The sequence below is a fragment of the Paenibacillus sp. J22P169 genome (genome assembly GCF_059691995.1).
In genome coordinates this window covers 230685-288355 of sequence record NZ_JCAUAO010000005.1, presented here as the reverse complement: position 1 = coordinate 288355, position 57671 = coordinate 230685, and the positions used below count along the sequence as shown (strand labels likewise).

Annotated in this window: 56 protein-coding genes, 1 pseudogene and 1 other annotated feature (2 of these 58 cut by a window edge); of the genes and pseudogenes, 5 read left to right on the top strand and 52 right to left on the bottom strand. The window is 46.0% G+C overall.

Features of this window, described 5'->3' with window-relative positions; genetic code table 11:
• Positions 1-698, bottom strand: partial view of a class I SAM-dependent rRNA methyltransferase gene (locus AC58QG_RS23770; protein WP_497364593.1) — the 5' portion only. 676 nt of this gene lie to the left of the window's left edge; the window shows 698 of its 1374 coding nt (coding positions 1-698); it begins with the start codon at positions 696-698; its stop codon lies beyond the left edge, outside the window.
• A gap of 120 nt (positions 699-818) precedes the next feature.
• Here AC58QG_RS23770 and AC58QG_RS23765 point away from each other — a divergent pair, with 120 nt between their 5' ends.
• Positions 819-1862: a Na/Pi cotransporter family protein gene (locus AC58QG_RS23765; RefSeq protein WP_497364592.1), complete on the top strand. Its 1044-nt coding sequence runs from the start codon at positions 819-821 to the stop codon at positions 1860-1862.
• On the opposite strand, the gene deoC is transcribed toward AC58QG_RS23765, so the two are convergent.
• The 5 genes from deoC to prmA all read right to left on the bottom strand — a co-directional run bounded on the left by deoC (position 1825) and on the right by prmA (position 6529).
• The gene (gene deoC, locus AC58QG_RS23760; RefSeq protein WP_497364591.1) at positions 1825-2505 is read right to left on the bottom strand and encodes a deoxyribose-phosphate aldolase; all 681 of its coding nucleotides are present in this window, start codon (positions 2503-2505) and stop codon (positions 1825-1827) included. The two genes, AC58QG_RS23765 and deoC, sit on opposite strands and share 38 nt — an antisense overlap.
• 133 nt (positions 2506-2638) lie before the next feature.
• Complete coding sequence (gene mtaB / locus AC58QG_RS23755) at positions 2639-3973, bottom strand: tRNA (N(6)-L-threonylcarbamoyladenosine(37)-C(2))-methylthiotransferase MtaB (protein WP_497364590.1); 1335 nt, start codon at positions 3971-3973, stop codon at positions 2639-2641.
• Between the two features lie 6 nt (positions 3974-3979).
• Positions 3980-4747 (bottom strand): 16S rRNA (uracil(1498)-N(3))-methyltransferase, encoded by a 768-nt coding sequence (locus AC58QG_RS23750; RefSeq protein ID WP_497364682.1) that lies wholly within the window; start codon positions 4745-4747, stop codon positions 3980-3982.
• A 125-nt stretch (positions 4748-4872) separates the two neighbouring features.
• Entirely contained in the window at positions 4873-5544 is a 672-nt protein-coding gene (locus tag AC58QG_RS23745; protein WP_497364589.1) for a site-2 protease family protein, read from the bottom strand.
• A gap of 10 nt (positions 5545-5554) precedes the next feature.
• Positions 5555-6529, bottom strand: a complete 975-nt coding sequence (prmA, locus tag AC58QG_RS23740; RefSeq protein ID WP_497364588.1) for a 50S ribosomal protein L11 methyltransferase — start codon at positions 6527-6529, stop codon at positions 5555-5557.
• A gap of 211 nt (positions 6530-6740) precedes the next feature.
• Between prmA and AC58QG_RS23735 the strand changes: the two genes are divergently transcribed.
• Complete coding sequence (locus AC58QG_RS23735; protein ID WP_497364587.1) at positions 6741-7547, top strand: glycerophosphodiester phosphodiesterase; 807 nt, start codon at positions 6741-6743, stop codon at positions 7545-7547.
• Between the two features lie 74 nt (positions 7548-7621).
• Here the strand turns inward: AC58QG_RS23735 and AC58QG_RS23730 are convergent, their stop codons facing one another.
• The 17 genes from AC58QG_RS23730 to gpr form a co-directional block, all read right to left on the bottom strand.
• Complete coding sequence (locus tag AC58QG_RS23730) at positions 7622-7897, bottom strand: hypothetical protein (RefSeq protein ID WP_497364586.1); 276 nt, start codon at positions 7895-7897, stop codon at positions 7622-7624.
• The gene (locus AC58QG_RS23725; RefSeq protein WP_497364585.1) at positions 7897-8046 is read right to left on the bottom strand and encodes a YfhD family protein; all 150 of its coding nucleotides are present in this window, start codon (positions 8044-8046) and stop codon (positions 7897-7899) included. The genes AC58QG_RS23730 and AC58QG_RS23725 overlap by 1 nt, the downstream gene beginning before the upstream one ends.
• A 94-nt stretch (positions 8047-8140) precedes the next feature.
• Positions 8141-8938 (bottom strand): hypothetical protein, encoded by a 798-nt coding sequence (locus AC58QG_RS23720; RefSeq protein WP_497364584.1) that lies wholly within the window; start codon positions 8936-8938, stop codon positions 8141-8143.
• A gap of 12 nt (positions 8939-8950) precedes the next feature.
• Positions 8951-10153, bottom strand: coding sequence for an ABC transporter permease (locus AC58QG_RS23715; protein WP_497364583.1), 1203 nt, complete (start codon positions 10151-10153; stop codon positions 8951-8953).
• Complete coding sequence (locus AC58QG_RS23710) at positions 10150-10827, bottom strand: ABC transporter ATP-binding protein (protein WP_497364582.1); 678 nt, start codon at positions 10825-10827, stop codon at positions 10150-10152. The genes AC58QG_RS23715 and AC58QG_RS23710 overlap by 4 nt, the downstream gene beginning before the upstream one ends.
• A gap of 82 nt (positions 10828-10909) precedes the next feature.
• Positions 10910-12640, bottom strand: coding sequence for an alkaline phosphatase (locus AC58QG_RS23705; RefSeq protein WP_497364581.1), 1731 nt, complete (start codon positions 12638-12640; stop codon positions 10910-10912).
• A gap of 526 nt (positions 12641-13166) precedes the next feature.
• On the bottom strand, positions 13167-14297 hold the full coding sequence (gene dnaJ, locus AC58QG_RS23700) for a molecular chaperone DnaJ (protein WP_497364681.1): 1131 nt from the start codon (positions 14295-14297) through the stop codon (positions 13167-13169).
• Positions 14298-14420: 123 nt separating this feature from the next.
• Positions 14421-16259 carry a molecular chaperone DnaK gene (dnaK, locus tag AC58QG_RS23695; protein WP_497364580.1) on the bottom strand — a complete coding sequence of 613 codons (1839 nt, stop codon included), beginning with the start codon at positions 16257-16259 and terminating at the stop codon, positions 14421-14423.
• Positions 16260-16323: 64 nt separating this feature from the next.
• Positions 16324-16899, bottom strand: coding sequence for a nucleotide exchange factor GrpE (gene grpE, locus AC58QG_RS23690; protein WP_497364579.1), 576 nt, complete (start codon positions 16897-16899; stop codon positions 16324-16326).
• 57 nt (positions 16900-16956) lie between these two features.
• Positions 16957-18498 carry a TCP-1/cpn60 chaperonin family protein gene (locus AC58QG_RS23685; protein ID WP_497364578.1) on the bottom strand — a complete coding sequence of 514 codons (1542 nt, stop codon included), beginning with the start codon at positions 18496-18498 and terminating at the stop codon, positions 16957-16959.
• Entirely contained in the window at positions 18495-19523 is a 1029-nt protein-coding gene (gene hrcA, locus AC58QG_RS23680; RefSeq protein ID WP_497364577.1) for a heat-inducible transcriptional repressor HrcA, read from the bottom strand. Before hrcA ends, AC58QG_RS23685 begins: the two co-directional genes overlap by 4 nt.
• Positions 19524-19633: 110 nt before the next feature.
• Entirely contained in the window at positions 19634-20107 is a 474-nt protein-coding gene (locus AC58QG_RS23675) for an N-acetyltransferase (RefSeq protein ID WP_497364576.1), read from the bottom strand.
• A 144-nt stretch (positions 20108-20251) separates the two neighbouring features.
• The gene (hemW, locus tag AC58QG_RS23670) at positions 20252-21403 is read right to left on the bottom strand and encodes a radical SAM family heme chaperone HemW (protein ID WP_497364575.1); all 1152 of its coding nucleotides are present in this window, start codon (positions 21401-21403) and stop codon (positions 20252-20254) included.
• Positions 21404-21486: 83 nt separating this feature from the next.
• Complete coding sequence (lepA, locus tag AC58QG_RS23665; RefSeq protein ID WP_497364574.1) at positions 21487-23301, bottom strand: translation elongation factor 4; 1815 nt, start codon at positions 23299-23301, stop codon at positions 21487-21489.
• A 73-nt stretch (positions 23302-23374) separates the two neighbouring features.
• The gene (locus AC58QG_RS23660) at positions 23375-23761 is read right to left on the bottom strand and encodes a DUF3679 domain-containing protein (RefSeq protein ID WP_497364573.1); all 387 of its coding nucleotides are present in this window, start codon (positions 23759-23761) and stop codon (positions 23375-23377) included.
• Between the two features lie 30 nt (positions 23762-23791).
• Positions 23792-25021: a stage II sporulation protein P gene (spoIIP, locus tag AC58QG_RS23655; RefSeq protein ID WP_497364572.1), complete on the bottom strand. Its 1230-nt coding sequence runs from the start codon at positions 25019-25021 to the stop codon at positions 23792-23794.
• 192 nt (positions 25022-25213) lie between these two features.
• Positions 25214-26212, bottom strand: a complete 999-nt coding sequence (gene gpr / locus AC58QG_RS23650; protein WP_497364571.1) for a GPR endopeptidase — start codon at positions 26210-26212, stop codon at positions 25214-25216.
• 195 nt (positions 26213-26407) lie between these two features.
• Between gpr and rpsT the strand changes: the two genes are divergently transcribed.
• On the top strand, positions 26408-26659 hold the full coding sequence (gene rpsT / locus AC58QG_RS23645; protein ID WP_065850436.1) for a 30S ribosomal protein S20: 252 nt from the start codon (positions 26408-26410) through the stop codon (positions 26657-26659).
• Between the two features lie 100 nt (positions 26660-26759).
• On the opposite strand, the gene holA is transcribed toward rpsT, so the two are convergent.
• The 7 genes from holA to AC58QG_RS23610 all read right to left on the bottom strand — a co-directional run bounded on the left by holA (position 26760) and on the right by AC58QG_RS23610 (position 36207).
• Entirely contained in the window at positions 26760-27779 is a 1020-nt protein-coding gene (gene holA / locus AC58QG_RS23640) for a DNA polymerase III subunit delta (protein WP_497364680.1), read from the bottom strand.
• A gap of 208 nt (positions 27780-27987) precedes the next feature.
• Entirely contained in the window at positions 27988-29205 is a 1218-nt protein-coding gene (locus AC58QG_RS23635) for an anti-sigma factor (protein ID WP_497364570.1), read from the bottom strand.
• The gene (locus tag AC58QG_RS23630) at positions 29202-29750 is read right to left on the bottom strand and encodes an RNA polymerase sigma factor (protein WP_497364569.1); all 549 of its coding nucleotides are present in this window, start codon (positions 29748-29750) and stop codon (positions 29202-29204) included. The genes AC58QG_RS23635 and AC58QG_RS23630 overlap by 4 nt, the downstream gene beginning before the upstream one ends.
• 250 nt (positions 29751-30000) lie before the next feature.
• The gene (locus tag AC58QG_RS23625; RefSeq protein WP_497364568.1) at positions 30001-32094 is read right to left on the bottom strand and encodes a methyl-accepting chemotaxis protein; all 2094 of its coding nucleotides are present in this window, start codon (positions 32092-32094) and stop codon (positions 30001-30003) included.
• 180 nt (positions 32095-32274) lie between these two features.
• On the bottom strand, positions 32275-34893 hold the full coding sequence (locus AC58QG_RS23620; RefSeq protein ID WP_497364567.1) for a DNA internalization-related competence protein ComEC/Rec2: 2619 nt from the start codon (positions 34891-34893) through the stop codon (positions 32275-32277).
• Between the two features lie 181 nt (positions 34894-35074).
• Complete coding sequence (locus AC58QG_RS23615) at positions 35075-35587, bottom strand: deoxycytidylate deaminase (RefSeq protein WP_497364566.1); 513 nt, start codon at positions 35585-35587, stop codon at positions 35075-35077.
• 104 nt (positions 35588-35691) lie between these two features.
• On the bottom strand, positions 35692-36207 hold the full coding sequence (locus AC58QG_RS23610) for a ComEA family DNA-binding protein (protein ID WP_497364565.1): 516 nt from the start codon (positions 36205-36207) through the stop codon (positions 35692-35694).
• A 159-nt stretch (positions 36208-36366) separates the two neighbouring features.
• Here AC58QG_RS23610 and comER point away from each other — a divergent pair, with 159 nt between their 5' ends.
• Positions 36367-37197, top strand: a complete 831-nt coding sequence (gene comER / locus AC58QG_RS23605; protein ID WP_497364564.1) for a late competence protein ComER — start codon at positions 36367-36369, stop codon at positions 37195-37197.
• A 27-nt stretch (positions 37198-37224) separates the two neighbouring features.
• On the opposite strand, the gene leuS is transcribed toward comER, so the two are convergent.
• The 18 genes from leuS to AC58QG_RS23515 form a co-directional block, all read right to left on the bottom strand.
• On the bottom strand, positions 37225-39684 hold the full coding sequence (leuS, locus tag AC58QG_RS23600) for a leucine--tRNA ligase (RefSeq protein WP_497364563.1): 2460 nt from the start codon (positions 39682-39684) through the stop codon (positions 37225-37227).
• 80 nt (positions 39685-39764) lie between these two features.
• Positions 39765-40007: a binding site (T-box leader), on the bottom strand.
• Between the two features lie 72 nt (positions 40008-40079).
• Positions 40080-40841 (bottom strand): class I SAM-dependent DNA methyltransferase, encoded by a 762-nt coding sequence (locus AC58QG_RS23595; protein ID WP_497364562.1) that lies wholly within the window; start codon positions 40839-40841, stop codon positions 40080-40082.
• A gap of 1 nt (position 40842) precedes the next feature.
• Positions 40843-41739: a CvfB family protein gene (locus AC58QG_RS23590; RefSeq protein ID WP_497364561.1), complete on the bottom strand. Its 897-nt coding sequence runs from the start codon at positions 41737-41739 to the stop codon at positions 40843-40845.
• A complete protein-coding gene (rsfS, locus tag AC58QG_RS23585) occupies positions 41736-42083 on the bottom strand; it encodes a ribosome silencing factor (RefSeq protein ID WP_497364560.1) in 348 nt (115 codons plus the stop codon). The genes AC58QG_RS23590 and rsfS overlap by 4 nt, the downstream gene beginning before the upstream one ends.
• Positions 42084-42102: 19 nt before the next feature.
• A complete protein-coding gene (gene yqeK / locus AC58QG_RS23580) occupies positions 42103-42675 on the bottom strand; it encodes a bis(5'-nucleosyl)-tetraphosphatase (symmetrical) YqeK (protein ID WP_497364559.1) in 573 nt (190 codons plus the stop codon).
• Entirely contained in the window at positions 42665-43252 is a 588-nt protein-coding gene (gene nadD / locus AC58QG_RS23575; RefSeq protein WP_497364558.1) for a nicotinate-nucleotide adenylyltransferase, read from the bottom strand. Before nadD ends, yqeK begins: the two co-directional genes overlap by 11 nt.
• A gap of 12 nt (positions 43253-43264) precedes the next feature.
• Positions 43265-43558, bottom strand: coding sequence for a ribosome assembly RNA-binding protein YhbY (gene yhbY, locus AC58QG_RS23570; RefSeq protein ID WP_497263838.1), 294 nt, complete (start codon positions 43556-43558; stop codon positions 43265-43267).
• A gap of 20 nt (positions 43559-43578) precedes the next feature.
• On the bottom strand, positions 43579-44442 hold the full coding sequence (gene aroE, locus AC58QG_RS23565; RefSeq protein ID WP_497364557.1) for a shikimate dehydrogenase: 864 nt from the start codon (positions 44440-44442) through the stop codon (positions 43579-43581).
• Positions 44443-44459: 17 nt separating this feature from the next.
• Positions 44460-45575 (bottom strand): ribosome biogenesis GTPase YqeH, encoded by a 1116-nt coding sequence (yqeH, locus tag AC58QG_RS23560; RefSeq protein ID WP_497364556.1) that lies wholly within the window; start codon positions 45573-45575, stop codon positions 44460-44462.
• Positions 45576-45583: 8 nt separating this feature from the next.
• On the bottom strand, positions 45584-46078 hold the full coding sequence (locus AC58QG_RS23555) for a YqeG family HAD IIIA-type phosphatase (RefSeq protein WP_497364555.1): 495 nt from the start codon (positions 46076-46078) through the stop codon (positions 45584-45586).
• Between the two features lie 91 nt (positions 46079-46169).
• A complete protein-coding gene (locus tag AC58QG_RS23550) occupies positions 46170-46946 on the bottom strand; it encodes an alpha/beta hydrolase (protein ID WP_497364554.1) in 777 nt (258 codons plus the stop codon).
• A gap of 74 nt (positions 46947-47020) precedes the next feature.
• Positions 47021-49252, bottom strand: coding sequence for a transglutaminase TgpA family protein (locus tag AC58QG_RS23545; protein WP_497364553.1), 2232 nt, complete (start codon positions 49250-49252; stop codon positions 47021-47023).
• Entirely contained in the window at positions 49245-50531 is a 1287-nt protein-coding gene (locus AC58QG_RS23540) for a DUF58 domain-containing protein (protein WP_497364552.1), read from the bottom strand. The genes AC58QG_RS23545 and AC58QG_RS23540 overlap by 8 nt, the downstream gene beginning before the upstream one ends.
• A 4-nt stretch (positions 50532-50535) precedes the next feature.
• Positions 50536-51495, bottom strand: a complete 960-nt coding sequence (locus tag AC58QG_RS23535; protein WP_497364551.1) for an AAA family ATPase — start codon at positions 51493-51495, stop codon at positions 50536-50538.
• Between the two features lie 820 nt (positions 51496-52315).
• Positions 52316-52666, bottom strand: coding sequence for a stage V sporulation protein AE (gene spoVAE / locus AC58QG_RS23530; protein WP_056609845.1), 351 nt, complete (start codon positions 52664-52666; stop codon positions 52316-52318).
• On the bottom strand, positions 52663-53682 hold the full coding sequence (gene spoVAD / locus AC58QG_RS23525; RefSeq protein WP_497364550.1) for a stage V sporulation protein AD: 1020 nt from the start codon (positions 53680-53682) through the stop codon (positions 52663-52665). The genes spoVAE and spoVAD overlap by 4 nt, the downstream gene beginning before the upstream one ends.
• 4 nt (positions 53683-53686) lie before the next feature.
• The gene (gene spoVAC / locus AC58QG_RS23520) at positions 53687-54157 is read right to left on the bottom strand and encodes a stage V sporulation protein AC (protein ID WP_171635171.1); all 471 of its coding nucleotides are present in this window, start codon (positions 54155-54157) and stop codon (positions 53687-53689) included.
• Between the two features lie 24 nt (positions 54158-54181).
• Positions 54182-55090: a DUF421 domain-containing protein gene (locus tag AC58QG_RS23515; RefSeq protein ID WP_497364549.1), complete on the bottom strand. Its 909-nt coding sequence runs from the start codon at positions 55088-55090 to the stop codon at positions 54182-54184.
• Between the two features lie 146 nt (positions 55091-55236).
• Here AC58QG_RS23515 and AC58QG_RS23510 point away from each other — a divergent pair, with 146 nt between their 5' ends.
• The gene (locus tag AC58QG_RS23510; protein WP_497364548.1) at positions 55237-55443 is read left to right on the top strand and encodes a DUF1657 domain-containing protein; all 207 of its coding nucleotides are present in this window, start codon (positions 55237-55239) and stop codon (positions 55441-55443) included.
• Positions 55444-55612: 169 nt separating this feature from the next.
• On the opposite strand, the gene AC58QG_RS23505 is transcribed toward AC58QG_RS23510, so the two are convergent.
• From AC58QG_RS23505 to AC58QG_RS23490, 4 genes and pseudogenes are all read right to left on the bottom strand, one after another.
• Complete coding sequence (locus AC58QG_RS23505) at positions 55613-55753, bottom strand: N-acetylmuramoyl-L-alanine amidase (protein ID WP_497241912.1); 141 nt, start codon at positions 55751-55753, stop codon at positions 55613-55615.
• A 26-nt stretch (positions 55754-55779) separates the two neighbouring features.
• The gene (locus tag AC58QG_RS23500; RefSeq protein WP_497364547.1) at positions 55780-56538 is read right to left on the bottom strand and encodes a C1 family peptidase; all 759 of its coding nucleotides are present in this window, start codon (positions 56536-56538) and stop codon (positions 55780-55782) included.
• A gap of 119 nt (positions 56539-56657) precedes the next feature.
• Positions 56658-57386, bottom strand: a complete 729-nt coding sequence (locus tag AC58QG_RS23495) for a DUF6081 family protein (RefSeq protein WP_497364546.1) — start codon at positions 57384-57386, stop codon at positions 56658-56660.
• A gap of 29 nt (positions 57387-57415) precedes the next feature.
• Positions 57416-57671 (bottom strand): annotated as a pseudogene (locus tag AC58QG_RS23490) (prenyltransferase) (it continues 550 nt past the right edge of the window).

Sequence of the window (57671 nt, the reverse complement as noted above, 5' to 3'; positions counted from 1 at the left end):
CCGTCCTCTTCGACTTCCGTCAAATTGATGCCGCTGCGGTGTCCCCAGCCTGTCATCAACGGTGCGATCGCTGCGCGATTCTCACGTTGATCGAAGAAATAACCCGTCTTCTGACCTTCCTCAATATCAACACGAATGCGAAGGCCATTTTCTAAAATATCAACATGCTTCGCACAATCTCCGTACAGAAGCCCCTTTGTCTGTTTCAGGCCCTCTAATTCACGAATGGAAACGTCACTACGTTCATATATCCCTGCTGGCTTCATAACTTGTACCAGCGCTTCCACAATATTGTCCCGGCAGAGGTCCATCCCCAAGGTCAAAAGCTGCACAACTAGTGTGTTCTCGAACTTATCAACAATGAGCCCTGGCAGGAAATCGGCTTCCCCATATACCAACCGATACGACTGCGCTCCTTTCACAAAACGCTGACGATGCAGGAAACAACGTGTAAATCTTTCGACGAAGAACTCAGTCGTCATCGCCTCAATCGGGTTATACGATACAATACGTACCGTCAGCTGAGAAGCTTCATTGTAATAGCCGGTTGCTAGATATTTTCCTAGGTGGTTCTGAACGGATACAAGCTGTCCAGGCACAATATCTCCGTCCGTGCGCTCGATTTCACTCTTATACACCCACGGATGTCCTTGCTCCAAACGGGGTTTGCGTTTCTTATGTAAAAATACTACTGCCATGTTCTATAGCCATCCTTTGCGTGAAACCGTTCACCTACACCATCTGGCTTGTCATGCTTGTCTGTACGGTCACATATATTGGTTGAAAACGTCACTCGCTCACGAAAAGGAGATCCTCTCATGATTCATGCTATTATTCTGCCTGTTGTTACAGGCTTTATCTTATTCCTGCTTGGGATGAAGCTGATGGAAACCTCGCTTCAAACCTGGGCAGGCCCCCGCCTCCAGCTGTGGCTGGAGCGGTTTACCCGCACACCGGTACGCGGGCTCATCACCGGCACCGTGCTGACAGCGGCGCTGCAAAGCAGCACCGCAATCACGGTCATCGCCATCGGCCTCGTCGGCGCCGGCGTCCTGTCCTTCCCGAGAACACTTGGCGTGATTCTCGGAACGAATATCGGCACGTGCCTCACCACGGAGCTGATCGGGCTCAGCTTAGGCGGCATCGGCGTGCCGATCCTGCTCGCCAGCGCCAGCGTCTGGCTGGCGAGCTGGCTGGCCGGGCCGCTGCCGCAGGCAAGCGGTCCGCGCGCTCTCAGCGCCGCGCTGCCATCCGCAGCGGCGACACTACAGCAGAACGCCGCCGAGAACAACGGCGGTCGCCAATGGCTGCGCAGCATCCGCTACGGCTCGCTTGCGGCTGCTGGCTTCTCGCTCGTGCTGCTCGGCATCGAGATCATGCAAACCATCGGGCCTGCGCTGCAGTCCCGTGGTCTCTTCACCTGGTTCGTGCACCAGGCGCAAACAAGCCTGCTCTGGGGCATCCTTGCAGGCGCAGCAGTGACCGCGCTCGTGCATAGCAGCGCAGCCGTCATCGCCATGGCGATGGGCCTCGCCGCAGCTCAGGCCCTTCCCGTCGAGCTAGGGGTAGCTATCACGATAGGCGCCAATGTCGGCACCTGTGTCACCGCGCTGATCGCCGGTATGAGCAGCTCACGCGCTGGACGATATGTTGCTTGGTCGCATATCCTGCTCAATGTCGGAGGCGCGATCCTCTTTTACCCATTTATCCACTGGCTCGTCAGTCTTTCCGCTCTACTAGCTAGTGATGCATCATCGCAAATCGCAAGGTCCCAGACCATTTTCAATATCGTAGGTTCCCTAGTTGCGCTGCCTCTCTGCTATCTTAGTATGTGGAAGCGCCTTGAGTTCCGTTCACAATAGCTACGCCTGAGCTGGTACCTAATCTTGTCGCGCCAGCTTCAATCATCGCAATCGCCGTCTCAACATCTCTTACGCCACCTGATGCTTTCACGCCAATCGTACTGGACACATTTTGACGCATCAAGCGAACATCTTCTACCGTAGCTCCACCAGGACCAAAGCCTGTCGAGGTTTTCACGAAATGAGCGCCAGCTTCTTCTGAAAGACGACAAGCCGTAGCCTTTTGCTCATCTGTAAGGAAACCCGTTTCCATGATTACCTTGACGATGGCTTTCCCTTTAACAGCATCCACAACTTGTTTAATATCAGAACGAACTGCATCCAGTTGTCCTTCCATTAGCAATCCAATTGGCAATACCGTATCGATTTCAGCCGCTCCGTTTTCAACAGCTTTAGCTGCTTCGAAGGCTTTCACTTCGCTCAAGCTCGCTCCAAGCGGGAAACCAACCACAGCAGCAACCTTAACACCCGTTCCTTCCAAAGCTTTAGCAGCTGTAGCAACAAACTGTGAATTCACACACACACTGAAAAATTGATGCTGGGCAGCTTCCTCGCACAATTTGTGAATCGCAGCTGTACTTGCATCTGCTTTCAATAGGGTATGGTCAATATAGCTAGCAATTTCTTTCGCGTTTAATGTCATCGAGTAGCACCTCATCTAATATAGTCATTTCATCCATGCCTTCTAAGCTCCCGTGTAATCGAGAAAACCTCTAACGCAGTCATTCAAAAGGAACGACCACGTGTAGAGGTAGGTAATTGCCTTAAAACTTCACTTACAAATTCACTACGCCTTCAAGAATGCGTACGAGTTGTCCCTTGCTTTCATTCACACCTGCTTCAGTAACCTTCACACGGCACACTTGACCGATCATCTCTTCTGAACCTTCAAAAACTAACTGCACATAGTTATCGGAATAACCGCTGTATAAGCCGCTATCAGGTGCACCTTTATATGTGCGCTCTGGAATAACTTCTAAGACTTGACCGACGAATTTCTGAGCATACGCTAGCTGCATTTTTTCGGAAAGATCAATCAACTCGTGTACACGGGCATTTTTGATTTCTTCATCCACTTGATCCTCCATCCGCGCGGCAGGGGTACCTGTCCGCTTGGAATAAGGGAAAACGTGCATTTCGGAGAACTTCATTTGCTCCATGAACTTGTAACCGTCACGGAACATCTCTTCCGTTTCACCCGGAAAACCAACGATAACATCTGTCGTGATTGCTACATCCGGCATAATCTCGTGCAGACGCTCAATCTTACGAGCGAACTCAGCAGTCGTATATTTCCGGCGCATACGCGCAAGCACCTGATCATCGCCAGCTTGCAACGGGATATGCAGATGACGGCACATTTTGTCCGAAGATCTCAGAACTTCAATGACTTCATCTGTAATTTGGCTAGCTTCAATGGAAGAAATTCGAATGCGCTTCAAGCCTTCAACTTTATCCAAATCCTTCAAAAGCTTCGCCAAGCTATAGTCCTCAATATCTTCGCCATAGCCCCCAGTATGAATACCTGTGAGTACGATTTCTTGATAGCCTGCTGCAACGAGCTGCTCCGCTTGCGCAATAACGCTTTGCGGTTCACGGCTGCGCATGAGTCCACGCGACCAAGGAATAATGCAGAAGGTACAGAAGTTGTTACAACCTTCTTGAATTTTTAGAAATGCACGTGTACGATCAGCAAAATCAGGCACGTCCAATTCCTCAAATTGACGAGTTTTCATGATGTTTCGAACCGCGTTAATCGGTTGACGATCCGACTCAAATTGCTTCACAAGCGGAATGATCTTCTCGCGATCCTGCGTTCCGATAACCATGTCTACACCAGGAATCGCCATAATTTCCGCTGGTGACGTTTGCGCGTAACAGCCTGTTACAGCAACAATCGCTTCAGGATTACGACGAATTGCACGACGAATCATTTGGCGACTTTTCTTATCCCCTGTATTCGTAACCGTACATGTGTTAATGACGTACACATCCGCTGTATTTTCGAAATCAACTTGCTCATAACCCTCGTTTTTGAAAAGCTGCCAAATTGCTTCTGTATCATAAAAGTTTACTTTACATCCCAGTGTATGAAACGCTACCGTTGCCATCTACGCTCATCCTCCCATTTCTCCGGTTTCATAAAACAGACAGGTAAGACCCACCATCGCGGCCGTCTCTGTCCGTAAGATGCGATTCCCCAGCGAAACCGAGCGAAAGCCAGCTTCTTCAGCTTGCTTAATTTCTTGCTCTGTGAATCCACCTTCGGGGCCAACCGCAATCAACACCTGCTTGCCTGGTCCTATTTGGCCTGCTGCTAGAGCTGCCTGAATGGCAGGCTTTAACTGCTGACCGTCTTCCTTCTCATAACAAATCCAAGCAACATCCGCTTCCTTCGCTCGCTGCAGCAATTGCTTCCACGAGTAGACAGATTCAATCTGCGGCACACAGTTGCGATGGGCTTGTTCTGCTGCTTCCTTGGCGATTTTCTGCCAGCGCTCCGTGCGCTTAGCTTCTTTCTTCGCATCATATTGCACAATCGTTCGTTCCGATAAAAAAGGAAGAAACCGGGCTGCCCCGATCTCAGTCCCCTTTTGAATAATAAGCTCCATCTTATCGCCTTTGGGCAAGCTCTGCGCAATCCACACGTCAACAGCCGCTTCCGCATCCATCGCAAGCTCTTCCACGATTTCCGCGGTCACAGCTCCCTTATCCAAGTGAGTGATACGGACGAGCACCTCACGATCCACGCCATTGCTGCAGATCACTTTGTCTCCAACTTCTGCTCGCATGACGCGACCAAGATGATGAGCGTCATCACCCTCGATGGTTACTGTTTGTGTAGAAGCATGGAACTGCTGGGGCGGGAGAAAATAACGCTGCATAGTCAAAGCCTCTCTATCTTCGTTCATTTGAACTACATTCGAACATCTAGGTCCCCGTGAAACTTCCACACACCATCATACCTCGTTTGAGCCCGAAAATCCATATGGAACTCTCTGGTTTGAGGTTACATGCCCAATATGCTTGTAATCACAATGGCAAATTGATTAATAATATCATCGCCTAAACGTAGATATGGATCTAATGTTACCTGACGTAAAGGTCTGATAAAGACGACTAATAAGAAAATCACAGAAGCCCATTGCTCAAACTTTTGCAATCTTTCCGTATATCTCAAATCAACCAAATCTTGAATAATGCGATATCCATCTAGTGGTGGAATTGGAATCAGATTAAACAGAAATAACGTGATATTAATGTTCAACATCAGCTTCAAGAACAGGACAATCGCATCTGCACTGCCCTTTGACATGCCATCCAGCCAACCATATTTCTGAAATAACGCGAAAATAAATAACGTAATAAAGGCCAAAATTAAGTTACTTATCGGTCCAGCCGCGGTCACAATAATCCCAAACAAACGTGGACGTTTGAAATTACCACGGTTTACTGGCACTGGCTTCGCCCAACCAAAGCCGGCAATCAGCAACATAATCGTCCCGAAAAGGTCCAAATGGACCATCGGGTTCAAGGAAACGCGACCAAACTGATATGCCGTAGAATCTCCTAATTTATAGGCGCTATACGCATGCGCCCATTCATGAATCGTAAACGAGAGCACGAGTACCAAAATCACAAACGGCAGCGTGTTCCAATCGTAAAATAATAAGCCTCCCATGAATCAACACCTACAGCTTTCTAGCTACGATTACAACCCAATTCGAATCATAGTTTTTCTCTACGATCGTGAATTTAGCTGCAATCAGTGCTTTTTCTACATCCGCTTCTTTGTTCGTAATGATCCCTGAAGTTATGTAATACCCACCTTGTTGCAGCACCTCGTACACATCATCAACGAACATCACGATGACCTCAGCCAAAATATTCGCAACGACGAGTTGAACAGGAATCGACACACCTAGCCCTGCATCCCCTTCGGACTCGCTTTCTTTTAGTACGCCAAGTAGATCACTAAGTTTCACAGTAATTTGATCTTCGAGTTGGTTTTGCTTCGTATTATCCAATGCACTCGTAACAGCTACCGGATCAAGATCAACAGCGAGTACATGTTTTGCGCCAAGTTTTGCGGCAGCTATGGAAAGAATGCCTGAGCCTGTTCCCACATCAATCACATCGTCACCTGGCTGAAGAACCTTCTCCAACGTTTTCAAACAAAGTGAAGTTGTGGCATGAGTACCTGTACCGAACGCCATACCTGGATCAAGCTCTAAGATCAATTCCCCTGGAGAAGCCGTATATTCTTCCCAAGTTGGTTTAATCGTCAAGCGATCGGATACACGGATCGGTTTGAAATATGTTTTCCACGCATGTGCCCAGTCTTCATCATCAACTTCGACTACTTCAAACGTCGGGTTCCCAGTATCAATATCGAATTCTGTCAATTGTTCAACAGATGCCTTCAAATTCGCCAGTACAGGCTCCATGTCTGTACCATGGTAGAAGTAACCTTTGATCACGGCTCTTCCTTCCGGGATATCGTTAAATGGCGTTTCGTATAATTGACCAAATGAAGTATCTCGCTCTTTATTTAAAGTTCCGGATTCTTCGATGGAAACACCTCCGGCACCCAATTCATGAACAAAGTTGGTTATCATTTCAATCGCTTCTTCTGTCGTATGTACAGTTAATTCTTGCCAAAGCATCGGTATTGCTCCTCCTGTCGGTTACTCCTATATGAAAACATCACCCTTTTGGGCTATTTTCACAAAGAACATTGTACTACACTTCGCTTCTGGGGTAAAATGGAGTCATCAATGTAAGCGCTTTTTTTATTTTTCTTAACACTGTTCTAACACTCTGGTGCTACATTGAATAAGTCATCATTATTATGTATCGTAAGAACGGAGACAGCTTATGCGCAAAACACTCATGATTCTTCCTGTTTTCCTTGCAATGGCGCTTATCGCCCCCCTGACAACCAAAACCATGATGGCTGATAATTACAGTCAAGTTACAGCTCATCGAGGAAGCTCAGGGCATGCGCCAGAGAATACGCTAGCAGCGTTTCAACAAGCCATTGCCGATCACGCTGGATATGCAGAGTTAGATGTTCAAGAAACAGCTGATGGCGTCGTCATGCTTATGCATGATAATAGTGCGTATAGGACGACTGGTATCAACAAAAATATGTGGGAAGTCACCTCCACTGAGCTCAAACAAGCAAGTGCAGGAAGTTGGTATCATAAGGATTATAAAAATGAGCATGTCCCTACTCTAGATGAAGTAATTTCACTCGCCAAAGGTCATCTGAAGCTGAATATCGAGTTGAAAAATAATGATCATGCGGTGGAGCTTGCACAAAAAACAGTGGATATCATCCAATCCCATGATTTTGTAAAAGAATGTACCGTGACCTCTTTCGATGCGGAGCTTTTGCGTAAAGTAAAATCTCTGAACTCTTCCATTAAGACTGGTCTCATCATTGGTCAAAACACGGAAGATATCTATGAGCTAATGAAAAGCTCTGATTATGAAGTTATTTCTGCGGCATATCCCCTAGTGAATGAATCTTTCATGAGGCTGGCCGAGAATCACCATAAAGAAATATATGTTTGGACAGTGAATGACACTAGGATGATGAGACGTATGCTCGCTCTTGGTGTGTCCAGCATTATTACGAATTATCCAGATAAGCTTGTCAAACTGATGAGCGTTGAATAAATGTTGTACATGTAAAAAAGCACCTGTTCCTACGGCCTCGATACTTGAGGTCCATTGGAACAGGTGCTTCTTGTTTAAACCGATCCACCCGCTGTTTCAATCACACGGATGGCCTGCTCATAACACTTTTCATCAATCACTGCAGCTAAAACAATGTCAAGTCTGGCGGCATCAACCTCGTAATCACTACTAATCATACTATCCGCCATTGACGTTTCAAACCCGCTGCCAATATCATTTGTAAAACGGTCAACCTGCACATCAACAGCTCGCAAGGCCTTCAATTTAGAAGCGACACCTTCAGCCTGTTCTGGTGAATAAAAATAGGCAAGAATCCCTCGCTCGGCCATTATTGATCTTCCTGACGGTCATCCGCTGCTTGCGCTCGCGCCGCAGCCTCGAAATCATCCTTATCCGCTACTTCTGCTGAAAATTCAACATCCTCTTGCTTAGCAACTGGTAGATCATTTTGTGCTTGGTTATTTTGTTTCTGATTCATATACCTTTACCTCCTATATCCCTGAATCCTTAATTGAAAGCCCCATATATCGTTTGCGAACCGGCATCATTTTATGCAAGAAGTTACATCAAGTTTAGTCCTTTATTTTCTCAAAAGATGCATCATACAACCGAAACATCGTTTTGTAGCCCGATTCATCAAGCTTAATTCCTACATCGAGCTTCCCAGTGATCAAGAGAGGACCTGAAGTATATCTTAGTTTCGTTGAATCTGGCACATAAACAATCATAATCTGATTCCAGTAAGTCTCATCGCCATTATCGAATGGACACTCTGCACCCGGCTGCGGAATCAGAAGAAACCAATGCTTTTCAAAGGACAGAACTTCCCCCATAAAACCTTTGATTTGGACGGTCTTCCCGTTCATATCCCAAAACTTGTTAGAAGGTGTATCTTGCTTGACCGTATCGAAGAACTCCGTCCATTTGATCTCGTTAGTCAGTTGGTGTTGGGGCGATTTCGGTGTCATGACTGGCTCTGTCGGTTTGGTATCCGACTTCGTCTCCGATTTTGTTTCCGTCTTTGTCGCCGTACTTTGCCCAGTCTCTGAAGGCTTTGGCACTGCCATTGTGGAAAGTGATTCACTACTTTTCACCTGTACCTGTGGGGAGGACGCTGGTGTTAGTGTAGGCACCGAAGTTTGCTCTGCTATTTTGTCTTGAGCGATAGCTGTAGGGCTTGCATTCTCCACAACAGACGCAGGTGTCTCCTTGGAGGACACAGGGGTGCTTGGGGTCGCGGAAACGTCAACTGTCGAAACGATACTTCCGAAGGACTGTCCTGACATCTCCGCCTTCTTTTGACCGCAACCCGAAATAATAACCAATATGACCAACAAGCTCATTCCTGCAATGCTAAGTCTATTTTTCATCCTATCGTCACCTCAAGACCGGAATAATTGCAAAGGATCAACCCGATAAGCTTGAATCGCGGGCCCAATTGAAGCTGCAATAGCGATCAGCAATGTAACTACGACCAGCAAAGACTCCCCTGGCAAGAAGGAAATCGCTTGTATTTGCAGACCTGTATGTGCGAAAACAACATCTCGGCTCAGATAACCCCCAACATGTCCGAGAACAAGTCCCAGAACTAACCCAATTAAAGTTAATATTGCGCCTTCACCGATAAGTGAAAACCAGATGAACTGCTTCGATTTCCCAATTAGTCGAAGTAGCGCAACATCTCTTTTGCGTTCATGAACGGCTGCAATCAACGATAATAGAATGGATCCCGCTGCCAGCAAAATACATATCAAGGTAACAAATTTCACCGCCTGTGTCCCTTGATCAACAATGTTTACAACATCAGCAACAGCTTTGCTCGTAAATACAGACTGCACATTATTGTATTGTGCGAACTCCGTTTTGATGGACTGAGCGCCCAGAAGTGATTTCGGTTTAACAAGGATCGCTGTGATATCTTGCGTGCCACTGTGCTGATTCTCGTGAACAGCCCACGCATAATCCAGAGTCGTAAATACAGCTCGATCATCCGATGTGTGTAAGGGCGGCAATATACCCACTACTATATAGGTAAAGGAATGGTGCTCCTCATCTTCGTCCTCTTCGTCTGAATGCGAGCCCTGAATTAGCCCGTGCGCACCCACAAAGGTGTCTCCCACTTGAAGGCCAAGTGAGCTTGCCACATAGGAGCCAACAATGGTCTCCCCCAACTTTCCGTAAAGATTGCCCTGAGCCATTTGTTTACCTGCGCCGTAACGTGTCAAAAAATAACCAGGTTCCATGCCGACAATTGGAAACCCTTGATAATTATCACCAGTCGTCATAGCATAAGCCGACTCCACGTAGTCATTTTTGCGCACATCGGCTAAAATCGTGATAGGAATATTGCCCGTAGGCGCACCAATGTGATAATAAGTATTAATAGCAAGCTGAGAGCCGCTGCCTTTTGCTCCAATCGTCACATCGAAGGGACCATAGCCTTTCTCAGCGCCTTGTTCCACGCCTTGACTGCAGAGGAGTAGGAAAACAACTAATGCTGCAGTAATCGCTACTGAACAGATAGTCAATAGTGACAAGATTTTACGATACCATATTTGACTCCAAAGCAAAGAAATTACTTTCATACCGATACACTCCCAAGTAGATCGTTCAGTTCTTGCATGTATACTCTTTTTGGAAACATCTCTGCGATATGCCGATCATGCGTAACCGTCAATAAGGTCAATTGCTCATCTTTACAAATCTCAAGCAGCAATGCCATCATCTCGCTCGCAGTCTCCCAATCCAAGCTGCCAGTCGGCTCATCCGCTAAGAGGAGTGGTGGTTTTGTTATTAATGCCCGAACAATAGCAGCTCTTTGTTGTTGACCACGAGATAGTTGAGAAGGTAGATGGTCCCTACGATCTTTCAAGCCTACACGTTCAAACCACTCGTCAAGCTTCTCCGTTCTTTCCCGCTTCGTCCAAGTACGCGGCAGGATTAATTCGACGTTTTTCCTTACGGTTAGTGAAGATATGAGATGAAAATCCTGAAAAATATACCCGATATTCGCCGCTCGAAAGCGATCTCTTTTACTTTCGTTGAGAAGATGAACAGGTTGACCAGCCACCCATATCTCACCTTGATCTGGTGTTATGACACCGCTAAGCAGATGTAACAGCGTGCTTTTCCCACAGCCACTCGGTCCCATTAGTGCGATTCTTTCTCCTTTTTGTATCTGCCACTCCGATACTCGCAAAATTGGCAAGCTTTGACCATGGAGTCGGAAAGATTTCGATATACCCTGCATGCTGATCATGCGAATCCTCCTTGCTTCTATTCGTATACAAAAGAAAAGAGGACATAGGGAAGGAGCCCCCCATGTCCGTCTGCTCCTATGATTAATTTTTTACAATACGCTCATTAAAGGAATCCCATGTAAAGGTTTTTCCAGTCAGTTGGTTGAAAACTTCAAGAGGCAAGTACAGCTTACCGTTATCTACATTGCCAACCCATGCGCTTGGAGTACCATTCACAGTAATCGCTCCAGTAGAAACAAGTACGGAAACTTTTTGACTATCCTTTGTAAAAGTAACAGTACGAGCTGCTTCATCCCAAGCTACTTGAATGCCTAATGACTCCGCTAAAGATCTAGCTGTGAATAATGTTTTGTTATCTCGTGTTACCTTAAAGAGCGGATAACTATATTTGTCTTGAAGTTCTTTCGTGGCAGCAGCCAAATCAGCACCAATTACTTGCGCACCACTTTTTGCTATATCCGTATTATCCACATCGCCTTTTACAAGATCAGCAATTGGACCGTATGCCCACACACCGACGTCAACACCGGTATGGCCATGCCCCGTCCAACCCACTGCAAGACGCTTTGATACAACCGCGTTATAACCGCCGCCACGACCGTAGGAGGAGCCATCACCATTCAAAATCAATTGGACTTCCTCATCCGACAGATCCGTGAAGCCAATGTTGTCTGCTACGATTTTGCGGATATCATCTGCTGTTTGAGCTTTTTTCAAGATGCCATCAATATACTCATAGGAATGCTTTTGTTTATTAAACAAATCAACATTCAATTCATAGACATTGTCTCTTGCAAGTGACAAACCGCCTGTCTCATGATCTGCGGTAACGACAACGGAGGTATTTCCATCTTTTTTAGCAAAATCAACTAACGTCTTGAACGTAGCATCTAGCTCCAGCATTTCTTGAATGTTGGCAGGAAGATCGTTGGCGTGGCCAGCGTGGTCAATACGACCTTGCTCTACCAATAAGACGAAGCCATTTTGGTTTTGGGATAAGATATCCAATGCCTTTTGCGATATTTGCGGTAAGCTTGGCACTGAATCCGTACGGTCAAGTACGTAAGGAATTTCAGCATCAGCGAAAAGGCCTAGCGCCTTGCCTGCTGTTACTGGGATTGCATCTAAGCCTTTTTTATCAAAAGCCGTTTGATATCCTTTGGCTTGAAAATCAGGAATGATATTTTTGTCAGTACGCTTCCCTTTGTCTTCTTTCGTCGTGAAGTTGACCTTTCCACCTCCGAAGATGACATCGACACCGCTGTTCAAATATTGCGAAGCAATCGCGTTTTGGTTGCTGCGTTGACGAACATGGGATGCCCATACGGCAGGAGTAGCCCCTGTAATGTTGTCTGTTGATACTAGACCCGTTGCTTTGCCTTGCTTCATTGCCGCTTCAATTATTGAAGCGAAAGGCGTAGCTACATCACCGTTTGATACACTGATCGCATTGTTATATGTCTTATTTCCTGTTGAAAAAGCAGTCGCTGCTGCTGCTGAATCCGTGATAGCACCTGACTCCGTTGTATAAGGACTTGCTTGCGAGTATGTAGTCGCTTTCCCAACATAATAGCCGCCATCCAATTCCAAGCGATCTTTACCCAGGAATTTCTTCGCGTAATAACGTGCAGCTGTCACTTCAGCCGGGCCCATCCCATCGCCAATCAGAACGATTAAATTTTTCGAAGGTGGAACTGATGACGGAACTGATGGTGTTGCTGAATCTGCAGCGGAAACTGTACCTGCTAGGCTTAGAGTTAATAAGGAAACTGCCATTCCTGAACCCACGATTTGTTTTAACCCTTTTTTCAAATGTTTTCCCTCCAAAAATAGTATTTCACCTTACTAGCATAAGGCTCATAGATTTGGAGAACGTCAATTTCATATGTAGTTTATGTAAATTTGGTAGGTATTGTTAAGTAGGTATAAAGGGTAAGGGGATCTCGGCGCTCGGACGTGGTTGGTGGTGTTTGTTGGTTTTGAAGGACTCGTGCTCTATGCATTTGTATTAACTGGAAAAAATACAGCTAATTATGATAAATTTCCTCGAAAACTCGATGTAACTGTATACTATGTAGTTAAAACTAACTCTTTTGTTTAAATCATGAAAATTGCACAAAATGAACTGTAGGTTTTCCATCTATTCTTCGTTTGATCGGAAAATCCAAAAATTTATCTGTAGAAAATCCATTTATTCGCACTCGCCCCATTAGAGAGGCAAGCTTCACTGCCCAAAAATCACAAACATATAAATCTGGCGTGTAAATAAAAAACCTCGCTTACATGGTATTCGGAATGTATCCGAACAACCATCTAAACGAGGTGCTATGACAAACATCTAGTCGCCTAAGAAGGCTCTTTTCATACGTTCAAAAATAGATTGGCTCTGCTCATGCGTATGCTCGCCGCTTTGCTTGCCGAACTGACGCAGCAAATCCTTCTGATCCTCGGACAGGTTGGTCGGTGTCATTACGATAACTTTCACGTGTTGATCCCCTTGACCGAAGCCGCGAAGATGCGGAACGCCTTTTCCTTTGAGACGGAAATACGTATCCGTTTGTGTACCAGCCGGAATTTTGAGCTTTACTTTCTCCGTAAGCGTTGGAATTTCAATTTCGTCACCAAGCGCTGCCTGCATGAAAGTCAATGGCACTTCACAGTACACGTCATTGCCTTCACGTTGGAAGAACTCGTGATTTTTCACACGAATAACAACATAAAGGTCGCCAGATGGGCCTCCACGAGTCCCGCCTTCACCTTCACCAGATACGCGAAGCTGAGCACCATCATCCACACCTGCTGGAATCTTAATGTGAATGGTGCGTGTCTTCTTCACTTTACCCGCGCCATGACACGTTCCGCATTTTTCTTTGATGATTTTACCGGAACCATTACATGACGTACACACGCGGCGGTTCACAATACGGCCAAATGCTGTATTCTGAACCACTTCTTGTTGTCCGCTGCCGTGACAGCCGCCACATGTTTCTGGTTTTGTTCCCGCTTTGGCGCCTGAACCATGACACGTATCGCAATTTTCGGTACGTGGAATGTTGATATCCATTTCTTTACCGAAAATGGCTTCTTTGAATTCCACTGTCATCGTATATTGCAAATCGTTACCACGTTGCGGTGCATTCGGATTACGACGATTACCACCGCCGCCGCCGCCAAAGAACATATCAAAGATATCCCCGAAGCCGCCGCTGAAGTCCTGGCCGCCCATACCTTGATTTGGATCGACGTGGCCAAATTGATCATATTGACTACGCTTCTGATCATCGCTCAGAACATCATACGCATCCTTGGCTTCTTTGAACTTATCTTCTGCGTCTGCCGCTTTATTCACGTCAGGGTGATATTGACGTGCCATTTTACGGTAAGCCTTCTTGATCTCTTCCTGTGAAGCATTCTTCCCGAGACCTAACACCTCGTAATAATCACGTTTACTCACTTGTTCCACTCCCATGTTCAAGACTACAAACGGAAAGTCAAAGCCACGGAGAACCTCCCCTTGGCTTTGACTCTTACGTTAATTAATAACAAATAGTGTCTAAAAACTTCTTTAAACTTCTATTTAGTTAGAATATGTTTATTTTTTAGGTTCGTCAACCACTTCGTAGTCAGCGTCAACAACATTTTCTCTGCCTTTAGGAGCTTCGCCCGCGCCAGCACTAGCATCAGGACCTTGAGCTTGTGAAGCTTGCTCATATAATTTAACAGAAAGCTGTTGAATCACTTCTGTTAATTCTTCGGTTGCTTTTTTAATCGTTTCAAGATCGTTGCCAGCAAGAGCAGCAGTTACTTTCTCTTTCGCTGCATTCGCTTTGTCGATCTCGCCTTGGTCTACTTTGTCGCCAAGATCTTTGATCGTTTTGTCAACGGAGTATACCAATTGATCAGCTTCGTTACGAGCTTCTACAAGCTCTTTACGTGCGCGATCTTCTTCAGCATGTGCTTCCGCATCCTTCACCATTTGTTCAACTTCTGCATCGCTCAAGCCGCTGGAAGAAGTGATGGTGATTTTTTGGCTTTTGCCTGTTCCTTTATCCAAAGCAGACACGTTAACGATACCGTTCGCATCGATATCGAAGCTAACTTCGATTTGCGGTACGCCGCGTGGAGCTGGAGGAATGTCACCTAGCATGAAACGGCCAAGTGTTTTGTTGCCGCTAGCCATGGAGCGCTCACCTTGAAGCACGTGAATCTCAACGCTAGTTTGGTTATCTGCATAAGTGGAGTACACTTGTGATTTCGTAGTAGGAATTGTTGTGTTGCGGTCGATCATTTTCGTGAATACGCCGCCTGCTGTTTCGATACCTAGGGAAAGTGGTGTTACGTCAAGAAGGACAACGTCTTTCACTTCACCAGTCAAAACACCAGCTTGAACAGCTGCGCCAAGTGCAACAACTTCATCCGGGTTAACACCTTTGTGAGGCTCTTTACCGATCAATTTTTTGATCGCTTCTACAACTGCTGGAATACGTGTGGATCCACCAACAAGAACAACTTTGTCGATTTGGCTTGTGGACAAACCGGAATCTTGAAGCGCTTGACGCGTTGGTCCAAGTGTTCTTTCAACAAGTCCAGAAGTAAGCTCATCGAACTTCGCACGAGTCATGTTCAACTCCAAATGCTGAGGCACGCCGTCTGCTACCGTGATGAACGGAAGGGAAACTGTCGTTGTCAAAACACCGGAAAGTTCTTTTTTCGCTTTTTCAGCTGCATCTTTCAAACGTTGAACAGCTGCTTTATCTTTGGAAAGGTCAATGCCTTGCTCTTTTTTGAATTCAGCAACGAGGTAATCCATCACAACTTGGTCAAAGTCATCTCCACCCAATTTGTTGTCGCCGCTTGTTGCTTTAACTTCGAAGAAACCATCGCCTAGTTCAAGAATGGAAACGTCAAATGTACCGCCGCCAAGGTCATAAACAAGAATCGTTTGATCTTCTGTTTTTTCCAAACCGTAAGCAAGTGCTGCTGCTGTTGGCTCATTGACGATACGAAGAACTTCAAGACCAGCAATTTTACCAGCATCCTTCGTTGCTTGACGTTGGCTGTCGTTAAAATAAGCAGGAACCGTGATTACCGCTTGTGTAACCGTTTGGCCAAGGTATGCTTCTGCATCCGCTTTTAGCTTTTGCAGGATGATTGCAGAGATCTCTTGTGGCGTGTAGTCTTTGCCATCAATGTGCTCTTTGTGGTTCGTACCAATATGACGCTTGATGGAGCTGATTGTTTTATCAGGGTTTGTGATCGCTTGACGCTTTGCTGTTTCACCAACAACACGCTCGCCATCTTTTTTGAAACCTACAACAGAAGGTGTTGTACGGTTACCTTCTGGATTTGGAATTACGACGGCTTCTCCGCCTTCCATAACGGCAACGCAAGAATTTGTAGTACCTAAGTCAATACCAATTACTTTACTCATTGTAAAGATGCCTCCTTATGTCCCATTGGAACGTCATTAGTTTATTTTGGAAAAGATAAGATCCTTATACGCTAACTTTCACCATTGCAGGTCGGATGACCTTGTCTTTTAGGATATAGCCTTTTTGTAATTCTTCAACGACGATACCTTCTTCGTGCTCCTCTGATTCCACTTGCATAACAGCTTGATGGAATTCTGGATTGAAAGGTTGGCCAACTGCCTCGATAGGCTTAAGCCCTTCGGCAGTTAATAGTTGATCGATGCCGCGGTACGTCATATCCAAGCCCTTCACCAATGCGTCGAAATCCTTCGTCTCTTTGCTTGAAGACAGCGCGCGATCAAAGTTATCCACAACCGGTAATAGCTGTTCAATCAATTTTAGCGAAGCGTATTTCGCGAAATCTTCCTTCTCCGCTCTTGCACGGCGACGGAAGTTGTCGAAGTCCGCTTGAACGCGTAATAAACGCTGATAGTTTTCTTCGGCTTGCACACGCGCCTGTTCCAATTCGCTCGATACAGTAGCTTCCTCGGAAACTTCTACGTTGTCAACAACCTCAGCTTCTCCAGTCGTTGCTTCGTTGTCGGCTGCGTATGTAGTGTTAATGTCTTGTTCGACTGTTTTGTTATCTCCAGTACTCAATTGTCCTTCACCTCCTAAACATAATACACGACTTATTTGGGGTTAGTTTGCCCATCTTTAGTTCTCTTCAAAAGGCTGCTTCATCTTAATCACTGTATGGATACGCAGTACCGCGGCAGCTACTTCACCAGCCGCTTGCAGCGCGTGAATTTTCACATCTGTCGGATCCATGATCCCTGCCTCCACGAAATCCGTGATCAGCCCTGTATCACAATCGATCCCTAGGCTGTCCGTATCCTGTGCAAGCTGGGCCGCTTTCAACTCTTCAACCTTCTCGAGCGGATTGTAGCCTGCATTCACTACGATTTGTGACAATGGCTTGCGCAGTGCGCCCGCGACAGCAGCCACACCAAAGCCCTCCATGCCCTTCATCGTCTCGCGCACACGCTCAAGATCATACGCGACGGCCATCTCCGCTGCGCCACCGCCGGGCAAGTACCCGCCGCGCACGGCGGCTTGGACGGCTGACGCAGCGTCCTTCGCGATGCGCGAGCGCTCATGCGCTGCTTCGCGCGTCGCGGCGCCTACGATCACGGTCACGTGCTGCTCACCGTGACCCTGCGCAACACGCACGCGCTCTAGCCGCTCGTCATACGCGGCATAGCCCGCGTGACCGAGCGCAGCGCTCAGCTCCGGCGCGCTCTTGCGCAGCGCCGTGCGCCGCACCGGCCTAGCGCCGGTGTGCTCGCTCAGCAGCTGCAGATCCCGGCGGGACAGCCGCTGCAGCACGAGTATGCCATGGTCGGAGCAGAACTGCTCCGCCTCAGGGTCTACCCCGCGGTCTGATGCAATCAGACCGACGCCAAGCTCCAGCAGCGAGCCAAGGCTGCTGCGGAAGTGCTCGCGGAGCTGCATGTAGCGCTGGAAGCCTGCCTCGGTGACCAGCGATTCCTCGCTGACCGCCTCAGGCTCCAGGGCATCATGCAACACGAGGATGCGAGCATCTCGACGCTCATGCTCGAGATGCAAATTCATCGGCTTCTGGTTCAGCAGAATGCCGGTCCAGACCTCACTGCTCGCTACTTCATGAGCGAGCACGCTGTCCGCGAAGCGATAGCCCTCTTCGCGCAGCTTCGCCTCACCGACCGCTTCGGCCGCTTGAATAACAAGCTTCGCAATATCGGTCTGCTCACGGCCTGCTGTATAAGCGATACGCTGCAGCGCACGATCAGAGAGTCCCTCTATTTTACGACTACGGTTTTGTAAGCTGGCAACAGCTAATTCTATGCCTTGAAGCATGCCAGTAACAACCTTTGCGACAGGAACACCTCGTGTGACCTGCGCAACACCTTCTTGCACCATGGCGCCAGCAAGAACTGTTGCTGTTGTCGTTCCATCGCCGATTTGTCGCTGCTGACTGCGAGCGACTTGAATCATCAATCTCGCTGCAGGATGCGTAACATCCATTTTTTCCAATATGGTCACACCATCGTTGGTAATAATGACATCACCTTGACCACCGACCAGCATCGTGTCTAGCCCCTTAGGACCTAGTGTTCCTTCGACCGCCGAACAAATCGCTCTAACAGCCGCGGCATTATTAACTAACGTAGAGTACCGTTCTTCACTTTCACCGTGCATGGGTTTGACTCCTGTCATTTGCCATACCAACGTCCTAGGACCAATTCCATATGTTTCGATAGATGCTCCATTAAGCCAATAACTCTACCGTATTCCATGCGAGTGGGTCCCAAAATACCAATCGTTCCAAGCGGCGTACCGCCAATGGAATAGGAAGCTGTAATTAAACTGCAATTCGATATGGCTTCAATACTATTCTCAGCACCAATTTTAATCTCGATGCCTTCATTTGACGGAGTGAATAACTTGATAAGGGTTGGTGCTTCTTCCAGCAGATCAAAAATGCTCTTCACTTTCTCCACATCCTTGAATTCAGGCTGTGTGAGCATATTCGTCATTCCGCTAAGGAAAACGCGGTCCTTCTCATCACTTTGAAGCACACTTTCAACCATACCAAGAAGCTCTTGATATCCAGTTACATATTTACTTAACTCATTAGATATTTCATTGTAGAGCTTCGATTTAAACTGAACTAATGGCACATTCTTAAGCCTAGTGTTCAGAATATTAACGACCTTCTCGATTTCCGACATCGGAATTCCTTCCGGTATCGTTACTGTCTTATTTTCAACATGACCCGTATTCATCACGAGGATCGCAACAGCCGTTGAATCCGAAATCGGGATGATCTGGATATGCTTCAATGTCGTGCTAAATACCTCAGGACCGAGCACAATAGACGTGTAATTCGTAAGGCTGGAGAGCATGCCAGCAACGTGCTGAATAACACCTTCCATCTCTTGAATACGTTCTGCGAAAGCACCCTTCATAGAGTCCAAATCATGACTATGCAAGGAGCCGTGCTTCAACAAATGATCGACATAATAGCGATAACCTTTGTGTGAAGGAATACGACCTGCGGACGTATGAGGCTGCTCAAGATAGCCCATTTCTTCGAGATCAGACATTTCGTTACGTATGGTTGCTGGACTAAACCCAACATTCCCACGCTTCGAAATACTTCGCGAACCAATCGGCTCCGCTGAACGAACGTAATCATCAATGATTGCACTTAAAATCATGCGTTGGCGCTCTGTCAACATGAGTACCCCTCCTCCTCACTTCTCACTATTTGCCACATTCGTTAGCACTCGTATTTAGTGAGTGCTAAATCCTAATACAAAAATAACAGACCCTAAGGTCTGTTGTCAAGTCAATCCAAACGTTTAAGTACGGCGATTTCGTCGCAACAATACTGTTTTTTGCAATGCATGCAGTCTCTCCAAACCTTCTCCGGAAAAATCTCCTTAGGAACGAGTGTAAAGCCGTTTTTTTGAAAAAAAGCCACTTCATAAGTAAGTGCCATAACTTTGATAATTCCTTGGCTTCTTGCCTCTTCAACTAAGAAGTCAACAAGCTTACCGCCGATTCCTTGCCCCTTGTAGCCAGGCGTCATCCCCAGTGAGCGAATCTCAACAAGATCTGGCCCCAACCTCGTCAACGAACCGCAGCCTATTAATAAGCCATCAAATTCAGCAACAACAAAGGTATCAATTTGATCTTGGAGCATTTCCCTGCTCCGCGGCAGCATGATGCCTTGCCCCGCATACCCCTGTATAATTTCAAAAAGCTTATCGATATCATCCACCGAAGCTTTTCTTACGGACACCGTAGTTGATGTATTCACGCTTCCCCACCCACCATTCGCACAAAAATGCATAAAAGCCACGCTAGCGCCCTGCGGCTTTCCGCTGTTTCGCTTGTGGATTCATGTATAAATATACAACAATACGTATAAATGCACAAGCGTTTTTTGTTCAAAGGTTCCGTCTTATGTCAGGAAAGAAGCGAACACTTCATTACCAAGCAGAATGCCATGTTTAGACAATCGATACCCCTCGTTTGTTTGTTCAAGCAAACCTTTTGTCAACCACCCCTGAAGCGTAGCTCCGAACTGAGATTCGATAGTGATCCCGAATTGGTCCATGAAATCCTTATTGCGGACCCCCTCAAGCAAGCGCAAGCCAACCATCATAAAGTCTTCCATAGCTTCTTGCGGCGTAACTTCGAATTGCTCCATTATCGGTAAGCCAATCTTCGTAGCGTCAATGTAAGGTTGAATACCCTTCACATTCACATGGCGCTGACCATTCATATACCCATGTGCCCCAGCACCTAATCCATAGTAGGAGCGATTGCGCCAATACATCGTATTATGTCTGCTTTCGCGGCCAGGCTTGGCAAAGTTACTGATTTCATATTGCTTGTAACCCGCTCCCTCCAGCCTTTTCATAATCAACTCATACATATCGACTTCCTCGTCTTCACTCGGGAGCGGCAGCTGATTTTTATTGAATAAGGTATGGAATAACGTGTTTTCTTCTACTTTCAAGCTGTATATCGAATAATGCTGCAAATCGAGTGACAGCGCCTCATCTAATGTTGCCTGCATGATCTCTACCGTTTGCTTGGGAAGCCCGAACATCAAGTCGATGGATAAATTATCGAAGCCCAGCTTCTTCGCATTGGCAATGCTTCTGTGCACATCATCTGTATTATGAATACGGCCGATTGCCGCAAGAATGTCATTGTTAAAAGATTGCACACCGAAGCTAATGCGATTCACACCACCGGCTTTCATCACAGCCAATTTATCTTCGTCCGTTGTTCCCGGGTTGGCTTCCATCGAAAACTCGACCTCTGCACTATCTGCAGGGAAATAGGTTCGCACAATACTTAGGAAACGTTCCATTTGATCAGGAAGCAGCACAGTTGGCGTACCGCCGCCCACAAATATCGTCTCCACCTTCTGAGGTGGATGGTTGCGTACCGTGAGCTCCATTTCGCGTTCAAGCGCATCTAGATATTCCATCACGGGCTGACCTTTGAGCACGTACGAATTGAAATCGCAGTAATGGCATTTATTCGTACAAAAGGGGATATGAATGTACACCGCTGTAGGCGTTGTATGGGTAACTAACATAAGGGTAATTCCTTTCTAGCTTGCTTATTGAGAAAAAGCCAAGGGACAGCGTACGCTGCCACCCCAGCTTTTCGTTTTAACATCTATTCGTCGATTTTCAGAACAGCCATGAATGCTTCTTGTGGCACTTCTACGCTACCAACCTGCTTCATGCGTTTCTTACCTTCTTTTTGCTTGTCTAACAATTTACGCTTACGGGAAATGTCACCACCGTAACACTTCGCAAGTACGTTTTTACGCATCGCTTTAACCGTCTCACGCGCCACGATTTTCTGTCCAATCGCCGCTTGAATCGGCACTTCAAACATTTGCCGCGGGATGAGTTCTTTCAACTTATCACAGATGATTTTACCGCGGTGATAAGCCGTATCTCTGTGAACGATAAAGGAAAGAGCATCTACCTGCTCTGAATTGAGCAAGATATCCATTTTTACTAGATTGGATTTCTTGTAGCCGCTAACTTCATAGTCAAAGGAAGCATAGCCCTTCGTCCGCGACTTCAGCATATCGAAGAAATCATAGACAATCTCTGATAACGGAATCTCATACGTCAATGTTACGCGATTCGTATCCAAGTATTCCATATTCATATATTCGCCGCGTTTGCCTTGGCAAAGCTCCATAATCGTCCCAACATAATCATTCGGTACGATGACAGATGCTTTTACATAGGGCTCTTCCACGAAGTCAATACGCTGCGGATCCGGGTAATTCGATGGATTATCAATCTCCATGACATCGCCGTTTGTTAATGTAATCCGGTAAATTACGCTCGGTGCCGTTGTAATCAATGGAATGTTGAACTCACGTTCAATCCGCTCTTGAATGATTTCCATGTGCAGAAGTCCTAAGAATCCGCAACGGAAGCCGAAGCCTAATGCTGTCGATGTTTCAGGCTCAAAACGCAAGGATGCATCATTCAGTTCAAGTTTTTGGAGAGCTTCACGAAGATCGTTGTAATCGGTGGTTTCAATCGGATACAATCCGCAGAAAACCATTGGATTAATCCGACGGTAACCTGGCAATGCATCCGGTGAAGGACGGTCCGCTTCCGTTACCGTGTCACCGACACGGGTGTCACCAACGTTTTTAATACCAGCTACGATAAAACCAACATCTCCAACCTCAAGGGATGGAACAGACGACATTCTAGGTTTGAACGCACCCACTTCGATAACTTCAAACACTTTGCCTGTCGCCATCATTTTAATTTTGGAGCCTGCTTTGATCGCGCCATCCACAACACGCACATACACGATTACACCTTTGTAGCTATCGTAATGGGAATCAAAAATCAAAGCCTTCAGCGGTGCATCAGGATTACCTTGTGGAGCTGGTACCTTCAGACAAATTTGCTCAATGATTTCTTTAATACCGATACCCGCTTTGGCTGAAGCATGCACAGCATCACTAGCGTCAAGTCCGATAACGTCTTCGATCTCTTGCTTTACTTTATCCGGGTCTGCGCTTGGTAAATCGATTTTATTAATGACAGGTAATATTTCTAAATTATTTTCCAGTGCAAGATACACGTTCGCTAGTGTTTGAGCCTCAATTCCTTGAGCTGCATCGACAACCAGCAAGGCACCTTCACAAGCTGCTAGGCTTCGTGATACCTCATAGGTAAAGTCTACGTGTCCTGGTGTATCAATTAAGTTAAGGATATAATCTACGCCATTGTCAGCGCGGTAAGCCAATCTCACCGCTTGAAGCTTGATGGTAATCCCCCGTTCGCGCTCCAGATCCATCTGGTCGAGAACTTGCTCTTGCATCTCACGTGAAGACAATGCACCTGTATATTCCAGTATGCGATCAGCTAGTGTTGATTTACCGTGATCGATATGAGCGATAATTGAAAAGTTGCGAATTCTTTGTTGTCTTTCTCGAATGTCCGTCATGCTAAAGACTAACCCCCACTACATGCAAATAATTTTCATTATAGCAGTTGTGGGAAGTCGGAGCAATGCACACCTAGCCTTTGCCTAAAACAGCATCAAATAAGGAAATAAATAATTTAATACCATGATGCGCCGTTATCTGCAAAAGCTCACCTAATTTATTCCCTACACGGTTCAATGAATTATCATGAACAGCAACAGGTTCAGCTTTAGGCTCAACGGGTTGATTGCCTTTAACAACTGTGTTTTGAACAGCTGGTGTAGGCGTTGCTTTGGCAACCGTCGTTACTACTTTGCCCGGTGCTTTGGTTGGAGCAACTTGTGGGGATGCTTTGGAGGAAGGCTGAGGACCTTCAATTCGTTCCATTCCGCTGGATGCTAGACTAACGCCGAACAAAATACAAAACAGCAGCAAGAGTCCAAACAAACCAACCTTCAAATAAAAGTTCCTCAGCCTCATCACATTTCCTCCTTCAATTATGAAGTCCATTTACGACTTTTTAGCTGTATCCGCCGGTGCGTCCACTTTCTTCGCGTTCAAAATAACTTCCGATATCGCTTCTGCCAACCAATCCGTTGTCCGGTAGCATTCCTCGAGAGTATTGTAGGGGCCTCCTACCTCGATCAAAATACTGTTAGGTGAAATGTTTTGATTATACAAGCCATTGCCCTCACTCGCTTCTTTCGCATGAATCCCCTTCGAGACACCTGGGTGCTTCGCTTCTAGTACTTGATGAATTTTACTTGCGAATTCCTCGTTCTTTTTCCAGTTCGGGTTCTTTCCACCGATAATAAAATACACCTGTGCAACATCCTTGCCTTCGATCGTAGCTGTTGTTTTATTGCGTGCTGCTGAATCGCGATGAATATCGAAGAAGTACTGTAAATCCTGATGCGATGCCATCGCTTCCTGGAGCGTTTTGGCAGAATATTTGTAGGAGTACGGATATTCAAAACCTTTGACAGTGCTCGGGTACACGGTTGAAGAATGGACAGCACCAATGCCGTCTTTTTCTAAGTTCTGAGCTAACCGCTGACCAACGGAGATGATATTCACTTTATCGCTATAAGCTTTATCTGGATCTGTCACACCTTTTAGCTCTGGGAGAAATGACTCATTACTATGCGTTTGATAGATAAAAGCGACATTATCGCCTGCGGTTTTTGGTGGTTGACCAACTGCACTCGGAGAAGGGGCTGCGCTACTAATGGGCGTTGGTTCTACAGATGGTGTTGGAAGTGGAAATTTAGCTTCTGCCTCTAAATTATTCGATCCTGGATTCAAATCATAAGGCGCACTTGGATTCGTTTCGCTTCCTTTCACCAAAACCGTTGATTTATTCAAATCCATACCAGGCACTTCACTTGCGACTAAGCTTTTGGGATCACTTGGATTAATATCCGTCATTAATTGAAAAGCGAAGTGAAACACATTGTGCTGGGAGAAAGTGAACTTTTTCTGATCCTTATTTAAATGAGGGACTTCCATACCCAGCATATCGATGAAAAACTGATTCGTGACAGATGCGGCGAGACCTTTCATGGAAGAAACCGGCGACGTCGACATTAATCTACTTTGTAGGACGCCACCCAGCCCAATGAGAACAAATAGAGCTAAGGTCGAGGTGCTGAGTACAATAAACGTTTTCCCGACGGAACTGGCGCTCTGAAAGGTTTTGCGAACTTGGCTGAAATTCCATGTGGCTGATGTCCATTTCATAGTTTGATTCCTCCTAAACTATCTTAATTCAATCTATGAAACGAGCCCGAACGATAGAACTAGTTTTCGCTAGATTTTTTTGATAGAGAAGGATTTTAATGAGTGTTGGGAAGTGAACTTATCAATGATGAGCTCAGACGAACGGCAAAAAAGAACTGCCCCCACGCCAATGGGTCCAGTTCTCTTCTTTTATTAATGGGTATAGGCAGCCACGTTATCGACATCCACGGCATCATGTAAAGCCGCATTTAGGCCGCTAGCGATGATATTGGCAATATCCTCAATAAACTGGTCTATTTCCTTCGGGGTAACGAGTAGATCGTGTCCTACGGGATTTAGCACCTCTTTAACAAGCTGTAGCCGCTCATCTTCGTTGATATTATCCAGAAGTCCAAATATCTGTCCCGTATTGCTCGTCTGACCGCTGAAATGTTTCTGCATCAGATCAAAAGCGTTGTTCACAATCGTTGAAGCATAGACAACCGTTGGAACACCGATCGCAATAACAGGAATTCCCAAATTCTCTTTGGTTAAACCTTTACGCTTATTGCCGATGCCTGAGCCAGGATGGATGCCGGTATCCGCAATCTGAATGGTCGTATTAACTCGATCCAATGATCGCGATGCGAGTGCATCTATCGCGATGATGAAATCAGGCTTAGATTTATCTACAATTCCTTGCACAATGTCGCTGCTTTCAATCCCCGTTGTACCAAGTACCCCTGGTGCTACAGCACTCACAGCTCGATAGCCTGGGCTCACATCTTCAGGAACCAGTTCAAAGTAATGGCGCGTCACCATAATATTTTCAACAACTAGGGGGCCCAAGGCATCGGGAGTAACATTGCCGTTGCCCAGTCCAATAACAAGGGCTTTCGCATTTTTGGGAATACCGACTTGCCGCAGAAACTGCTCAAACTCCTGAGCTAGCTTTGTCGCCACGCGATCTTGCAATTGGCTGTCTTTCTCCCGCAGCGCAGGTACTTCAATCGTTATATAATGACCCAGAAGCTTACCTAGCGCCTTGGAGCCTTCTTCGTTCAGGACATTTATTTTGGTTACGCGTATCCCGTTTTCCCGTGTGAACTCTTGTTCAATGCCAGGAATCGGTTGCCCCTGATTGGCTGCATGGGCCATATCCCTTGCATCGAGTGCAAGATCGGTCTGTGTATTAAATATGCCTAAGTCCATTGGAGGTCCCCTTTCTTACTTGCGCTGTATTGCTTATTGTGTGACAACGACCAGCCCCTTATTCAAAGATGAAGACCACTGAAAACCTATTGACAGCTCTTGCATTTTGAAATATTGCGTGGTAGAATACTTAAAGTTGTCAGCAAACATACAAATGTAACGTTGAACGTGTTTTGTAAGTAGGAGGTGAATTTCATGCCAAACATTAAATCCGCTATTAAACGAGTAAAAGTTAGCGAAAAGCGTCGTCTTCGCAACGCTTCCCACAAGTCCGCTTTGCGTACTGCTGTGAAAGCTTTCGAAACAGCTTTAACCCCTGAAGCTCTAGTTTCTGCTTCCAAGAAATTAGATAAAGCTGCTTCTAAAGGTTTAATTCATAAAAATGCCGCTAACCGCAAGAAGTCCCGTCTAGCTAAAAAGCTAAACGCTCTTACGGCTCAAGCGTAATACACGGACATAAAGCAAAAGACTAATTCTCCTAGGAGAACTAGTCTTTTTTCCATTTAAGGGACTTCATACGGAGTAGCCGTATAGATGATTCCTCTTCTTAGGCTGCCAGCCTAAGAAGAAATAACTCCAACCCCAATACCTTGTCGATTTTCCCTGTTTTCATCTGCAAATCGAGATCAGCTAACTCCCCCATAATTCGGGTCAGCTTATCCCCATCGTACTTCCGCGCCTGCCCCTCCGCCACCTTAACCGCAAAAGGATGCAAGCCAATCTGTGACGCCATCTGTTGCTGCGAATAACCTTGTTTCCCCAGCTCTTTCACCTGCAGCATGATGCGGAACTGTCTGGCGATAAGCGATGCGATTTTGATCGGCTCCTCACGCTGCTTCAGAAGCTCCTCCAAGATCACGAAAGCCCGCTCCAATCGTACATTCACGATATCTTCGATGAGAATGAATACGTTCTGCTCCGTGCTTCGAGCGACCAATTGATCAACGACGTCTGGTGTCGCTTCACCTTGAGCACCTACGTACAACGAAATCTTTTCAAGTTCTGCTGATAACGATTGCAAATTGCCCCCGGTATACAGAATCAACTGGTCAGCAGCCCCACCTGAGAATGTAAAGCCGAGTTGACTCGCTTGCTTAGCTACCCACTGCGTTAGTTCCTCTGGACTCAAAGATAGGAAGGGCACAGCAGCTTCCATGTCCTTGAGCGCTTTTACAATTTTCTTACGCTCGTCCAATTTATCGGCATCCACCGTGAACACCACAATCGTATGCTCCGCGGGAGATTTCAAATAAGCCGTCAAACGCTCCATATTGTGCTCAAGCTTCGTATTTTCCTTCGCACCCGTGAAAAACAACGCATTTTTCGCGATAACTAGCTTCTTTGGCACCATAAAAGGTAAAGTTTCAGCATCATCTAATGCAGATGAAAGCGGCATTTCGCTCAAATCAAACTTACTTACTGCAAATTCCCGATCTTCTGGACCCATTAAGGAATCCGTTAAAATTTGAATAAACTCGCGCATTTTATATTTCTCAGGACCGTAGCACAAATAAACGGGAGCTGGGCGGCCTGCTTGTATATCTTTCAATGCTCTCTTCGCGTCCATGACTGGCATTCACCCCTCCCGTTCATTTTACCAACAACAAAGGGATTACGTCAAAGTCCGAAGACCTTGCAGCAATCCCTTCGCCAGTCTATTTAAACACCGATTTAAGGCTCTAGAAACCTTAGCTCGTGTGGATGAATGAACTGTCCTCTATTTATCTAAGATAGTTTACGCAATCTCGAACCATTTGGTGCATCAATTCTTATTTTTATTTATTGGCTTCTGTTTTCTCATGCACATCGATAAGAAGCGTTTGGAGCGTTCCCTTGCTTATAACTTCATAAAACAACTTATCATCCTTGGACCATTCCAACAGCTTGATTTGATCCTCGGGCTGCCACACATGCTTGGAAGTAAATACAATCTCAAGCGTGAGGGTATTTCGAATGACAACATGCGCGTCTTCAATCGCAGCCTCATAAATACCCGTTGAAGACTTCAGTACAGCCTCACCTTGAGGAACTGAAAGAATACCCTGACTCGTATTTATACGCGCTGTATTCGAAGGATCTACAGTAGGAACAGGAGTTGTTTTCCTTGCAGGCGACTCTGTTGACTTCGGTTCTAACGTTGATTTGGGAACGGATAAGCCTGCCGCTGGCGTAAAGATATCCGCATTCTGGTCCGCTTTATCCGAATTCGTATCGGACGCATCCCTATCCTTCAACCGCTCTGGTGGCGAGGTAGACGGTGATATCTGCTTCCCCTGCAACTCACTTCCGCTTGCCGGCGAGGTATACGCTCCTGGTTTCTCTAGCTGCGCGTCGGAGGTAGTCTGAGGCGTGTTTCCACTGCCTACAGACGAATTAGCATTGTCTGTCCCTTTTGCAAGCGAATCCGTTGTTGGAGCGGTTGGTGCCCCCTCATTAGAGCTAGCATTCACCTGATTCTTAGCTATGATATCGTTTCCTTGCTTTTGATTCAGCTCTGAAGCTGCGGTAGTACGTTTGTCAGTAGCCCCATTGGAATCAGATCTATTATGAGTTAGCAGCCCGTCTGCATTGTCAATAACGGGATTCTGCATATTAAAAGCAAAGAATCCAATAATCAGTCCCGCGGCAACGACACCGCTTGCGAACTTCCACGAGAACTGTTCTTTCAAACGGTTCAAACCTGAGCGTTTAGGCTCACCTTCAGATTCTGCCCTTGCAACCAAGGTTGGGAAAGTAACGACATTGTCCATCTGAGGCATTTCTTTTTGCTTATCCAATTCAAGCAGTTGTGGCATAATCGCATCAACCAAACTGAAAGGTGGCATAACCTTAGGAAGCTGGGACAATTCGCTAGACAAGGCCTTCAGACGTTCAAACATCTGGGCACAGTCCAAACAATGCATTAGGTGAGCATGCAGCTCATCTTCCTCTTCTGGAGCTAAATCCCCATCTAGCTGTCTTTGCATGTACATCATCACCTCTTGACATTTCATCCCCGAACACCTCCTTTCTGATAATCTTGGAGTAACGACTGTAAGGTGTGTCTAGCTCGAAATAAGTAAGACTTCACCGTATTCAGTGGTAAGCCCAGCGATTCTGCAATTTCATGATACGAAAAGTCCTGCAAATAACGAAGAACAACTACAGTGCGATGGTGTTCGGGAAGCTTATCGATGGCTTCTCTAATATCCTGAGCTAGGTAACCCGTCAATATTTCCTGCTCTACATCATTATCAGCTGTAAAAGTCATCTCATGCTCATCCATAGAAACCGTTGGTTTCGCTCTGCGAAATTTATCGATGCAGATGTTCGTAACAATCCGCTGTACCCACGTTTTGAACAAGGCTTTTTCTTCATAAGAATTAATTTTGGTATATATGCGTATCAGTGCTTCTTGCGAAGCATCAAGCGCATCCTGTTCATTATTCAAAATATAAAAAGCTGTCCGATAAACGTGAGACTCAATCTCTCGCAATAGGGTAATGAGCGCATCACGGTCACCGGCTTGTGCTGATCTTACCAGTTCGGGTGCTATCACTGGGATCCCTCCCCCTTGCAATCTTACTAACGCAAATGCATCTCATAAGGTTGCAATTTTTTTAGAATAAATATATTGGTAGCTTGCATCTATCAGAATAACAAATAATGAGCGATATAACACCTTTTAGACGTAAAAAAGATAAATTTGTTTCAAAATTGCTGAAGTTTCGAAGATTTACAAATAATAAGCCTTAGTCGCACACTCCATCAAGGGAATGCAGCGGCTAAGGCCCATACTTGTACATCTATTATACTTTGAATTTAGATAAGGAGTTTTGAAGAGCATTGGAGAGCTGCTCAAGTTTAGAAGACAATCCAACCAGTCCATCACTTATCCGTAATTGTTCCGAGCTTAACGCGGCAACTTGCTCGGAAGAGGCTAGCGATTGCTGAGAAACGGCACTTACGTTCATCATGGCATCGCTTAACACGACCTGTGATTCTTCTAGTTTTAACACCGTTTCACTTACGGCTCCCAATTGTGAAATAAAGCTTCCCATACGCTCTTGTACCTGCTTAAATAGTAAATCTGCCTCTTTAACAGACTGAATCTGCTCCTGAAAAATCGGATAGGCTTCCGATAATACCCAAACTGTGCCTTCGATTTCTGACTGAATCGTCTCGGTTATTTGTCCGACATAATCAATTGACTGCTTCGATTGATCTGCTAGCTTACGAATTTCGTCTGCCACAACCATGAATCCTTTGCCCGCACTCCCTGCCCGCGCCGCTTCTATCGTCGCATTGAGTGATAGAATATTCGTTTGCTTCGTCATACTACTTAAAATATCAAGCACCTTCCGAATGGACTGTGTGCTTTCCTTCAGCTTATCAACCTTATTCACCATCGAATGTGTCATCTCTTCAGTCACACTCGTTTTCGCAATTAACTCCTCCATATATCGAATACCGGATGAGCTTGTATGGTGTACTTCTGCTGCCGAGGCGCCCATCTCTTGATTAGCTTGGACAACACTCGCAATTTGTTGACCGATGTGGATCGTTAATTCATTCCCCCGCTCTGCTTGAGTCGCTAATCCTGCCGCACCACCCGAAATTTCGGTTGTAGCGACTGCGATTTCTTTGGCCGCAGCTGCTGTGTGTTGCGACGAGCTTGAGATTTCACCAGCTGTCTGCAGAACTTCTTCAGAAGAGTGATTCGTTTGTCTGAATAACTCCGTAATTTGCTGCATCATCGTATCAAAGCTATTGCCTAATTGACCGATCTCATCCCTCGCGTTGGTCTGCACGCGAATACGAAGATCACCCCCAGCTCCGCCTTCCATTAAATTACGAATATGACCCAGCGGCTTGCCAATCATTCTTGCTACGAAATAGCCAATACCCGCGGCAATGACGAAAGCACAGAAAGCAACTATCAACGTCAAATTATAGATGGAACTCATATCTTTCGTGAGGTCCTTCATCGGGATTGTGCCTATCGTGAACCAGTCTGTAATCGTCGACTTGGAGAATACAACTTGCTTCGTCCCATCTTCCGTTAAAAAAATATCTGTTGGCGTTGCATTGCTATTTACGGCATAAGAAGATTTGACCCCCATTTCCACCGCATCCTGACTGTAGATGACCATACCTGAACCATCAATCATTTGAATAGAGCCCGTATCTCCCATTCTAATGTGCTCTAGCTGTTTCTTAACAACATCCAAATTGATGTCAAAAAGGACTAGGAACACTTCATCCGATTTGGCCTGATGAATGACACTGCCAACAGAAATGACTGGGTTTAGGAGACGGTTTTCCTTCAGTTTGGTTGAAAACCAAACGGGTTCACCATCTTTTTCAATGACACTCTTAAACCATTCTTGACCCGCGTAATTTTTATCCGACATCGAACTAGATTTGGTTTGGATGATATCGCCAGATTTCGTAAATATCTCAATCGACTGAATATTATCATTGGCATGAAAATAGTTCGAGATCGTCGTATCCAGTGAAGAGAGGTTCGCCAGATAAGCCGTAGAATCCTTCGTTAGCTTAGTTGCATTGGCTACCTGCCCATGCAGCAAGTCATCCATAACAAGCTGAAGTGAAAACTTTTCAAATATGTCATATATAAAATCGAGTTTCTGTCCTGCTTGCTCAATCGTTTGTAACGAGGCATCGCCGACCTTTTTTTGCATCACGTTTTTGGAGATTTGATATGAGGCAATCCCCATAAATAAAACAAGGAACAAACTACTGACAATAATTGTGACGCTTAGCTTTACGCCAACTGATCGAAACCCCGTCTTGGAATCCTGCCTTTTGGCGACATCATGGCTCGGTTTAATTTGTTGCGAAAACGTCTTTTGGAGCAAATTCGTGGGGTTTTTCTTCATGTTTTCTCCACCGCCATGTCGTTTTATGTATTTTTTTGATCAACTCCCTTACAATTTCGACATATATCCTGAAAACCCTTTCAATTAATGATTATCTCAATCAAAATTTTGCGGAATATATTTCCAAAGACCTATCTTTTTAAGTCTAAGGCCTCTATATTTATAGATTTTCTCGACTTTTCAGTTCCCTAACTTCATTCGTGTGAAAATCCCCGTATTCCGTACCTCCATTTGTACTTCACCCATCCGATCTGTGCGGAATATTCCCACCCTAGCGTCAACTAAATGATCAATAATCTCTGGCGAGGGGTGTCCGTACGTATTCATGGCACCTACAGATATGACGGCTACCGCTGGATTCCAATACGCCAACCATTCAGGGGTCGTCGAGGTTTTACTGCCATGGTGGGCAACTTTGAGCACATCAATTGGGCGTTTAACTGCTGCAGCGGTCGAGGAAGGATAGACAGAGGAAGAAATCCCAGATGACTGCTTAAACCTGTTATCGTTAGCGTCGGCTATTAATCCGGGGTGAACATGCAAATAATCAAGGACAGCCGATTCTGATTCTTTTTCCATATCTCCGGTAAACAGCCAGCGAGTCCCTTGCATGTCAAGCAAGAAAACAACCGATCTCGCATTCTGCTCTTTGACGATTTCAATCTCTGACTGATTGGTTTCAAGTGGATAAATCACTTGTAATTTCGTTAATGGGTCAATGGTGATCCAATCATCCACTTGTGCGGGCAATAAGGGAACTTCCTTTTGCACAAGTGTTGAGAATAAGGTTGTTACACTAGTGCTTTCCTTAAAAGTCCCATTAAATAAAAATTGCTTCACTGGAATTTGCTCTATGACTGCCTGTAGTCCGCCACTATGGTCGGCATCCTCGTGGGTAAGCACGACCAGGTCCAACTTATGTATACCTCGTTTCTTAAGGAGTGGCACCAACATCTTTTTCCCTACCTCATACGGATCCTTGCGAACTTTCCATTCATCCCCTGGTTTGCGGAATGTAAGTGTTCCTCCACCATCAATTAATAAATGGCGTCCATACGGTGTTCGTATTAGAATGGCGTCGCCTTGTCCTACGTCAATAAATTGCACAAGGCCTGTACGCTGAAAGCGATTTGGTGAATAACCGATCCATAAAAGTATAAGAAATCCACCTATGGCAAGGAGTAAGCTTAGCTTCACACTTATCTTCTTTTTACTCTTGTCCCTGCTGAAATCCAGCATGATGGGAAGCTCATCTGTAGCGCTTAAATGGCTGCGATGCCAAAGTACATAAATAAGAATCAAGAACGCGTAATACAAATAGATCCACGGTATACTTGGGGACGGCCAAATCATTTTGAGATAAGGAATCTGCTGGAGTTGATCGGTTATCCAAAAAATAGCTTGATTCAACCAAGTGATTAGTGTTCCTAATCTTTGTCCAAGGGGGATAAAGAGCAAGCCGAGTGCGAGAGCAACCAAACCTGCAGGAAACACGATCATGCTGATGACAGGAACTAACACGGCATTCGCTAACCACGATAACAAAGAAAATTGATTGAAATAATAAATCGAGACTGGGAAGGAGACGGCTTGAGAGACTAGCGTGATCGCGAAGGTGTTTCGGAGCGTCGGAGAAGTAAGGTAAGGTGAAAGCAATATCGTTACTCTTTGCACGCCTACAATGAGTCCCAGAGTGACTAAGAACGACAGTTGGAAACTTACATCGAGCAAAAAGTAAGGGTCCCATACAAGCATCGACCATGCAGCAACAGCAAGTATATGCAGTACTTCTTTCATTCCTCCACGCCGAGCTGCGTACAGCGCAATCATCGACATGAGTCCCGCTCTGACAATAGATGGAGATGCCCCTGTAACGAGGACGTAGAACGGAAGCAGACACATACAAATGAGCAAATATGTCTCTTTGGCCATTTTAAAACGGCGTAAGATCCAGATGCACACGCCTAGAAATACGGCAATATTTAACCCTGAGATGGCCAAAATATGGGTTAATCCCAGCTCCGAGAATTGCTGGAAGCGATCTGGATCCAGATCGTCGGTCAAGCCGATCAGCATGCTCTTCATGAACCCCGCCTGCGACGCGGGAAAGATCACGTCCATGCGCCTGCTGAGCGCTGCGCGCAGCTCGTCGTTCCAGCGCAGCAGCTGGACGACGCTGAAGCGCGCCGCCGCAGGCTGCACCTGCGCCTGATCCACCCCTTTGGCTGAAAGCTGCCAATGGGTGTGGTGAAGGCGCAAATATCGGCGGTAATCGAAGCCGCCGAAGTTGCGCGCCGGGGACGGGCTGCGCAGCGTCCCCGTTAGCGTCAGGCTGTCGCCTCGGCGCCAGCCCGACGCCACAGACTGCTGCGCCTGCTCCATCAGGCGCAGAGAGACCTTTACGCTTTCCCCGCCGAGCGGGAAAGCGATGTCGTCCTGGAAGCGGACGGACTCCGCTTCCAGAGTGAAGCTAGCCTTGTCACCGTCTATGGTGACAGGGCTAGCAAACCGGCCGAGCAGCGTGACCTCGCTGCCGGCCTCGCCTACCTGCTGCTGCTGCGCCAGCGGCAGGGCAGTAATGTTGCGCTGGTCGGTCCCTTGATAATAGCCGTAGGCTATTACGACCAGCAGCAGGGCGCCCAGCGGCTGCCGGCCAGGCAGGCGCAGCGCGTAGAGGACGGCGAGCGCGGCTACCAGCAGCGCGCTCGTTGTCCAGGACAACCAAGGGAGCTCGGTATAAATCGCAAGCACATAGCCACTTATCCACAGACAGCATCCTTGAACAACTGGTCTTTTCACGGTAGGACTCCCTCCTTCATTTTCATTTTCATTTCCTTTTTCATCTTCATTTTCAACTTCACTTTCACTTTCACTTTCACATTTACGGGACAACGCGATTTTTTGGCAACAAAAAACCCCCCCCCTAGCGCACCCATACGGCTGCTTCTAGAGAGAGGTTCTTCCTCTCATAACTCACTATTTAGTTCACGACCTCTGAAACCGTGCCCGCAGGTGGCTCATAGCCTGTCATCTGACGAAACGAAATCCCTCTCGCACCCATTAGTTGACTAACCTTTTCATGATCCTTCGGATACCCCCGATGAAACACAATTTCGGTTACGCCGCTATTGGCTAACATATTCGCACAGGTCCAGCATGGTTGATCCGTAACATAAACGGTAGATCCTTCGCGATCCTCGCGATCGGTAAACAGCAGCAAGTTCTGCTCAGCATGGATGGTACGAATGCAACGGTGCTTACGTACGACCTCTTCTACATCGGCAACGACCTTCAACTCAATCTCTTCCACGAGCATGCAGCCCGCTTCCGTACAATCCGCCACGCCCATTGGAGCTCCGTTATAAGCTGTGCCTAGCAGCTTTTTCCCCTGTACAAGGACTGCCCCAACATGTCTACGATTGCATCGCGAGCGTGTGGAAGCCATATAAGCGATATCTAGAAAATACGTATCCCAATCTTTCCGGATGCTCATGATGATGGACTCCCTCCTGATGACTCGGTTATTCTAGTTACTCTATTCGAAAGCAAAACTATTTCTAGTATTTTCTCATATTTCACTAGAAATTAAAAGATAAGCTAGCTTGGCGCCACGAACAATAAGCCCTTAAGCTTTTCGACCATTTTCTCACCAATGCCTTTTACTTCCATAAGTTCTTCAACTCGCTTAAAGCTCCCTTTCTTTGTACGATACTCCAGAATAGCTTTGGCCTTACTTTCACCGATCCCTGGCAGCTTATCCAGCTGTGCTAACGTAGCCGTGTTCAAATCTAAGCGTCCATCTTGCCCTGCAGTTGGTGTGTTTCGAGTCTCTATAGAAGACGATGCTGCTTCTGGAATAGATGTCGTTGTCGAACTTGCCTTCGGAGATGTCATACTCGCCTTCGGCGTTGCCGCATCTTTTAAAGCAGCAACTGGAGAAGCTTTTGTTGCCATTTCTTTTTTCTCATTGACTTCTTGCCCTAGTAATGCCTCCATCTGTGTATTGATCGGCATGAACGCCGTTTGTATCGTTGGTTGCCCTCCACGGAGAAATGGCCAAACAATCCAGACAAAAAGGGAGACAATGCCAAGGAGCAGCAGGATTCTCTTCATTCTATTTCCAATAAAATCCACAGACTACCTTCTTTCTTAGCATATTTGCGTATGAGCAACCATATACATGAAAAAGCGTCCCAATGACTGCTGGCTGTGCAACCGCGCTTTTAGGTTGTTTTTCGTATAAAGACTGATTTTATCGGGAGGGATAACTTGATGAAAGCTGGATTCATCGGTACTGGGAGTATGGGAAGTATTCTGATTGAAGCATTCATTCATTCCGGGGCATTCAATCCCGAGCAAATTATCGCTAGCAATCGAACATTACGTAAAGTTGAACTAATTGCGGAGAACTATCCTGGCCTGCAAGTGGCAGAAACGAATCGTGAAGTCGTGCGCGGAAGTGATTTGATTTTCCTTTGTGTGAAACCATCTGAATTCAAAAAGGTTATTGATGAAATCAAAGAGGACGTGCTTCCCTCTCAATTTATAATATCAATCACGAGCCCTATCCTGATTAAGCATTTGGAAGGACTATTACCTGCCAAAATAAGTAAAATCATACCTAGTATCACAAATTACGTACTAAGTGGTGCTACATTATGTATTCATGGAAATCGTATGCAGCCTGAAGATAAAGAATGGCTTGAAAATATTTTCACACATATCTCGACGCCCATACGTGTATCCGAAAATTATACGAGAATTTCATCTGATTTATCCAGCTGTGGCCCTGCTTTTCTAGCTAGCTTTATCCAAGCCTTTATTGATGCTGCTGTGGAGGAAACGGGTATTTCTGCTGAAGAAGCTACACTGCTTGCCAGTGAGATGACTTTAGGTACAGGGAAATTGCTTACAACGGGAGGCTTCAACCCTATCAGCTTACAAAAACGGGTATCTGTTCCTGGGGGTATTACTGCGGAAGGCTTGCGTATTTTGGAAAAGGAACTTTGTGGGGTTTTCTCTCAATTGATTAATGCGACTCATGCTAAATATGAAGAAGACATTGAGAAGGCTGAGCAGCTCTTTACCTTAAAGCAGCAATAGCCCTCTCAATGCTTAATCTTTATGTTCTTATCCTACAACGATATTGACTAATTTACCCTTCACAACAATCAATTTGCGAACGGCCTTTTCGGCGGTCGCTTCTTTGACTTTGTCGAGTTCAAAAGCCATTTTCTCCATTGCAGCTTCATCTGTATCCTTCGAAATCATGACGCGGTCAACGATCTTCCCATTGATCTGGACAACGATTTCGATTTCATTATCTACGGTCCAAGCTTCATCATAACCTGGCCACGCTTCGTACGTAATGGATTCCACGCCGCCCAACTTCTCCCATAGCTCTTCTGCTAAATGCGGAGCGATCGGAGAAAGCATTTGCACGAAATTCTTCATCGCTTCAAGTGGTAGACGCTCTGTTTTGTAAGCTTCATTCACGAAAATCATCATTTGGCTAATCGCTGTATTGAAGCGAAGTGCGTCGAAATCCTCAGTAATTTTCTTAATCGAACGGTGCCACGTGCGTTTGAATGTATCGCTGCCCAGCGTTTCATCCCCGCTAATTTTCGTATGAATCTGACCGTTGTCATCAACGAACAGTCTCCACACACGGTTCAAGAAACGGTAGATCCCATCTACACCTGTTGTATTCCAAGGTTTTGTCGCTTCCAACGGCCCCATGAACATTTCATAAATACGAAGTGTATCCGCACCTTGATCGCTCACGATGTCATCCGGATTCACTACATTTCCGCGTGATTTACTCATTTTCTCCATGTTCTCACCAAGAATCATCCCTTGGTTAACAAGCTTATGGAACGGCTCTTTCGTATGAACAAAGCCTAGATCGTAAAGCACTTTATGCCAGAAACGCGCATATAGCAAGTGAAGAACCGCATGCTCCGCTCCACCAATGTAAAGATCAACCGGCAACCATTGCTTCTGCAGCTCATCCGAGCAGAAAGCTTGATCATTCTTCGGATCGATGAAACGAAGGTAATACCAGCAACTGCCCGCCCATTGTGGCATGGTGTTCGTTTCGCGGCGAGCTTTCATACCCGTTTCTGGGTCAATCGTATTCACCCATTCAGATACGTTGGCTAGCGGTGATTCGCCAGTACCGGATGGTTTGATTTCATCCACTTGCGGAAGTAGTAACGGCAGCTGGTCTACAGGAACAGGCTTCATCGTGCCATCCTCAAGGTGAAGAATCGGAATCGGCTCACCCCAGTAACGTTGACGGCTGAACAACCAGTCTCTCAAGCGATACGTTACTTTGCCGCGGCCTTTGCCATTTTGCTCCAACCAAGCGATCATATGGCTGATGCCTTGCTCAATGTTCAATCCATCGATTGGACCGGAATTCACATGCTTGCCATCGCCAGCATAGGCTTCCTTCTCCACATCTCCGCCTTGAACAACTTCGATAATTGGCAAATCAAATTGTTTCGCAAACTCCCAGTCGCGTTGATCGTGACCTGGAACCGCCATAATTGCGCCTGTACCGTAACCGCCAAGTACATAATCAGCGATCCAAATTGGCACTTTAGTGTCATTTACTGGATTGATCGCATAAGCACCTGTGAACACACCGGATTTGTCTTTCGCCAAATCTGTACGTTCCAAATCGCTCTTGCGTGAAGCTTTCTCTTGATATTCTTTAATCGCAGCAACTTGATCTTCTGTCGTAATCTGCTGGACAAGCTCATGCTCAGGCGCTAATACACAATAAGTTGCACCGAAAAGTGTATCTGGACGTGTTGTGAAAACCGTTAGGCTTTTCTCAGCATGACCTTCAATCGCGAACTGAACCTCAGCACCCGTTGATTTCCCAATCCAGTTACGTTGCATATCCTTAATGCTTTCGGACCAATCAAGTTCCTCAAGGTCTTCAAGTAAACGCTCCGCGTACTCCGTAATTCTCAAAATCCACTGACGCATCGGTTTCCGAATAACCGGATGGTTACCACGTTCACTTAATCCGTCAATGACTTCCTCATTAGCAAGTACAGTACCTAGAGCCGGACACCAGTTAACTGGTACTTCATCGACGTAAGCAAGTCCTTTATTGTACAACTGGATGAAAATCCACTGTGTCCATTTGTAATACTCTGGATCCGTCGTACTAATCTCCCGATCCCAATCATATGAGAATCCAAGTGACTTAATTTGACGGCGGAAGGTATCAATGTTTTTCTTTGTAAATTCGCGCGGGTCATTCCCTGTGTCTAGAGCGTATTGCTCAGCTGGAAGTCCGAACGCATCCCAGCCCATTGGATGAAGCACGTTAAAGCCTCTCATCCGTTTGAAACGGGAAACGATATCTGTTGCTGTGTAGCCTTCCGGATGTCCTACGTGCAAGCCTGCGCCTGATGGGTATGGGAACATATCCAAGGCATAAAATTTCGGTTTATCCGAATTTTCCAGTACCTTAAATGTTTTCTTTGCATCCCAGTATGCCTGCCACTTCGGTTCAATCGCTTGCGGATTGTAGCCTTGTTGTTCCTTCGTTTCTTTCAATTCCTGTGTCATGACTTATATCCTCCTTCAAGTTGCTCTCTGCTCATGTATGCCTATACGCACAAAAAAACCTCACATCGCTAGCGGATATCGCTAGGGACGAGAGGTATAATTCCCGTGGTACCACCCTAGTTAACACAAGGCGTTCTTCACCTGTGTTCACTCTGCCCCTTAACGCGGGTGAGACGATCCAGCTAGCGCACTGATCTAGGATCAAGCGGTTCACCTTCTAGCTCCGAGGCGAGTTCTCAAGACTAACATCTGCCGGCTCACACCCTAGCTCCGACTCTCTGAAAGATGCTGTACAAGGTACTATTCCTCATCTAAGCTTTCCATACAACTGATTAGCTTTGATTATATGTAAAATAATGCCGCACTGTCAAGCCACGGGCGAACCCTCATCCGTATTATTTTATCGCAACAAAGAAAGCTCGCTCTGTCTGATCAGTTGGCTGCTCCCACGTAAAGTCTGCCGCTTGATGAACCTCACGAAAGCCTGCCTCGATCAGCATCTGTTCAAGCCACTTCAAAGGATACGCTCGTTGTTCGTGCGTTTCATCAATGCGGCGGAAGGTTTCCTGCTGCCCATTGTCCTTAACAAAGATCGTTAAATCATGTTCAATCTGAACGCGTTCCTCATCTAGCTCACTAGTCCATATGTAAGCAACATCATCTTCATTTAGAAAAAAAGGCTGAGAATCCGCATAGGCAAACAATTGCTCTTGCGTATGAACATCGAAGAGGAATAACCCACCTGGCTTGAGTCCCGCCCATGTCTGACGGAAAGCATCTACAATATCCTCTTCCTCAAGTAAATAATTCAGACTATCACAAAATGAAATGGCAACATCGACTTCCTCGCCAAGCTCCCATTCTCGTATATCCTGTTGAATCCAACGAATGCTACTGCCGCGAGGCTGACTGGGTTGTTCACTATGCTTCTGCTCGGCAACTGCTAACATATCCTCGGAGAGATCAATCCCCGTCACCTGCAAACCTTCGGCAGCTAAGGGAATGGTTAAATTGCCTGTCCCGCAACCTAGATCAACGAGTGTTGTTGGCTTTATTTCAAAGCGATCAAAACTTTCTTTCACGAACCGCAGCCAGTCCTCATAAGGCATGCTGTTCATCAAGCGATCGTACGTATAGGCGAATTTTTCATAACTCATTTCAGCCTTGCGTCTCCTCTGGTTTCAGATAAGTCCAATCTGCTTCCTGATAGATGAGCCCATCTTTCATAAGCTTACCTAAAGCACGTTTAAATGCCGCTTTACTTAGGCCGAATTTATCCTTAATAATATCTGCCTGCGTTTTATCCGAAAATGGCATCGCATTCCCCGGACGTTCACGAAGCACTTCTAAAATGCGTTCCGCATCCTCGTCGCGTCCTTTTTCCTTTGGAAGTCTCATTGATAGGTTAACTCGTCCATCTTCTTCACGGACGAAGGCAATCCTTACATCAACTTGCTCACCAACGCGAAGTAAACGTGTCCGCTCTTGTGGGATGATAAGCCCGATGACACCATACCCTAGGACACCTGCTTCACAAATGACGAAGGTCCCCATTTGCAGAGGTCGATAGACGCGAGCTTTCACCCATTGGTTGGTCCAACTCGACGGAGCTCTAACACATAGCGGAGCTAAGTCTTCTTCAAGCGCCAGCTTCGCGATCAATCGGCCTTGGCGATCGTGTGCAAGCGTTGCAAACACCTTGTCCCCAACTTGTGGTCTGAGCTCTTCTAATTCAGGCACATGTCGATAAGGTAACAGCAGATGACGTCCTAAACCCATTTCTAAGAAATAGCCGAAACGCGGGTGAATATCAACAACCTCTAGAAGCCCAACCTGACCCATGGTCAGAAGTGGGCGTTTCATGGTGGCCATGATCCGATCTTGCGTATCGTGGAATAAGAATACCTCCACTTTATCCCCCGGACTAATTCGATTACCTACGATCTCTGCATAAGGCAGCAGAAAATCTTGGTAACCGTCACTCAGGAAAAAGCCGTTAGGCGGAACTTCCCTTGCTACCTCGAGGGTAACAAGGGATCCTGCTTCCATTCTCATACGCGCTCCACAACTTTAGCATCGGACCAAAGTCTCTCGATATTATAGTATTCGCGGTCATCACGATGGAAAACGTGGAGTACGACGTCTCCTAGATCAAGCAGCACCCATCTTGCTGTATCTATCCCTTCATAGCCTCTAATATGAACACCATATTCATGTGCTTTTTTACGAGCCTCGCTTGCAATAGCTTGGACTTGTGTTTCCGAATTCCCGTGGCAAATAACGAAATAATCCGCAATCAGGGATACGCCTTTCAAATTCAAGCTAACGATATCTGCCGCTTTTTTGTCTTCCGCTGCCTCAACAACGAATGCTAATATTTCTTCTGGGTTTTTACTCATGCAATCATCCTCCATGTCATTAGGTGTGTATTTGGATTTGTTCCAATAAATCATTCCGAGTTAGAATTGTTAGTGGATAAATGCGCTTTCCTTTGGATATCAAGAAGCTGATCGTGGAATCAAAGCCGGCAACCAATGCGCGTTCGAGACTTGTCTTCGCAAGCTCACGAATCAATTCGACCCCGGGGAAATCACGACCTGGCTCCATATAATCCGCCAAGCAAACAATTTTGTCTAGCTGTGTCATCTGTTCGCGACCGGATGTATGATACCTGATTGCATCCAAAATTTCCTCGTCGTCGATTCCGAATTGTGTCTTCGCGATGAAAGCACCTGCGTGCGAATGCCACAGCTCTTTATCGAAATCTAATAAGTCTTGCGGTAAATCGTTCTCACGAATAATCTTAGCTTGCTCTTGAATAGGCCAATACTTGCAATAGTCGTGCAAAATCGCTGCGACATCCGCTTTGACCGCATCACCGCCAAATCGTTCTGCCAGCATGACGCTCGTTTCCATAACACCAAGCGTGTGCTGCCAACGCCGCTCCGGCATTTGCTCTTTCACTGCTGCCATTAGGTCTTCACGTTTCATATAAGCGGTTCACCTCCATGAATTGCCCAACCTTATCTGGCACAAGATACCTGACAGGGTCCCTCTTCTGTCTCAACGCCCGAATAGCTGTCGATGAAATTTCAACGAGGGGCATCGGAACAAGCTTCACTCGGTTTCGTATATGTTCGGGAAGCTGTGTCAAGTCCAGCTCATAACCAGGTCTGGCCAATCCGATAAAATGAATATGCCGCACGATGTCATCGATGCGATGCCACTGCGGCAAATACTGAACCATATCCGCGCCAATAATATAAGAGAACGCGATGTCCGGATATTGCGTTTTCAACAGCTCGATCGTATCGATACTATATGATACGCCGCCTTTGTTAATTTCGATATCGACAGGACGAAAAAAAGGATTGCCTTCTGCAGCAAGGCAAACCATCTCCCAACGCTGCTGGCTCGTTCCCTTCGGAGCATTAGGCTTATGCGGCGGGACGTTAGCAGGCATCAGCCATACCTCGTCCAAGCCCCCTTCCACCCTCGCACGTTCAGCTGCGATTAAATGACCGGTATGAATGGGATCGAACGTGCCTCCCATAATTCCGACAAGCATACGTCCACCTCATTAGCGCGGCAGTTCAATCTTCTTATTGTCACGGGATTCTTTGTACAGCACGACAATCTTCCCAATAACCTGAACAAGCTCTGCGCCAGATTTTTCGGATAATTCAGCTCCGACTTCTTGTCGATCTTCACCACTGTTGTTGAGTACCGTAATTTTGATCAGTTCACGAACTTCAATCGCTTCTTGGATGTGACGAATCAAATGCTCATTCACGCCACCTTTACCTACTTGAAAAATTGGATCTACATGGTGCGCCAAAGAGCGCAAATATCTTTTCTGTTTGCCTGATAACATGGATGTCCCTCTATTCATTCTTATTCAGTTAACGACTGTTCTACCACCTGTCTCATCTCCGCAACCGGCGCAGGGGTACCCGTCCAATACTCGAAGGCATAAGCGCCTTGATAAATAAACATGCCGAGCCCGCCATGAATGCGAGCCCCTATAGCTTCCGCTTCACGAAGAAATCTCGTGATTCGAGGATTATAAATAAGATCACTAACTAGGTGGTGAGGTCGAAGCAGGTGAAGCGGTAAAGGGAGCTCATCTACGTTAGGATGCATACCAGCGGAAGTCGTATTCAGCACGAATTCAACATTGTCCACAACATTCTCCAGCTCATCCATCCCTAAACCTACGGTTTCAGTGAAGGCGCCAATTGTGGCTGCAAGTTCGACAGCACGCTCTTTGGTCCGATTCGCAATATATATACAGCTCGCACCTTCTTTGGCTAGTGCATAGGCAACACCTCTTGCCGCGCCGCCTGCGCCTAGTAGAAGCACACGTTTTCCTGTGAGCTCGATGCCCGTCTCTTCCTTCAAAGAACGGACGTACCCAATCCCATCCGTATTAAAGCCTTTGAGCTTACCATTCTCATTTACAATGGTGTTGACTGCGCCAACGATCCTAGCCCCTTCATCGATCTCATCGAGGTAGTTCATCACATCTACTTTATGTGGAATGGTCACATTCACTCCGCGATAGCCCAGAGCTTTTATGCCACGAACTGCGTCTCCAAGCTCATCAGGCTTTACGTGAAAAGCTGCATATACCCCATTGATCCCTGCTTCCTGAAAAGCGCGATTCAACATGATTGGAGAACGAGAATGCCGAATAGGATCCCCGAATACCCCGTATAGTACCGTATGACTATCGATCGTCGTCACAAGTTTCTCCATGATCTCCCCAATGCCCCCTAAATCAACGACTCCCGTGTAATGACTTTAATGCCTTTCGGTGCATGAACTGCAAGCTCCGCACCTGCTAAACTATTCACTTTAATCCAGCCTAAACCAGAGATCAGCACATCCATCTGTTTCCCCTTAGGAATGTGCAGCGGATGCTTAACCAGCTTCGGAAGCTCTTCAAGATCACCAGCTTGAGGTGGCGTCAGCATGACACCTTTGTGTTCTTCATACAAGTTATCAGCCCGTTCCAACTTCGTACGATGAATCTGAATGGCATTTGACGTGTAGCAAGTGAAGGATTGATGCTCTCCTTGGATAAAATCAAACCGAACTAACGCACCAAAAAATAAGGTCTGCGCTTCGTTTAGTTGAAACACCATCGGTTTAAGAGGTTTGTCTGGCATTAGCGGTGTTAAATCACGCTTCTTTACAACCTCAGTCAAGCGATGTTTGTACACAATCCCAGGCGTATCAATAATGAATTTGCCATCATCAAGTGGAATTTTGACCAAATCAAGCGTAGTTCCCGGATATTGCGACGTCGTTAATTCGGCTTCCAAATCACTGTAATCACTGATAAGGCGATTAATTAACGTCGATTTCCCTACGTTCGTTGCACCAACCACGTACACGTCCATATTGCCGCGGTATTCTTGTACAGCTGTAATAACCCGGTCGAAACCGATGTTTTTCTTCGCGCTGCAAAGCACGATATCAACAACCTTGAGGTTCTCTTCCTTCACTCTGCGCTGCACCCAGTTGATGATCTTGTTGGCATTCGTCACTTTCGGCAGTAAATCGATCTTGTTAACTACGAGCAAAACCGGGTTGTTCCCAATAAATCGGGCAAGTGAGCTAATCATACTGCCTTCAAAATCAAAAATATCCACGATTTTCACGACTAACGCCTTCGTTTGACCAACATGTCCTAATAATTTCAGGAAGTCGTCCTGTTGAAGGGTAATACTCGAAGACTCATTATAATGCTTAATCCGGTAACAACGCTGGCAAATCAAAGGCTCCTTCAACAAGGCAGCCTCTGGAATAAAGCCCAGTTTAGTTTTGTCTTCTGTTTGCAGCCCAATGCCGCAACCCGCGCAATGTTGTATTGTTTCTGTACTCATGAAACCTCCTAATTCTTCATCCTTGCTAGAGCCCATTTCTCAATTAGGCGGTTCACTTTCGTGAAGAAGCCTTCATCTTTCCTTGAGATGGGTTGAACGAGGATCGTATATAGCCCCATTCGATTGCCGCCAAGCACATCTGTCAGCATTTGATCCCCGATAACAGTCGTCTGTCGCGCACTCGTTCCAAGCAACTTCATCGCTTTATGGAAGGAAGCATTCGTCGGCTTTTTGGCACGGTGAATAAACGGAATGCCCAGTGGCTTTGCAAAGGTCGATACCCTGTTATGATGATTATTCGACACAATGACAACTTTGAAGCCGATCTGTTGCAAATGATTCAGCCATTCTATTAACTCAGGCGTCGCATGTGGATCGCGTGCACCAACAAGTGTATTATCAAGATCCGTTATAATTCCGCGAATACCGAATCCCCACAGGTGATTGGCATCAATATCGTAAATCGTATGAACAGACTGTCTGGGTACAAGCTTTTTCAGCAAACAAATTCCCTCCAACTGCTTCCTTGACATATACGTGAAACTATATCACAGTGCCTCGTTTGTTGCAAAAAGAAAAGAACATATTTTCCTACTAGGCTCTAGTTGGCAACGGCAACCAGTCTAAAACGCGTTGAATTTTGCGATCCCAGTAACCCCATTCATGTGTGGCAGACTCTTCTTCATAGGTGATTTGCAATCCCTGAGAACGGCAATAATCTCGGAATCGAATATTATCCTCATATAGAAAATCTTCAGTGCCGCAGCATTGATAGAGTTGCGGTCTTTCTTGTTTACTCGTAACGAGCTGGTCAGCCAGATAAAACAAATCATTGGGACTATTTTTAATCGTAGAGACATCGCCAAAAATCAATTGAAAATCATTTGGAAAAGCAGCAGCTCTCTCAACAATATCAACTGCACCAGACAAACTTGCCCCTGCTGCATAGCGATCCGGATGCGAAAGCGCCAGCTTCAGAGCACCATATCCGCCCATAGAAAGACCTGCCACGTAGTTCAACTCTCGTTCTTCAGCTAATGGGAAAAATGATCTGGCTAGCAATGGCAATTCTTCACTAATAAATTCCCAATATTTTGGTCCTGACGCCATGTCGGCATAAAAGCTGCGATTCACCGCAGGCATGATGACCGCAATACCAAGCTGAGAAGCATAACGCTCAATGGAGGTTCTCCGCATCCACATCGTATGGTCATCTGACAAGCCATGCAGCAGTAACAATGTAGGGTGCTTGCCACCGAAAGCGCGTGAGGCCAGCCCAATTTGACTTTTGGCAACCTGAGGTAATATTACATGCATGGAAGCAGCAACGCCAAGGGATTCTGAGTGAAAATGACAATCGATAAACGCCATTTGAATAAATCTCCTCTCGTAGGAAGCCACCCTCCGTAAACGGAGAGTGGCTTCGTTTTATTATTTCATTTGTTCTATTTCATTTGTTCTTTTACTCGCAGAATTAATTGATTCGCTTGTTGATATTCGATTTCGGACACAGCTAATTGACTGTATTTCGCACGTTCAAACAGTTCGATCAATGCGTCAAGTTCTTTCTTCAACCACTTACTCTGTGATGACCACCTGGTTGTTGCTTCACGCACAGTTTCATACTCGTATCGCGTATACCCTTTGCGACGAGATGATCGAAGCATTCTTTCAAACTCAACAACAATTTTCTGATTGAAATTCACGACTTGCTGCTGTTTCCTACGAGCGCGCCAGTTGTGCCACGCTTCACTTCTTAGCAAGAAAAATACAGCGACAGTTAGAAGTCCTACGACAACTACACTGCTTAGCGTCAGCCAAAGCCATGTGAGGCTTGTTGCTTCAGTCGTTTCTTCTGGTGTAGTGCTTGGTTCCGTATCCGTTGTTAAGTCTTCGGGTGGTGGTGTCGCTTCCGGGAATACATTTGGCAGTACAAAGCCGGAGGTAGGTTCAAAAGAAATCCAGCCAAAGCCTTCAAAGTAAACTTCTACCCAAGAGTGCGCATCCGAGTTGCGAATCGTATACGTGCCAGCACCATCTACATCTATCGTTGTTCCAAGCAGACTCAAGATACCCTGCTCACGAATCTCATCCGTTATCGACGAGGCTCCAGAGGAATAACCTTTCACCCAGCGTGTAGGCAAACCAATCGAACGTGTCAGGACTGCCATGGCTGTTGAGTAATAATCACAATACCCTTGCTTCACTTCGAATAGGAAGCGATCCACAAAGTCCTTGCTTTTCCCCTTTGTTTCGTCCGGTGTATTCGTATAGGGGAAATTCTCGGACAAATACTTCTCGATCGACTTCGCTTTATCATAGGGGTTTGATGCATTCTTCGTAATATCCAGAGCTAGCTGCTTCACTCGCTCGGGCAAATCAGCAGGTATTTGTAAATACTCTGCCCATTCCGGCTTGTTTGTGAAATCTTGCTCCGTTTTGCGGAGGAGATCTTCCTCTAGAATCGGTTCTTGCGTAACGATCGAATAATCTTTCGGATAATTCGTTCGTCCCGTGAAACGAAGCTCAGATTGTCGCGGTGACCAGATAATACGCTGGAACTGATTCTCACCTTGATTGATTCCTACGATCTTCTGAATGGCATAGCCCCCGAATAATACTGGGAATACCTCTTCTCGATCCATCACAACACTTTGTGTCACTTCCGCTGTTTTTAATTGCGAAACGTTAAAACGTGGATCCAGTGGTAACGGATTTAAATTCACCCGAAACATCGGCAGTCTCTTCTCCGTCGGTCCAAGCTCCCAACCTTTTCCGTTATACATGGATCTCGTTTCACCACGGAAATAAGTACGTTTGCTAGATTCAATCGTCATTACCGGCGTATAATCGAATCGAAAGCCCCCGCCTAGGCGGCTATCATCTCGGCTATAACCTGATGAAGCATCCATGGTCGAAGATACAATGCTAACCCCTTTGCCAAGCAATGGCACTGGTTCTCCACGACTTACTTTCCAAGCTGTATACGGATCCGTCAGAATTGGATTCACCGTTGGAGCGAATACGCCAGCTAAAGCAATTACTCCAATCAAAATCAGGATAGGAACAGCGAATGAAGACGGGTAGTCGGAAATCGTTTCCCACACGTCTGGTGCTTTTTTCTTCAGCTGTGAGAAATGTCTCACGATTAGGAGCAAGAATCCGCACAGCAGTATCATCGCCACTTGAGGCCATAGGAAAATCATACTGAACGAATCCCGAACGGCAAAAAACAAAATGCTTACAAAAATAAGGACGACGATACGAAACCTTGATTGCACGGACCACATGGCGAATAAATAAATGATCCACGCACTTAAACTAAACCAGATATACGGTTCAAGCTGCCCCGCGTTGAGTCCAATCCACCGTAGTGCTTCCTTCCAGGTTGTAATATGAACGGATACCCAATGATAACCCATTCCCAAACCATGGAACCAAATAATAAGAACGAATTGGAGAAAGGCTCGCCAGCCATCTTTCATTTTGGGAATACAATAGGTCGCTGTAATAAGGACCAAGGTCCATGTTACGAAAGAAACTGTCTCTGGAAGCCACAAACCATCTTCTTTCATAATCCAAATCAAAAATTGATAAAGGAATATACCAACGAAGATCGCCGATACGCGCATCGCCCAATCCTTGAGAAGGAGTCTGCTCCACCATGTGTTAGGCATACCGTTTCGCCCCTCCCAGAAGGTTAGGCAAGTCCGTTAATTGACTTACCTCATACCCCATATAGCCTTGTGAGCGAATCGCCTTAATGTAATCCTCATGCGTGGAGATGTGCTCGACGCCCAGTGGTCCAAAGGTATGGTCATCTTGAGCATGAATCCAAATATGACAAGGCTTCATTTGAAGCAGCGCCATTTGCTGAAACATTTGCAGCATCGCACTACCTTTTTGCGGAGATATGAGCACGATTAAGCTGCCTGCAGGCCACTCCTGCGAGCGTTCCTTCAAAATTCGACTCAAGGATTGATAACCATCCGCATCGACACCAACGAGATGTTTAACAATTTCCTTGTAATGATGCTGACTGTGTTTCGGTTCAAAATAGGTGAACTCTTTGCCGATCGACAATAAGCCCAGCGACATTTCACGTCCAGTACCGTATCGGAATAAGGAAGCTGCAACCGACACCGCCAATTCAAATTCGGCGGCATCACGGTACGCACGTGCAGTTCGGTCTAGTAAAACAATGGTTTTCGGCAATGATTCCCGCTCGAACTCCTTCGACTTCCAGGTTCCTGTCTTAGCCGTCGCGTTCCAGTGAATGCGTGAAAGCCGATCACCATAAATGTACTCACGAACACCATTAATTTGCGTTGTTTCCCGATGCGCGCTAGTGGCTGTGGAGTGGTGCTGCATGCCTTTGAGCATCTGATGAAATTGCGCCCATTCGCGGATTGCAACGGTTTGCGGATACACAGTAATCGGCTGTTGCAGATCTAATCGACCCTTGTGCTGAAAAAAGCCGAAAATATCTTCTGTTAAGCACTCTGTCTCCCCAAAGCGATAATAGCCTCTCCGAAGTGGCGGTGTGCTATAGGTGAATTCACCTCGACGTTTCCAATCTGGCACGATCGACCCTTCGAATATGGATTCATCGCCATTCTGACGAATGAGCTGATCTTTAATCATCACATAAGGTACTGGCCAGTACCCTGGCAATTGGAGCCCGATCTGAATTTGTAAGGATTGTCCTGCCTCGAATTTGGCTTCTAAACCTGTATTGGTCAGCTTGCGGGTCCCTTGCACTCGCTTGATCCCGCTCCAATTCCCAGAAAGTAAATACACTGTTAAAAATGACATCGTAATGAACAACATGGAGGCCAGCTTTCCACCTTGATACAGCATGAATAACAAGCTAGCCGCCAAGCACGTTACAAGTAGCCAAAAAGCTGCCGGAAACCGGGGGAGTTCCCCGAATCGTTTGAATACCGGTCGTTTCATAGGCTCACTTCTCCAATCTGACCGGAACCCGTACTTGCTCAAAAATCGTAGCAAGTACAGAGGCAATGCTGACACCATCCATACGCGCTTCCATTTGAAGAATCATACGGTGACCCAGAACAAAAGGAGCTAAATATTTAATATCATCCGGGATGACATAATCACGGCCATGTAAGAAAGCGTAGGCTTTGGAAGCTAACACTAGCGAAAGTGTAGCCCTAGGACTCGCACCGAGGAAGACAGCGTGATGCTCCCGTGTTTTTCTCGAAATCGTAACTAAGTAGTCGGCTACAGCTTCATCCAGATGTACATGGCGAACCTGCTCTTGAATCTCTAGAACTTGCTTGGTATCCACAATGGCCTGCAGCGCCTCCATCGGATGTACCTTGCTTTGGGAAGCAATCATCATTTTCTCGGCTGCTTCACTTGGGTAGCCCAAACTCAACTTGATCATAAATCGATCCAACTGAGCCTCTGGCAACGTATAGGTGCCTTCAAAATCAATCGGATTCTGCGTCGCTAGCATCAGGAACGGAGATGGGAGTTCATGCAAATCTCCATCTACCGTAATATGCTGCTCTTCCATCGCTTCCAGCAAGGCTGATTGCGTTTTGGTCGTCGCACGATTGATCTCATCCACAAGTAAAATATTTGTCATGATCGGCCCAGAGCGGAACAGGAATTTCTCTTCTTTGGGATGATATATAGATACGCCAGTTATATCTGTTGGCAATAAGTCCGGGTTACATTGAATACGGCGGAACTGCCCGTTAATGGATTTCGCCAATGCTTTAATGAGCACTGTTTTACCTGTACCTGGGACATCCTCAAGCAGAACATGACCACCTGCCAACATCGCAGTAAGCAACAATTCAATTTCAGCGCTTTTGCCAAGAATACATGATTCTAAATTTGCTTTCAGCCTAGCTAGTACTTCTACATGATGCTGGGTGGCAGTTTCCATGTGTTGATCCTCCTTAGAGTTTTGCTTGTCAACTTGACTTTGTATAGGTGGACTAGCTTAAAGCAGTGTCTACGTTGAAAAAATGTATGCGTAAACATGGCTATTGTGTACGAACCTGCCTCATCTTCTGTATGGATCAGAAAATAAACAAAAATGTACGTATATCTAGTTTACAGGAAAGTTTTTCTTCCGTATACTTGTAAATCCTCTAAAGTTATTTGTTAAAATTACCCACGTAATCAAGTGTAAGATTAATTGTGCTCGTGGGTAGTCATGAAATGGATTTGAAGATACACAGATGGGGGATTTCTGGTGTTGATTGGGGGGCTTGGGAGGCAGTTCACGGAGGTTGAATTGAGAGTTAACTGATTAATCTAGCTGGAAGTTCGGGAGGTTGAGATGAGATTATGGTGAGGGTGAGGTAGTGATGAGTTTACGGTGAGAGTATGGTGAGAGTTTCGATGTGGTCGTGATGAGTTTACGACAAAGTTGGTTATTTGAATAGGATTACGTTAGCTAGTTGAGTCGCCAAAATGGAGTGCCTGATGGTTTTATAGGGGATTAGATGTAAAATATACAGCTAATTCGGCTCATTCATGCGATAAACTACGAATAACTGGATTTCATACAGCTAATTCCCCGGCCTTCTCATAATTTCATCAAAAATCGAAGAATTAACTGTAGTTTTTCCATTAATTTTCTCATACAGGATGGAACCCATGAAATTAAATATATTTTTTCCAGTTAAACATCAATCCCCCCTAGCGCGATTAAGTACATGAAATAGAAAAAGACGCCTTTCGGCGTCATTTGCAAAGCTCTACCCTTTAGGTTTCACAAACAAGGCGGCTAAGAAAGAGAAAATGATCGCAGCAGATATCCCTGCGCTGGTCACCTTGAAAATACCTGTAATGATACCTATATACCCTTCCTTATGGAGCTCCTCTAAAGCCCCGTGAACAAGGGCATTCCCGAAGCTCGTGATAGGCACGGTAGCACCTGCGCCAGCAAATGCAATCAGTGGTTCATATAAATTACAACCATCTGCGATGGCACCAAGGACAACTAGCGTGCTCATCGTATGGGCTGGCGTTAATTTGCCAACGTCCATCATGAGTTGTCCGAGCACACAGATCGCTCCTCCAACAACAAATGCCCAAAAAAAGCTCATACGTATAGACCTCCAGACTCTATGGAAACAGCATGTGCGATGCACGGAATGCTCTCACCTTGTTGGAATGAAAGCGGTGAAAGTAAGGCTCCTGTCGCAACAACGAGGATTCGCTTCAGTTCCCCCTTAGCCATACGCTTCAACAAGTGCCCATAAGTAACCGTAGCAGAGCAACCGCAACCGCTGCCTCCCGCCTGAACTGTTTGCGTTTCGCGATCGAAGATCATTAATCCGCAATCATTATAGGTTGTTTGCTCGATTGGGAATTGATGCTTGTGAAAGAGCTCACGCGCAATGCTGCTCCCTACCGCGGCCAGATCCCCCGTCACGATAAGATCGTAATAGGAGGGATCGCGATTCAATTCGCGGCAATGCGTTTGAATCGTATCGACAGCGGCAGGCGCCATGGCAGCGCCCATATTAAACGGATCCGTGATCCCCATATCCACGACTCGTCCGATCGTGGCCGCGGTGACAACCGGGCCGTCACCGGTCTTCCCAAGCACGGCGACGCCCGCGCCAGTGACGGTGTACTGCGCCGTCGGCGGCTTCTGCGACCCATATTCCGTTGGATAACGGAATTGCTTCTCCACCGTGCAGTTATGGCTGCATGTGCCAGCCATAACATAGTTGGCTGCGCCAGAGTCCACTAGTTGAGCGGCTAGCGCCAACCCTTCCATGGATGTGGAGCAAGCACCAAATATACCGAGATACGGGATATTTAGCGTCCGCGCTGCGAAGGTATTGGAGATAATCTGATTCATCAGATCGCCTCCAATATAGAATTGGATTTGGCCGTCGGTGAGACCGGCTTTCGCCAGTGCATGCTGAGCAGCTTCCTCCAGCAACGCTTTCTCTGCTTTTTCCCACGTTTTTTGACCAAGTGTCAAATCACCATGGACAATATCAAAATCTTCATTGAGCGGTCCTTTTCCTTCATCAGGACCCACAACAGTGCCTGTTGAAAGAATGACAGGCCGATTTTCAAAAAGCCAGCTTTGGTGTCCCTTCAGCATCTCGTCAGCCCCCCGTGAAGATCAGATGTGCAATCCCTACAAAAAAGGCCGCCACTGTTCCGAAAACGATGACAGAACCCGCTAATTTAAACATGTTACCGCCAACACCGAGAACGAGTCCCTCAGCACGATGCTCAATAGCTGCGGAACAGAGAGAGTTCGCAAAGCCGGTAACCGGGACAGAGCTTCCGCCACCAGCCCACTGTGCGATTTTGTCGTAAATACCAAAGCTTGTTAAGATCACCGAGATAATAATCATGACAGCAACGGTCGGGTTGCCGGCGGTCTTCTCTGTAAAACCAAAGTAATTAATGAACATATGCATAAAGCATTCACCGATTAAGCAGATGGTCCCACCTACTAGAAAGGCTCTGCCACAATTTTTGAGAACAGGTCGTTTAGGCTCTTGCTGCTTGGCTAATTTTTGGTACTCCTGCTGTGTCATTGTTAAGTTTTTCTTCTTGTTGTTAGGCATGACTTACTCCTATTCCCTCAAAACCTAAGCTCTGAGAATCGTATGTACCTGCTGGATAATTTGAGTTAACTGAATGGAACATGCTTCATACATTTGTTTAGCCTCAGAATTGTTCGTCGTTAATGAGTACAACTCTAGGTCTGCTTCACATTTCTTCAAGCACGCAAGTACGGCAGGTCGTTCGGTAGATGCCGGTAGAACTATTTTGTCATCAAAAAGGTCAACGGTTAATTCACCATGCGTATCGACCTGTCCAAGAAAAACATTTTCTTTCGCCACACCCATCTTTTCAAGCTCAGCTTGCAGCCAGCCTCTACTTTTACCAGCTGCAGCTAAGGCCTCATTTTGAATAACACCGTCCATCATAACGGCTTGAGTCGGTTTCTCTATGGCCAGCTTTAGCCCTAAATGCTTTGGCGTTAATGGTTGGTTCTCACTCTTCAGAAGAATACTCAAATCACCACTGGATTCCAGCATCGCGAATTCCACATCCGCCACCCGAAATACACCTTTCGTACGCAACTGCTCGAGTAATTCATCACCTGTATAGCGTTCCTTTTTTAAATTACCTTCTAAAATCTTGCCATCCTTAATGAGAACTCTGCCATTGCCTTCAAACCAGACTCGAAGGGTCTTGCTCTTTAACGTCAATATTTCCAGCACTAATGGCACAAGCACCCATATTAGAATCGCGATAACACCATGTAAATAATTTGCTTCGACGTCGGTCGAGATGTTCCCCGCCAGATCCCCAAGCGTTATGCCAATGACATATTCAAAGAAAGTGAGCTGAGAAATTTGTTTTTTACCTAGAATCCGCGTCATTACAAACAGAAACATCAAGGTACTTAATGCTCGAATCGCAATAAGTATCCAGTCCGGCACATCATTCCTCCCCCTTCTCCAGCTTTCAATATCTACATTATGTGCCATTTGAACCCTAACTATTATTGCTCTAAATTGGATTTATTTGTTAACATGAGCCTTTCACAATGCGGGCATATTAACAACCGCTAACCGAAGCGCACATGGAGTCCAATTGTACTTATCCATGATCACAATTGAGGAGTGTTTACGACATGACAGTAGCATCACAAGTTAAAACTACCTTAGCATCTTTAAAAAGTGCCCAAGCCAGTCTTGAAACTTTCGCACTTAGCACAGAGAATCAAGAGGCCAAGCAATTATATGAGACAGCTGCCCAATCGACCCAGCAAATCGTGGATCAAGTGTCCTCTCGGGTCCAGCAATTAGAGAATGAAGAGCCACAATACAAAGGATTTTGAACACGAAACAGCCGCTGCGACGAATCGCAGCGGCTGTTGTTTTATCCTTATCATAAAAACAAACATAGAAATAAGATTAGCAAGACAAATAAAATGAGAATGAGTACGATCAGCTGGTCCTTTGGCATGAGAGCCGCCCCTCGTTTCGTTGAGATTCCTTTGGATACACTCATTGTAACGGCTGTCCTGAAGCCTTCCTCACTTCATTCGCTAAGCGATTAAATTCCTTCCTTGCTTCCGCGTCTGAGGTCGCGAAATAGGCGGCTGATAAGAAGGCAATAATCTTATTCGCATCTTCTACACTTAACATCGCAACAGGCCTCCTTTATTTTCTTATTATTTGCCAGTCCAGTAATCAAAGGTCAACTTACTATTTTTGAAAAAAGAATATGGCAGGTAGCAATAACCTGCGTCCCCCCATGCTTTTCCCCATGAGTTACGCGCTATAATGACACCCTGTCCTGCTTGCTTACCATCCTTATAGCCAACTGCAAGCAACGCATGACCACCCAGAAGATTTTCCTTTTTCCGATTGGGATAGGGGATTTTGCCTGTTTGTGAAGCCGTCTTACTCTCGAAAGATGAATAAAGCCATATACCAAATACAACCGGAGATCCATCGGCAAGAGCCGCCTTCAACCCTGCTAGATCATGGATGCGATGATATCCATCAATACGATAATATCTAGCAAGAGATTCCGCTTGATAATTCGGGGTATCTTTAAAATTTGCAATCTTATACGGCCATGCATCCTCTGGGCAAACGCCGGTTTTATGCAGTACTTTAAGCCCATCACGGATCGTAGCCCCTGCATCTTGATTAACCGTATTCTCTAACTCACGTTCATGCCAATAATGAAAAAGCCGCGATAAACGCGTTGTATTCTCTTCTTCGGTTCGCAGCCAAAATTCACGAAGTCCACTTACAATTGCATTCGAAGTGCACGATCCTAACGAACCCTGATTTACGACAGGAGAGAGTTTGTTACGCAAATCGATTTTCTTGGGCAACTGGGATTCCCGGATGTAATTGACACTCCTGTATGTGAAATCACGGAAATCGCGAGGGTCTCTTTTCACTGTATATTTCCGCATGTGTACCTCCTAAGAAACCTAATCGCTGAGTAATCCAGTGTATTCACCCATAGGCAGGAGCGTGCAAAAAAGAGCCCGACTTCAGATAATGAAGTCCGAGCTCTTTCGGTCATGTGTTGTTATTCCGTTATCGTAACCGTAACAGGCGACCACTCGCCAATAATCGTTTGTCCGTGAAGGGAAACACTTCCTTGCGGCGTCAAATCCTTCTCCGTCATCATACCTAGTGCGACTGTGAAGCGATTGAATTTGATTGGCACGTTCTTTTCACGACGTACTTCTTCACCATTCACATAGAAAATGACTTCGTCGTTACCACGGTGGTACGTAATTTTGTATGTGTTAAATTCGCGCGGCTGGAAATTCGTTTCTTCTTTGAAAATACAGAAAAAGCGCGTCTTATCTGTCTCAGGAACCTGTACACCTGGGAAAGGAAGTACCGCATAAACACTCGCATATTTATCATTGCCAGCGAAGAAATCCAGCGCTGCACCTGTTGTGAAATCAAGTAAATTCAATGAAACGAATCCATCATATAGATCATTAGGTTCCGTGTTTTGCGTACGTGCTCGGATTTGCAGTTCGAACGAAATTTCGCCTTCTTCAGGCACTTCAACATCTTGAGCCGAATAATACATATGCTTTGCGTTATCTAGAAATTGTACATAATCATTTTTGCGGCTAAGCGGCGCACGCGCGTATAGAATACCGTTTCTAACAATAATCGTCGCATTCGGTTCTCTGAATTCCCAGAAAGAGCCGTCCGGCATTGGGAAGCCACCTATTTTCCATACTTCGCCTTCCGAAAGGATCGTGTGAAAATCACCAATTGTAAATTGCTTGCTCATCGCTTATGACCTCGCTTCGTGTGTGTATTTTATGATTGAAAGATAGCTTGTACCACCAAGGCAAGCATCATAATCATGCCGCCTCTAATGGTTGCTTTTAGCGAAGCACCCATCAATGGCAAATAGGCTGGTGAAGGATTCTCTGACTTCAAATTACGATAGACGCGATAAAATGGAACGGCTGTTAGTAAAGCAAGTAGGGCATAGTAAGGGAACACGCCAATGAGTACACAAGCTATCAATGCTACGTAAGATAATACGAATAGAAATTTGGAGAAAACCAGT

Excerpts from the sequence above, each read along its gene's own strand:
- AC58QG_RS23765 (WP_497364592.1), top strand. The coding sequence starts at position 819 with ATGATTCATGCTATTATTCTGCCTGTTGTTACAGGCTTTATCTTATTC.
- deoC (WP_497364591.1), bottom strand. The coding sequence starts at position 2,505 with ATGACATTAAACGCGAAAGAAATTGCTAGCTATATTGACCATACCCTA.
- mtaB (WP_497364590.1), bottom strand. The coding sequence starts at position 3,973 with ATGGCAACGGTAGCGTTTCATACACTGGGATGTAAAGTAAACTTTTAT.
- AC58QG_RS23750 (WP_497364682.1), bottom strand. The coding sequence starts at position 4,747 with ATGCAGCGTTATTTTCTCCCGCCCCAGCAGTTCCATGCTTCTACACAA.
- AC58QG_RS23745 (WP_497364589.1), bottom strand. The coding sequence starts at position 5,544 with ATGGGAGGCTTATTATTTTACGATTGGAACACGCTGCCGTTTGTGATT.
- prmA (WP_497364588.1), bottom strand. The coding sequence starts at position 6,529 with ATGCTTTGGCAAGAATTAACTGTACATACGACAGAAGAAGCGATTGAA.
- AC58QG_RS23735 (WP_497364587.1), top strand. The coding sequence starts at position 6,741 with ATGCGCAAAACACTCATGATTCTTCCTGTTTTCCTTGCAATGGCGCTT.
- AC58QG_RS23730 (WP_497364586.1), bottom strand. The coding sequence starts at position 7,897 with ATGGCCGAGCGAGGGATTCTTGCCTATTTTTATTCACCAGAACAGGCT.
- AC58QG_RS23725 (WP_497364585.1), bottom strand. The coding sequence starts at position 8,046 with ATGAATCAGAAACAAAATAACCAAGCACAAAATGATCTACCAGTTGCT.
- AC58QG_RS23720 (WP_497364584.1), bottom strand. The coding sequence starts at position 8,938 with ATGAAAAATAGACTTAGCATTGCAGGAATGAGCTTGTTGGTCATATTG.
- AC58QG_RS23715 (WP_497364583.1), bottom strand. The coding sequence starts at position 10,153 with ATGAAAGTAATTTCTTTGCTTTGGAGTCAAATATGGTATCGTAAAATC.
- AC58QG_RS23710 (WP_497364582.1), bottom strand. The coding sequence starts at position 10,827 with ATGATCAGCATGCAGGGTATATCGAAATCTTTCCGACTCCATGGTCAA.
- dnaJ (WP_497364681.1), bottom strand. The coding sequence starts at position 14,297 with ATGGGAGTGGAACAAGTGAGTAAACGTGATTATTACGAGGTGTTAGGT.
- dnaK (WP_497364580.1), bottom strand. The coding sequence starts at position 16,259 with ATGAGTAAAGTAATTGGTATTGACTTAGGTACTACAAATTCTTGCGTT.
- AC58QG_RS23685 (WP_497364578.1), bottom strand. The coding sequence starts at position 18,498 with ATGACAGGAGTCAAACCCATGCACGGTGAAAGTGAAGAACGGTACTCT.
- hrcA (WP_497364577.1), bottom strand. The coding sequence starts at position 19,523 with ATGTTGACAGAGCGCCAACGCATGATTTTAAGTGCAATCATTGATGAT.
- hemW (WP_497364575.1), bottom strand. The coding sequence starts at position 21,403 with ATGTTAGTTACCCATACAACGCCTACAGCGGTGTACATTCATATCCCC.
- lepA (WP_497364574.1), bottom strand. The coding sequence starts at position 23,301 with ATGACGGACATTCGAGAAAGACAACAAAGAATTCGCAACTTTTCAATT.
- AC58QG_RS23660 (WP_497364573.1), bottom strand. The coding sequence starts at position 23,761 with ATGAGGCTGAGGAACTTTTATTTGAAGGTTGGTTTGTTTGGACTCTTG.
- spoIIP (WP_497364572.1), bottom strand. The coding sequence starts at position 25,021 with ATGAAATGGACATCAGCCACATGGAATTTCAGCCAAGTTCGCAAAACC.
- gpr (WP_497364571.1), bottom strand. The coding sequence starts at position 26,212 with ATGGACTTAGGCATATTTAATACACAGACCGATCTTGCACTCGATGCA.
- rpsT (WP_065850436.1), top strand. The coding sequence starts at position 26,408 with ATGCCAAACATTAAATCCGCTATTAAACGAGTAAAAGTTAGCGAAAAG.
- holA (WP_497364680.1), bottom strand. The coding sequence starts at position 27,779 with ATGGACGCGAAGAGAGCATTGAAAGATATACAAGCAGGCCGCCCAGCT.
- AC58QG_RS23635 (WP_497364570.1), bottom strand. The coding sequence starts at position 29,205 with ATGAAATGTCAAGAGGTGATGATGTACATGCAAAGACAGCTAGATGGG.
- AC58QG_RS23625 (WP_497364568.1), bottom strand. The coding sequence starts at position 32,094 with ATGAAGAAAAACCCCACGAATTTGCTCCAAAAGACGTTTTCGCAACAA.
- AC58QG_RS23615 (WP_497364566.1), bottom strand. The coding sequence starts at position 35,587 with ATGAGCATCCGGAAAGATTGGGATACGTATTTTCTAGATATCGCTTAT.
- AC58QG_RS23610 (WP_497364565.1), bottom strand. The coding sequence starts at position 36,207 with ATGAAGAGAATCCTGCTGCTCCTTGGCATTGTCTCCCTTTTTGTCTGG.
- comER (WP_497364564.1), top strand. The coding sequence starts at position 36,367 with ATGAAAGCTGGATTCATCGGTACTGGGAGTATGGGAAGTATTCTGATT.
- leuS (WP_497364563.1), bottom strand. The coding sequence starts at position 39,684 with ATGACACAGGAATTGAAAGAAACGAAGGAACAACAAGGCTACAATCCG.
- AC58QG_RS23595 (WP_497364562.1), bottom strand. The coding sequence starts at position 40,841 with ATGAGTTATGAAAAATTCGCCTATACGTACGATCGCTTGATGAACAGC.
- AC58QG_RS23590 (WP_497364561.1), bottom strand. The coding sequence starts at position 41,739 with ATGAGAATGGAAGCAGGATCCCTTGTTACCCTCGAGGTAGCAAGGGAA.
- rsfS (WP_497364560.1), bottom strand. The coding sequence starts at position 42,083 with ATGAGTAAAAACCCAGAAGAAATATTAGCATTCGTTGTTGAGGCAGCG.
- yqeK (WP_497364559.1), bottom strand. The coding sequence starts at position 42,675 with ATGAAACGTGAAGACCTAATGGCAGCAGTGAAAGAGCAAATGCCGGAG.
- nadD (WP_497364558.1), bottom strand. The coding sequence starts at position 43,252 with ATGCTTGTCGGAATTATGGGAGGCACGTTCGATCCCATTCATACCGGT.
- yhbY (WP_497263838.1), bottom strand. The coding sequence starts at position 43,558 with ATGTTATCAGGCAAACAGAAAAGATATTTGCGCTCTTTGGCGCACCAT.
- aroE (WP_497364557.1), bottom strand. The coding sequence starts at position 44,442 with ATGGAGAAACTTGTGACGACGATCGATAGTCATACGGTACTATACGGG.
- yqeH (WP_497364556.1), bottom strand. The coding sequence starts at position 45,575 with ATGAGTACAGAAACAATACAACATTGCGCGGGTTGCGGCATTGGGCTG.
- AC58QG_RS23550 (WP_497364554.1), bottom strand. The coding sequence starts at position 46,946 with ATGGCGTTTATCGATTGTCATTTTCACTCAGAATCCCTTGGCGTTGCT.
- AC58QG_RS23545 (WP_497364553.1), bottom strand. The coding sequence starts at position 49,252 with ATGCCTAACACATGGTGGAGCAGACTCCTTCTCAAGGATTGGGCGATG.
- AC58QG_RS23540 (WP_497364552.1), bottom strand. The coding sequence starts at position 50,531 with ATGAAACGACCGGTATTCAAACGATTCGGGGAACTCCCCCGGTTTCCG.
- AC58QG_RS23535 (WP_497364551.1), bottom strand. The coding sequence starts at position 51,495 with ATGGAAACTGCCACCCAGCATCATGTAGAAGTACTAGCTAGGCTGAAA.
- spoVAE (WP_056609845.1), bottom strand. The coding sequence starts at position 52,666 with ATGAGCTTTTTTTGGGCATTTGTTGTTGGAGGAGCGATCTGTGTGCTC.
- spoVAD (WP_497364550.1), bottom strand. The coding sequence starts at position 53,682 with ATGCTGAAGGGACACCAAAGCTGGCTTTTTGAAAATCGGCCTGTCATT.
- spoVAC (WP_171635171.1), bottom strand. The coding sequence starts at position 54,157 with ATGCCTAACAACAAGAAGAAAAACTTAACAATGACACAGCAGGAGTAC.
- AC58QG_RS23515 (WP_497364549.1), bottom strand. The coding sequence starts at position 55,090 with ATGGCACATAATGTAGATATTGAAAGCTGGAGAAGGGGGAGGAATGAT.
- AC58QG_RS23510 (WP_497364548.1), top strand. The coding sequence starts at position 55,237 with ATGACAGTAGCATCACAAGTTAAAACTACCTTAGCATCTTTAAAAAGT.
- AC58QG_RS23505 (WP_497241912.1), bottom strand. The coding sequence starts at position 55,753 with ATGTTAAGTGTAGAAGATGCGAATAAGATTATTGCCTTCTTATCAGCC.
- AC58QG_RS23500 (WP_497364547.1), bottom strand. The coding sequence starts at position 56,538 with ATGCGGAAATATACAGTGAAAAGAGACCCTCGCGATTTCCGTGATTTC.
- AC58QG_RS23495 (WP_497364546.1), bottom strand. The coding sequence starts at position 57,386 with ATGAGCAAGCAATTTACAATTGGTGATTTTCACACGATCCTTTCGGAA.